Annotated in this window: 67 protein-coding genes and 1 pseudogene (2 of these 68 cut by a window edge); 60 read left to right on the forward strand and 8 right to left on the reverse strand. The window is 41.5% G+C overall.

Features of this window, described 5'->3' with window-relative positions:
• From frr to OCV72_RS00765, 6 genes are all read left to right on the forward strand, one after another.
• Positions 1-472 carry the 3' portion of a ribosome recycling factor gene (frr, locus tag OCV72_RS00740; protein WP_028086241.1) on the forward strand. The gene continues 80 nt to the left of window position 1, outside the view, so only the last 472 of its 552 coding nucleotides appear in the window; its start codon lies beyond the left edge, outside the window; it ends in the stop codon at positions 470-472.
• A gap of 150 nt (positions 473-622) precedes the next feature.
• On the forward strand, positions 623-1345 hold the full coding sequence (locus OCV72_RS00745; protein WP_055281124.1) for an isoprenyl transferase: 723 nt from the start codon (positions 623-625) through the stop codon (positions 1343-1345).
• Positions 1338-2144 carry a phosphatidate cytidylyltransferase gene (locus OCV72_RS00750; RefSeq protein WP_055281126.1) on the forward strand — a complete coding sequence of 269 codons (807 nt, stop codon included), beginning with the start codon at positions 1338-1340 and terminating at the stop codon, positions 2142-2144. Before OCV72_RS00745 ends, OCV72_RS00750 begins: the two co-directional genes overlap by 8 nt.
• Before the next feature lie 9 nt (positions 2145-2153).
• The gene (locus OCV72_RS00755; RefSeq protein WP_055281128.1) at positions 2154-3296 is read left to right on the forward strand and encodes a 1-deoxy-D-xylulose-5-phosphate reductoisomerase; all 1143 of its coding nucleotides are present in this window, start codon (positions 2154-2156) and stop codon (positions 3294-3296) included.
• 8 nt (positions 3297-3304) lie between these two features.
• Positions 3305-4342: an RIP metalloprotease RseP gene (gene rseP / locus OCV72_RS00760; RefSeq protein WP_055281130.1), complete on the forward strand. Its 1038-nt coding sequence runs from the start codon at positions 3305-3307 to the stop codon at positions 4340-4342.
• Between the two features lie 276 nt (positions 4343-4618).
• Entirely contained in the window at positions 4619-5053 is a 435-nt protein-coding gene (locus OCV72_RS00765; protein ID WP_055281278.1) for a flavodoxin family protein, read from the forward strand.
• A gap of 128 nt (positions 5054-5181) precedes the next feature.
• On the opposite strand, the pseudogene OCV72_RS00770 reads toward OCV72_RS00765, so the two are convergent.
• The 5 genes and pseudogenes from OCV72_RS00770 to OCV72_RS00790 form a co-directional block, all read right to left on the reverse strand.
• Positions 5182-5571, reverse strand: a pseudogene (locus OCV72_RS00770) (peptidoglycan-binding domain-containing protein); the annotation flags it as partial.
• 59 nt (positions 5572-5630) lie between these two features.
• Positions 5631-7112, reverse strand: a complete 1482-nt coding sequence (locus OCV72_RS00775) for a recombinase family protein (RefSeq protein WP_055281132.1) — start codon at positions 7110-7112, stop codon at positions 5631-5633.
• Between the two features lie 180 nt (positions 7113-7292).
• The gene (locus OCV72_RS00780) at positions 7293-8348 is read right to left on the reverse strand and encodes an Abi family protein (protein ID WP_055281134.1); all 1056 of its coding nucleotides are present in this window, start codon (positions 8346-8348) and stop codon (positions 7293-7295) included.
• 205 nt (positions 8349-8553) lie between these two features.
• Positions 8554-9576: an ImmA/IrrE family metallo-endopeptidase gene (locus OCV72_RS00785; protein ID WP_055281136.1), complete on the reverse strand. Its 1023-nt coding sequence runs from the start codon at positions 9574-9576 to the stop codon at positions 8554-8556.
• Complete coding sequence (locus OCV72_RS00790; protein WP_243863070.1) at positions 9573-9953, reverse strand: helix-turn-helix domain-containing protein; 381 nt, start codon at positions 9951-9953, stop codon at positions 9573-9575. Before OCV72_RS00790 ends, OCV72_RS00785 begins: the two co-directional genes overlap by 4 nt.
• Before the next feature lie 148 nt (positions 9954-10101).
• Between OCV72_RS00790 and OCV72_RS00795 the strand changes: the two genes are divergently transcribed.
• From OCV72_RS00795 to OCV72_RS00955, 33 genes are all read left to right on the forward strand, one after another.
• Positions 10102-10320, forward strand: a complete 219-nt coding sequence (locus tag OCV72_RS00795) for a helix-turn-helix domain-containing protein (RefSeq protein ID WP_055281138.1) — start codon at positions 10102-10104, stop codon at positions 10318-10320.
• A gap of 22 nt (positions 10321-10342) precedes the next feature.
• Complete coding sequence (locus tag OCV72_RS00800) at positions 10343-11080, forward strand: phage antirepressor (RefSeq protein WP_055281140.1); 738 nt, start codon at positions 10343-10345, stop codon at positions 11078-11080.
• An 11-nt stretch (positions 11081-11091) separates the two neighbouring features.
• Entirely contained in the window at positions 11092-11592 is a 501-nt protein-coding gene (locus tag OCV72_RS00805) for a hypothetical protein (protein WP_055281142.1), read from the forward strand.
• 15 nt (positions 11593-11607) lie between these two features.
• Positions 11608-11760, forward strand: coding sequence for a hypothetical protein (locus tag OCV72_RS00810; RefSeq protein WP_155515175.1), 153 nt, complete (start codon positions 11608-11610; stop codon positions 11758-11760).
• A 33-nt stretch (positions 11761-11793) separates the two neighbouring features.
• Complete coding sequence (locus OCV72_RS00815) at positions 11794-11922, forward strand: hypothetical protein (RefSeq protein ID WP_262568812.1); 129 nt, start codon at positions 11794-11796, stop codon at positions 11920-11922.
• A 117-nt stretch (positions 11923-12039) separates the two neighbouring features.
• Positions 12040-12312: a hypothetical protein gene (locus OCV72_RS00820; protein WP_055281144.1), complete on the forward strand. Its 273-nt coding sequence runs from the start codon at positions 12040-12042 to the stop codon at positions 12310-12312.
• A gap of 3 nt (positions 12313-12315) precedes the next feature.
• Entirely contained in the window at positions 12316-12480 is a 165-nt protein-coding gene (locus OCV72_RS00825) for a hypothetical protein (RefSeq protein WP_155515186.1), read from the forward strand.
• Positions 12477-13136 carry a YqaJ viral recombinase family protein gene (locus OCV72_RS00830; RefSeq protein WP_055281147.1) on the forward strand — a complete coding sequence of 220 codons (660 nt, stop codon included), beginning with the start codon at positions 12477-12479 and terminating at the stop codon, positions 13134-13136. The genes OCV72_RS00825 and OCV72_RS00830 overlap by 4 nt, the downstream gene beginning before the upstream one ends.
• A 10-nt stretch (positions 13137-13146) precedes the next feature.
• Positions 13147-14025 (forward strand): DUF1351 domain-containing protein, encoded by an 879-nt coding sequence (locus OCV72_RS00835; RefSeq protein ID WP_055281150.1) that lies wholly within the window; start codon positions 13147-13149, stop codon positions 14023-14025.
• A 3-nt stretch (positions 14026-14028) separates the two neighbouring features.
• Positions 14029-14982 carry a recombinase RecT gene (locus tag OCV72_RS00840; RefSeq protein WP_055281152.1) on the forward strand — a complete coding sequence of 318 codons (954 nt, stop codon included), beginning with the start codon at positions 14029-14031 and terminating at the stop codon, positions 14980-14982.
• A gap of 19 nt (positions 14983-15001) precedes the next feature.
• Positions 15002-15439 (forward strand): hypothetical protein, encoded by a 438-nt coding sequence (locus OCV72_RS00845; RefSeq protein ID WP_055281154.1) that lies wholly within the window; start codon positions 15002-15004, stop codon positions 15437-15439.
• Between the two features lie 14 nt (positions 15440-15453).
• Positions 15454-16197, forward strand: a complete 744-nt coding sequence (locus OCV72_RS00850; RefSeq protein ID WP_081020962.1) for a hypothetical protein — start codon at positions 15454-15456, stop codon at positions 16195-16197.
• A 110-nt stretch (positions 16198-16307) separates the two neighbouring features.
• Positions 16308-16742: a RusA family crossover junction endodeoxyribonuclease gene (locus OCV72_RS00855; protein WP_055281156.1), complete on the forward strand. Its 435-nt coding sequence runs from the start codon at positions 16308-16310 to the stop codon at positions 16740-16742.
• A gap of 15 nt (positions 16743-16757) precedes the next feature.
• Positions 16758-17594, forward strand: a complete 837-nt coding sequence (locus OCV72_RS00860; protein ID WP_055281158.1) for a DUF4373 domain-containing protein — start codon at positions 16758-16760, stop codon at positions 17592-17594.
• 15 nt (positions 17595-17609) lie between these two features.
• Positions 17610-18224, forward strand: coding sequence for a hypothetical protein (locus OCV72_RS00865; protein ID WP_055281160.1), 615 nt, complete (start codon positions 17610-17612; stop codon positions 18222-18224).
• Positions 18225-18238: 14 nt separating this feature from the next.
• A complete protein-coding gene (locus OCV72_RS00870; protein WP_055281162.1) occupies positions 18239-18577 on the forward strand; it encodes a hypothetical protein in 339 nt (112 codons plus the stop codon).
• A complete protein-coding gene (locus tag OCV72_RS00875) occupies positions 18531-19610 on the forward strand; it encodes a hypothetical protein (protein ID WP_242859176.1) in 1080 nt (359 codons plus the stop codon). The genes OCV72_RS00870 and OCV72_RS00875 overlap by 47 nt, the downstream gene beginning before the upstream one ends.
• 34 nt (positions 19611-19644) lie before the next feature.
• The gene (locus OCV72_RS00880; RefSeq protein WP_081020969.1) at positions 19645-20952 is read left to right on the forward strand and encodes a phage capsid protein; all 1308 of its coding nucleotides are present in this window, start codon (positions 19645-19647) and stop codon (positions 20950-20952) included.
• A gap of 1 nt (position 20953) precedes the next feature.
• Positions 20954-22618, forward strand: a complete 1665-nt coding sequence (locus OCV72_RS00885) for a phage minor capsid protein (protein ID WP_242859177.1) — start codon at positions 20954-20956, stop codon at positions 22616-22618.
• 5 nt (positions 22619-22623) lie between these two features.
• Complete coding sequence (locus OCV72_RS00890) at positions 22624-22884, forward strand: hypothetical protein (protein ID WP_055281167.1); 261 nt, start codon at positions 22624-22626, stop codon at positions 22882-22884.
• Positions 22885-23094: 210 nt separating this feature from the next.
• Positions 23095-23661 carry a phage scaffolding protein gene (locus tag OCV72_RS00895; RefSeq protein WP_055281169.1) on the forward strand — a complete coding sequence of 189 codons (567 nt, stop codon included), beginning with the start codon at positions 23095-23097 and terminating at the stop codon, positions 23659-23661.
• Between the two features lie 18 nt (positions 23662-23679).
• Positions 23680-24537 (forward strand): hypothetical protein, encoded by an 858-nt coding sequence (locus OCV72_RS00900; RefSeq protein WP_055281171.1) that lies wholly within the window; start codon positions 23680-23682, stop codon positions 24535-24537.
• Between the two features lie 11 nt (positions 24538-24548).
• The gene (locus tag OCV72_RS00905) at positions 24549-24917 is read left to right on the forward strand and encodes a head-tail connector protein (protein ID WP_055281173.1); all 369 of its coding nucleotides are present in this window, start codon (positions 24549-24551) and stop codon (positions 24915-24917) included.
• On the forward strand, positions 24880-25290 hold the full coding sequence (locus tag OCV72_RS00910; protein ID WP_242859178.1) for a DUF6751 family protein: 411 nt from the start codon (positions 24880-24882) through the stop codon (positions 25288-25290). Before OCV72_RS00905 ends, OCV72_RS00910 begins: the two co-directional genes overlap by 38 nt.
• Entirely contained in the window at positions 25291-25674 is a 384-nt protein-coding gene (locus OCV72_RS00915; RefSeq protein WP_055281180.1) for a minor capsid protein, read from the forward strand.
• A complete protein-coding gene (locus OCV72_RS00920; RefSeq protein ID WP_055281183.1) occupies positions 25661-26089 on the forward strand; it encodes a hypothetical protein in 429 nt (142 codons plus the stop codon). Before OCV72_RS00915 ends, OCV72_RS00920 begins: the two co-directional genes overlap by 14 nt.
• A gap of 2 nt (positions 26090-26091) precedes the next feature.
• Complete coding sequence (locus OCV72_RS00925; RefSeq protein ID WP_055281186.1) at positions 26092-26595, forward strand: hypothetical protein; 504 nt, start codon at positions 26092-26094, stop codon at positions 26593-26595.
• 22 nt (positions 26596-26617) lie between these two features.
• Positions 26618-27022 carry a DUF6673 family protein gene (locus OCV72_RS00930; protein ID WP_055281188.1) on the forward strand — a complete coding sequence of 135 codons (405 nt, stop codon included), beginning with the start codon at positions 26618-26620 and terminating at the stop codon, positions 27020-27022.
• Between the two features lie 6 nt (positions 27023-27028).
• Positions 27029-27598: a bacteriophage Gp15 family protein gene (locus OCV72_RS00935; RefSeq protein WP_055281190.1), complete on the forward strand. Its 570-nt coding sequence runs from the start codon at positions 27029-27031 to the stop codon at positions 27596-27598.
• 197 nt (positions 27599-27795) lie between these two features.
• Positions 27796-30435 carry a phage tail protein gene (locus OCV72_RS00940; RefSeq protein WP_055281192.1) on the forward strand — a complete coding sequence of 880 codons (2640 nt, stop codon included), beginning with the start codon at positions 27796-27798 and terminating at the stop codon, positions 30433-30435.
• Positions 30432-31217: a hypothetical protein gene (locus OCV72_RS00945; protein ID WP_055281194.1), complete on the forward strand. Its 786-nt coding sequence runs from the start codon at positions 30432-30434 to the stop codon at positions 31215-31217. The genes OCV72_RS00940 and OCV72_RS00945 overlap by 4 nt, the downstream gene beginning before the upstream one ends.
• Positions 31211-32212, forward strand: coding sequence for a Gp37-like protein (locus OCV72_RS00950; protein WP_055281196.1), 1002 nt, complete (start codon positions 31211-31213; stop codon positions 32210-32212). The genes OCV72_RS00945 and OCV72_RS00950 overlap by 7 nt, the downstream gene beginning before the upstream one ends.
• The gene (locus OCV72_RS00955) at positions 32199-33020 is read left to right on the forward strand and encodes a hypothetical protein (RefSeq protein ID WP_242859179.1); all 822 of its coding nucleotides are present in this window, start codon (positions 32199-32201) and stop codon (positions 33018-33020) included. Before OCV72_RS00950 ends, OCV72_RS00955 begins: the two co-directional genes overlap by 14 nt.
• A gap of 5 nt (positions 33021-33025) precedes the next feature.
• Here OCV72_RS00955 and OCV72_RS00960 read toward each other — a convergent pair whose 3' ends face one another.
• Positions 33026-33277, reverse strand: coding sequence for a hypothetical protein (locus OCV72_RS00960; protein ID WP_155515187.1), 252 nt, complete (start codon positions 33275-33277; stop codon positions 33026-33028).
• Positions 33278-33410: 133 nt separating this feature from the next.
• On the opposite strand from OCV72_RS00960, the gene OCV72_RS00965 reads away from it, so the two are divergent.
• From OCV72_RS00965 to OCV72_RS00995, 7 genes are all read left to right on the forward strand, one after another.
• A complete protein-coding gene (locus OCV72_RS00965) occupies positions 33411-33857 on the forward strand; it encodes a hypothetical protein (RefSeq protein ID WP_055281200.1) in 447 nt (148 codons plus the stop codon).
• 25 nt (positions 33858-33882) lie between these two features.
• The gene (locus OCV72_RS00970) at positions 33883-34053 is read left to right on the forward strand and encodes a hypothetical protein (RefSeq protein WP_242859180.1); all 171 of its coding nucleotides are present in this window, start codon (positions 33883-33885) and stop codon (positions 34051-34053) included.
• A gap of 12 nt (positions 34054-34065) precedes the next feature.
• Positions 34066-34245, forward strand: coding sequence for a hypothetical protein (locus OCV72_RS00975; RefSeq protein WP_055281204.1), 180 nt, complete (start codon positions 34066-34068; stop codon positions 34243-34245).
• Between the two features lie 104 nt (positions 34246-34349).
• A complete protein-coding gene (locus tag OCV72_RS00980; protein ID WP_070099609.1) occupies positions 34350-34589 on the forward strand; it encodes a hypothetical protein in 240 nt (79 codons plus the stop codon).
• Entirely contained in the window at positions 34590-34796 is a 207-nt protein-coding gene (locus OCV72_RS00985; protein ID WP_055281209.1) for a holin, read from the forward strand.
• 54 nt (positions 34797-34850) lie between these two features.
• A complete protein-coding gene (locus OCV72_RS00990; protein WP_262568813.1) occupies positions 34851-34976 on the forward strand; it encodes a hypothetical protein in 126 nt (41 codons plus the stop codon).
• 2 nt (positions 34977-34978) lie between these two features.
• Positions 34979-35863: an N-acetylmuramoyl-L-alanine amidase gene (locus OCV72_RS00995; RefSeq protein WP_055281211.1), complete on the forward strand. Its 885-nt coding sequence runs from the start codon at positions 34979-34981 to the stop codon at positions 35861-35863.
• Between the two features lie 32 nt (positions 35864-35895).
• On the opposite strand, the gene OCV72_RS01000 is transcribed toward OCV72_RS00995, so the two are convergent.
• Positions 35896-36792 carry a carboxypeptidase-like regulatory domain-containing protein gene (locus OCV72_RS01000; RefSeq protein ID WP_081020963.1) on the reverse strand — a complete coding sequence of 299 codons (897 nt, stop codon included), beginning with the start codon at positions 36790-36792 and terminating at the stop codon, positions 35896-35898.
• A 158-nt stretch (positions 36793-36950) separates the two neighbouring features.
• Between OCV72_RS01000 and OCV72_RS01005 the strand changes: the two genes are divergently transcribed.
• From OCV72_RS01005 to OCV72_RS01045, 9 genes are all read left to right on the forward strand, one after another.
• Positions 36951-38198 (forward strand): transglutaminase domain-containing protein, encoded by a 1248-nt coding sequence (locus OCV72_RS01005; RefSeq protein WP_055281282.1) that lies wholly within the window; start codon positions 36951-36953, stop codon positions 38196-38198.
• A 259-nt stretch (positions 38199-38457) separates the two neighbouring features.
• Positions 38458-39528, forward strand: coding sequence for a carbamoyl phosphate synthase small subunit (locus tag OCV72_RS01010; RefSeq protein WP_028086254.1), 1071 nt, complete (start codon positions 38458-38460; stop codon positions 39526-39528).
• Positions 39528-42725 carry a carbamoyl-phosphate synthase large subunit gene (carB, locus tag OCV72_RS01015; protein WP_055281213.1) on the forward strand — a complete coding sequence of 1066 codons (3198 nt, stop codon included), beginning with the start codon at positions 39528-39530 and terminating at the stop codon, positions 42723-42725. Before OCV72_RS01010 ends, carB begins: the two co-directional genes overlap by 1 nt.
• 260 nt (positions 42726-42985) lie before the next feature.
• Entirely contained in the window at positions 42986-43642 is a 657-nt protein-coding gene (locus OCV72_RS01020) for a cell wall hydrolase (RefSeq protein WP_055281215.1), read from the forward strand.
• A 174-nt stretch (positions 43643-43816) separates the two neighbouring features.
• On the forward strand, positions 43817-44491 hold the full coding sequence (locus OCV72_RS01025) for a response regulator transcription factor (protein WP_055281217.1): 675 nt from the start codon (positions 43817-43819) through the stop codon (positions 44489-44491).
• On the forward strand, positions 44488-45504 hold the full coding sequence (locus OCV72_RS01030) for a sensor histidine kinase (RefSeq protein ID WP_055281219.1): 1017 nt from the start codon (positions 44488-44490) through the stop codon (positions 45502-45504). Before OCV72_RS01025 ends, OCV72_RS01030 begins: the two co-directional genes overlap by 4 nt.
• A gap of 142 nt (positions 45505-45646) precedes the next feature.
• Entirely contained in the window at positions 45647-46414 is a 768-nt protein-coding gene (locus OCV72_RS01035; RefSeq protein WP_028086259.1) for an ABC transporter ATP-binding protein, read from the forward strand.
• Entirely contained in the window at positions 46407-48335 is a 1929-nt protein-coding gene (locus OCV72_RS01040; RefSeq protein WP_055281220.1) for an ABC transporter permease, read from the forward strand. Before OCV72_RS01035 ends, OCV72_RS01040 begins: the two co-directional genes overlap by 8 nt.
• Before the next feature lie 84 nt (positions 48336-48419).
• The gene (locus tag OCV72_RS01045; RefSeq protein ID WP_022416046.1) at positions 48420-48764 is read left to right on the forward strand and encodes a cupin domain-containing protein; all 345 of its coding nucleotides are present in this window, start codon (positions 48420-48422) and stop codon (positions 48762-48764) included.
• A 127-nt stretch (positions 48765-48891) separates the two neighbouring features.
• Here the strand turns inward: OCV72_RS01045 and OCV72_RS01050 are convergent, their stop codons facing one another.
• On the reverse strand, positions 48892-49980 hold the full coding sequence (locus OCV72_RS01050) for a pyridoxal phosphate-dependent aminotransferase (RefSeq protein ID WP_055281222.1): 1089 nt from the start codon (positions 49978-49980) through the stop codon (positions 48892-48894).
• Positions 49981-50107: 127 nt separating this feature from the next.
• Here OCV72_RS01050 and OCV72_RS01055 point away from each other — a divergent pair, with 127 nt between their 5' ends.
• The 5 genes from OCV72_RS01055 to OCV72_RS01075 all read left to right on the forward strand — a co-directional run.
• Positions 50108-53404: a DUF5717 family protein gene (locus OCV72_RS01055; protein ID WP_055281224.1), complete on the forward strand. Its 3297-nt coding sequence runs from the start codon at positions 50108-50110 to the stop codon at positions 53402-53404.
• Between the two features lie 20 nt (positions 53405-53424).
• Positions 53425-54708 (forward strand): DUF5716 family protein, encoded by a 1284-nt coding sequence (locus OCV72_RS01060; RefSeq protein WP_055281227.1) that lies wholly within the window; start codon positions 53425-53427, stop codon positions 54706-54708.
• The gene (locus OCV72_RS01065; RefSeq protein WP_055281229.1) at positions 54683-55462 is read left to right on the forward strand and encodes a hypothetical protein; all 780 of its coding nucleotides are present in this window, start codon (positions 54683-54685) and stop codon (positions 55460-55462) included. The genes OCV72_RS01060 and OCV72_RS01065 overlap by 26 nt, the downstream gene beginning before the upstream one ends.
• 107 nt (positions 55463-55569) lie before the next feature.
• Complete coding sequence (locus tag OCV72_RS01070) at positions 55570-56427, forward strand: amino acid ABC transporter substrate-binding protein (RefSeq protein ID WP_055281231.1); 858 nt, start codon at positions 55570-55572, stop codon at positions 56425-56427.
• 88 nt (positions 56428-56515) lie between these two features.
• Positions 56516-57020: the 5' portion of an amino acid ABC transporter permease gene (locus tag OCV72_RS01075; protein ID WP_028086266.1), read on the forward strand. Its footprint extends 146 nt past the window's final position; 505 of the gene's 651 nt are visible here — the first part of the coding sequence; the start codon lies at positions 56516-56518; the stop codon falls past the right edge of the window.

Genomic DNA, 57020 nt, shown 5'->3' on the forward strand with positions numbered 1-57020 from the left:
TGCAGGACGTGCGAATCCAAATGTGTTAAATAAAATTGTAGTAGACTATTATGGAACACCGACACCAATCCAGCAGGTGGCTAACGTATCTGTACCGGAAGCGCGTATGATCCAGATCCAGCCATGGGAGAAAAGCATGGTAAGAGAGATCGAGAAAGCAATTATGACTTCTGATCTCGGAATCAATCCTACCAATGACGGAACAACTGTACGTCTTCTCTTCCCGGAACTTACAGAGGATCGTAGAAAAGAACTGGTTAAAGATGTTAAGAAAAAAGGGGAAGCTGCAAAAGTTGCAATCCGTAACATCCGTCGTGACGGAATTGATGCAGCTAAGAAATTAAAAGGAACAGATGTCTCAGAAGATGAGATCAAGGACATGGAAGATGATCTGCAGAAACTGACAGATAAATATGTAAAAGAAGTGGATAAAGCTGTAGAATCAAAATCAAAAGAGGTTATGACAGTATAAGATCTGCAGCAGATAAAATGGGATAGAATAAGAAGGGGATAAGATCCAGAGAATCTGGAACTGTCCCCTCTGTTCTTGTATGACTGAAGAGCACTGAAAAAGTTTTGCGATTACATAAGTTCTAATGTGTTAGTAGGAGGAAATAATCATATGAATGTACCAAAGCATGTTGCAATCATATTGGATGGAAATGGTCGTTGGGCTAAGGCAAAGGGAATGCCCCGGAATTATGGTCACGCACAGGGCAGTAAGAATGTAGAGCGTATCTGTGAGGAAGCATGGAGAATGGGGATTAAGTACTTGACTGTCTATGCATTTTCTACAGAAAACTGGAACCGTCCGGATGATGAAGTCAATGCATTGATGAAGCTTTTACGTAATTATATGAAGACATGTCTGAAGACAGCAGCAAAGAATGATATGAAAGTCCGTGTGATTGGAGATATAACCAGACTGGATGAAGATATTCAGAAGAGAATTCTGGAACTGGAAGAGGCAACGAAGAATAATGGCGGTCTGAATTTCCAGATTGCGATCAATTATGGAAGCCGTGATGAGATGGTCCGTGCAATCCGGAAGCTTGCAAAGGATTGTATAGATGGAAAAGTGAATCCGGAAGAGATTGAAGAACAGACATTTGAACAATATCTGGATACAAAGGGAATTCCGGATCCTGATCTGATGATCCGCACAAGCGGGGAACTCAGACTTTCCAACTATCTGTTATGGCAGCTGGCATATACAGAGTTTTATTTTACAGATGTTCCATGGCCGGATTTCAGAAAAGAAGAACTGGAAAAGGCGATTGAACAGTATAATCATCGCGACAGACGTTACGGCGGTGTGAAGGAGGAAGAAGAACAGAATGTTTAAGACAAGATTATTAAGTGGGATTGTTCTGGTCATTATCTTAATAGCAACAGTTGGAACCGGTGGCGGATTGTTGTTCGGTTTTCTGGCACTGATCAGTCTGATCGGATTGTCAGAACTTTATAAAGTTGTGGATGTGCAGAGCAAGATATTAGGTTTTACCGGTTATCTGGCAGCCGTTGTATATTACGGAATCTTATATACCGGACAGATGCAGTATGTGACATTTCTTACAATTGTATTTCTGGTCGTACTGATGGCGGTATATGTATTCTCATTTCCGGTATTTAAAGCAGAGCAGGTGATGACGGTATTCTTTGGTGTATTTTATGTTGCAGTGATGCTGTCTTATGTATACCAGACAAGAATGCTGGATGACGGAGCTGTTGCAGTATGGCTTATCTTTTTGAGTTCCTGGGGATGCGACACTTGCGCGTACTGCGTAGGTATGCTTCTTGGAAAGCATAAGATGGCACCGAAGTTAAGCCCAAAGAAATCTGTAGAAGGTGGAATCGGTGGAATCGTAGGAGCAGCTCTTCTTGGGGCAATCTTTGCTCTTGCAGCGAATAAGATTACAGGAGCAGGTGTGAATCCGGGACAGTATGCAATTATCTGTGGAGTTGGAGGAATGATCTCACAGATTGGTGATCTTGCAGCTTCTGCGATCAAACGTAATCATGACATCAAAGATTATGGAAAACTGATTCCGGGACATGGCGGAATTCTTGACAGATTTGACAGTGTTATCTTTACGGCGCCGATCATTTATTATCTTGCAACATTTCTTGCAGGCAGATTGTAGGAGGTTCATATGAAAAAGATAGCAATTTTAGGTTCCACTGGTTCTATCGGGACACAGACGCTGGAAGTGGTCAGAGAGAACGGCGATATTGAAGTGCTTGGACTGGCAGCCGGAAGTAATATTAAGATGCTGGAAGAACAGATCCGTGAATTCCATCCGCAGATCGTGGCTGTATGGTCAGAAGAAAAAGCAGAGGAATTACGTGTGAATGTAGCAGATACGGACACGCAGATCGTGGCAGGCATGGATGGACTTCTGGAAGTCGCAACCATGAATGATACAGAGATTCTTGTGACAGCGGTTGTCGGTATGATCGGTATCCGTCCTACAATTGAAGCAATCAAGGCAGGAAAAGATATTGCGCTTGCCAATAAAGAGACGTTGGTAACGGCAGGACATATCATTATGCCGCTGGCAAAAAAGATGGGAGTATCGATTCTCCCGGTAGACAGTGAGCATAGCGCCATTTTCCAGTCATTACAGGGCAATCGTCACGGGGCAGTTCATAAGATTCTTCTGACCGCATCCGGCGGTCCGTTCCGTGGGAAAAAATCAGAAGAACTGATGGAAATCAAGGTGGAAGATGCATTGAAGCATCCAAACTGGTCAATGGGACGTAAGATCACAATTGATTCCTCTACAATGGTCAACAAAGGTCTCGAAGTCATCGAAGCCAAATGGTTATTTGATGTAGATGTGGATCGGGTGCAGGTTGTAGTACAGCCACAGAGTATTATTCATTCTATGGTAGAGTATGTAGATGGTGCGATCATTGCAGAGCTTGGAACACCGGATATGAAGCTTCCAATCCAGTATGCATTATATTATCCGGAGAGAAGATTCCTCCCGGGGGACAGAGTAGACTTCTGGACATTGGGAAAACTGGAATTTGAGAAGCCGGATACAGATACATTCTATGGACTGGAGCTTGCATACGAAGCAGGAAGAAAGGGCGGAAGCCTTCCGACTGTATTCAATGCAGCAAATGAACTTGCGGTAAGCAAGTTCCTGAACAGAGAAATCAAGTATCTGGAGATCACGGAGATCATCGAAGACTGTATGAAGGCACACAAAAATATTGAAAATCCAACATTGGAACAGATTCTGGAGACAGAAGCAGCGACCTATGAAAGAATCAACAGCAGGAGGTAATTAGAAATTTGGGAATTATATTAGCAATCTTGTTATTCAGCTTCATCGTATTTTTTCATGAGCTGGGGCATTTCTTACTGGCGAAGAAAAATGGAATTGATGTAGATGAGTTTGCTATAGGAATGGGACCGGCAATTTATTCAAAAGAATATAAAGGGACCAGATACGCCGTACGTATCCTTCCAATCGGAGGGTTCTGTGCGATGGGGGAAGATGAAGAGGCGAATGATTCGCCGAATAACTTTAATAATAAATCCGTATGGGCGCGAATCTCAGTCATAGCAGCAGGGCCTGTGTTTAACTTTATTCTGGCTTTTATCTTTGCAGTGATCATAACGGCAATGGTTGGTTACGATAAGCCGGTAATCGGGGCAGTGGAATCCGGATATCCGGCAGCAGAAGCTGGTTTGAAAAAAGGTGACGAGATCGTGCAGATGGGGAATAAAAAGATCCACATTTTCCGTGAAGTCAGTTTTTATAATCAGTTTCACTCTGATGAAGACGTGGTTGTCACTGTGCTGAGAAACGGAAAAGAAAAGACCGTTACACTGACTCCGAAGATGGACAAAGAACTGGGATATAAGAGACTCGGAATCGGCAGTTCCGGTTATACCAAAGCCAATGCACTGACGGCGGTCAAATATGGCGGCTATGAAGTGAAATTCTGGATCTGCACGACACTGGACAGTCTGAAGATGTTAGTGACCAGACAGATCGGAGTGAACGAACTTTCCGGACCGGTCGGAATTGTTAATACGGTAGATACCACCTATAAGCAGAGCCGTTCCTATGGTCTGTTTGTCGTCATTGTAGAGATGCTGAATCTGGCAATTCTGCTGTCGGCGAACCTTGGTGTGATGAACCTTCTGCCGCTTCCGGCACTGGATGGGGGACGACTGGTGTTCCTGATCATCGAAGCAATCAGAGGAAAGCGTGTGCCGCCGGAGAAAGAAGGGTATGTACATTTCGCAGGGATCGTGCTGTTGATGGCGCTTATGGTGTTTGTGCTGTTTAATGATGTGCATCGGATATTCTTTGGGGGATAGAAGAAATCATTATTGATGATCTTAAGATTTGCGTTGCAGATTTGGTGAAATAATTACTATTATTTTTATAATTTTGTTTTTAAATCGGAAAGAAATCAAAAAGGAGATCTTTCCGATTTTCTGTGCGCTTGGCTGCACATGTCGCAGTAAAATATATAGTTGGGAAAATGACAGATGAAGACTTATTGCATCAATTAAAAGCTGCAAGTGAAAATCACTGCCTTTTTTATGAACAGGTATCTGGTGAATGGATTGACGGAGCAGAAAGGAAGAAAAATGAGAAAAGCGATTGTATACACATCTGTGCATCATGGAAATACGGAAAAATTAGTAAAAAGGATAGCAGAAGAATGTCAGGTAGATTTGATAGATGCTATAAAACAAATGAACGCAGATTTAAATGATTATGATATGATTGGGTTCGCATCAGGAATCTATTATTCAAAATTCCACCAGTCAATATTAAAATTTTCTGAGGAGAATTTATCAGCCGACAAAAAGGTATTTCTGATCTGTACTTATGGTGGAAGTGCAAATTTTAAATCTATAGAACAGATTTTGAATAAAAAACATGCCAGTGTGGTTGGAAAATTTGGCTGTAAAGGGTATGACACATTCGGTCCATTTAAACTGGTTGGTGGTATTGCTAAAGGGCATCCAGATGAAGAGGATATGAAAAATGCAGTGGACTTCGTAAAAGGATTACACTAATTGAAAAATTCAGATTATATAATCAAAAGGCATGCGAAAAATGAATGGACATTTTTTTCATGCCTTTTTAAAGCATTAGGTGACGTAGAACTCAAAGTTAGCATTTTCCCATGTGGGGAAAATGGTTGTCAGTTCAATTCCGCAATCCGCGATACCCCCACATATATCTCCGATATCTTATACCAGGTCGTATAATCCACTTCTCCGGTCTGAGGCAGTCCAAAGACTTTTTGAAATACCCGGACAGCTTCGGCAGTTGCCGGTCCATAGATACCGTCAGCAGTGATCTTTGGAATAGCCGGATAAGCACCTGCAATCACATTTAACTGCTCCTGCATCTGCCGGACTTTGTTGCCGGATGAGCCAATCTTCAGAGTATAACCAGGCCAGGAGGACGGAATGCCGGAGATGGCTTCGGCGGTGTTGATGTACATGTCATCACCATAATAATAGCGTAGGATTTCGATAGGGGAGTAGCCCTGATCGCCTAATGATTTGGATCCCCATTGTGTCAACCAAATTGTCATAACCTATAAAGTACACGCAAACTCTTGATTTTACTGGGTTTGCGGGCATTTTACCTGTATAAGAAAAAGTAGATTTTGAGAGAATCGTTTTTGCGATCGTAGATAATCTTGTCGATGATCTGCTTCAGGGCTTCGTTCTTTTGCACGTATGTATAATTGTTGGAGATGAGAATATCATACACACTCCGTACCTTCTGCAGCATAGCATCCGCCGGATCCTGATCAGATTTATGCGCTGCCTTTTTCAAATCCTTTAATTGTTGTTCTAAGGATTCACGTTCTTTCTGAATGATAGCTTTATTCGCTTTATATTCTTCCAGTGTATCAATCCCTTCCCGGTAGGAGGCTTTTATTCGTTCCTCTTTGCCGGTTAAACTTTCCAATTGTTCTGTTATAGCCTTGCGCTCATCAAACTGCTCTGTCGGCTGATATTCACGCAATTCATAGACAATATCTTTGGTATCCAATACTTCTTTGATACTGGCCAGAACTTCCTTTTCAAGGACCAGTGAGCTGATGCCGTTCGGTTTTTTGCATTTTCCTTTGCTATATCCGTAGCAGGAGAAGTAAGAATATTTTTCCTCATTGACTCGTTTCATAGTGGTTGAGGTTAAGGTGCGTCCGCAATCCGGGCATTTCAGCAGTCCGGAGAGCCAGTGCTTATAAGTGGAAGAGGGGCGCTTGCCGACCGGCTTGTAGGTGGCTTTAAATCGTTCCTGTGCCGATTCAAACAATTCCTTTGATATAATAGCCGGCTGTTGCCCTTCTGTAACAATCCATTCGTCCTTATCTTTGATACGATTGGTGCTGTTCTCTGTCCGGTTCCACCGGATCATGCCACAATAGGAAGGGTTTTGAATGATGTATTCGACAGATCTTCGCTCAAATGGCTTTCCGTGCGAAGTCTTGAGTCCTAAAGAATTTAGGTATCTGGCGATATCAAAGAAGCTCATGCCTTCATTTGTGTATTTTTCGAATATAGTCCGAACAATCTTTGCTTCTTCCGGAACAATCACCGGCGGCTTGCCATGCTCCACAACTTTGTAGCCAAGCGGCGGACGTGCCTGGTATGCTCCGCGGAGTGCATTTTCTTTCATTCCACGATGCACTTCACCGGATAACCGGATAGAGTAATATTCATCCATCCACTCGATTATACGCTCGATCAGGCTGCCAAAAGGATTGTCGGAGAGTGGCTCGGACACACTCAAGACATCTACATTGTGTTGTTTCTTTAGCAGAGATTTGTATACTATACTTTCTTCCTGATTCCGGGCAAATCGTGAAAACTTCCATACCAGGATCAGATCGACTGGATGGTCATCACCTTTGGCCAGTCCGATCATCTCCTGAAAGCCGGGACGCTTGTTGGCTTTCCTTCCGGAGATACCTAGGTCCGTGAAGATCTTCAGGATTACAATATTGTTCTTGGCTGCATAGTCCCGGAGGAGATGCTCCTGGGAGTCCGGGGAGATCTCTTCCTGATCGTGTGTGGATACACGGATGTAGCCGTATGCATATTTTACGCTCATTGCATCACCTTCCTGTAATTATATGTGCGATGTCGCACAAAAATGGGTACAAAAATAACACCTATACGGTGCTGGATTTTTGTGATACAATATTCTTGTTCAGGGAATGTTATATCGTGCCTTGGCACTGTATAGTATTCAATAAGCCGTTTCTGTTGGTAGCAGGGACGGTTTTATTAATTATTCATTTAAATGTGGTGGACAACATTTTTTACAAGGAACATATCCTAAATCTATAGCATGATTAAAGGGAATTTTCTGGCAATTAATAGACCCGCTACAATGAGGATTAGTGTGGTATTTTTGCGTTTTCCGATTAATCCAAATATAATTTTTCACCTCTATATGTATGCCAAGTGCTTGCTCTAATCGACTAATATCATCTGGGTAAGAATGACAATATTCATTAAGTGAATTATTAATAGCACCTTGTAATCGGGTGTATGGTTGTTTGAACCGAAAACAATTAAGTGCAAATAATAACCGAGAAATTCCATTATACGCAGTTGCTTTATCAGCACGTAAATGTTGCTTGGCGGAGAAATTATATACTCGACCACCGTGTGCAGCTAAGTTTCGGTATTCTAAACATAGAAAAAGAGTATCGGAGAGCAGGTCCTTGTAGTATTCTTCGTTTTCATCAGATACTATGTCTCCGTATAATTCTCGAATTAAAATGTCACGTTGCTTCTTTTTTAGAAATCTTATATAATTGACCAACGTACCAAAGTATGCACCTTTGAGGAGTATCCACGGAGGTACATATCCATATTTATTCCTATAGTATTGAATAGGTTCTTTGTTGGATTTTTCAGCTAAATCAAACAGTGTTTTTAAAATTCTATCTCTTCTAAAATAAGAATCAGAAACTTTTTTGTCTCGGTAATTATTTTTCTTTAAATATTGATGATGATCTATACCGAAATCTTTACCTACAATATTAGCAACAACTGCACGAAGATGTTCTTCGATGTCTATCATAGAAAGTAGAACAGCATTGCGTAGATTGTGATCTAAAGTAAATAATGCAAAAATCTGTTCAAATGTTACGCCGGGATTATATACTTTTTCGCCGTATAAACGGGTAATGTAAGGATCTCGGTAACCATTGATAATATTATAATAACCATAAGTAGATAATTTTGCCATTGCAGCAGATTCGTCGATAATAGTGAGTTGTTGTTTTTTTAGTTTTTCAATTTGTTCTTCTACTGTAGTATATACATAATCGTTCATGTGCAACTCCTTTGTATACAAAAAGAGCCCGAGAAAAAATCTCGAGGCTCTTCTTGTGACCGGATACCAGCCATTTCACTAAACAGTGATATTATATCATATGTAAAAATGATGTCAAGTATTCCTCGAAAAAAATTATAAAATTGTTATAAGCCATTTTGTGTAGGGTCTAATTTATCTTTCCCAATTGTTAAACGGGAAATATCTAGTTAAATGGAAGTCCTTCATCTATTGAATCTGGGATATCCATAAATCCGCTAGCAGTCTCGTTATAGTCCCATTCTTTTAAAAATCCTGCATTGTAAAATGTAGAATAACTTCCACAAATAGGACAGAAGCGAGCATTGGAAGGTAAAGGTTCGTTATAATAACAGTCATTATTGGAACATTTATTCACAAGATTTTCCCCACAAATTTGACAAAAATTCCCTTCTACATCAGTTTCTTCGTTTGAACAGTTTGGACATTCTGTTAATTTTCCATTTTCGTGAGTGTCTAATTTTGGATAAATCATATTTCCATCTCCCCATTTTAGTGTATTTTTACCGCCGCATATTGGGCAATAATTATAAGTTTTAAAAAATTGAGCATTACATACAATGCATTTACGTTTATTCATAAAACGTCGGTATACAAGCATCATTTTTTGTGACAAATTTAATCCAGTTATCAATTTGGCATCCGTATCTATTAAGTCGATTCGTGTTTCAGCAGCAGCGACAGAGAGGCCAAAAGTATAGGCAACATTGCTTACGGATTTATTTTTTAATGTCAGAAACATTGAGACTGGAGACAAAACATTTCTAGCAAAAGCATTTGCTTCGTTTTCCAATACACGACATTCTTGTTTTGTCAAAGATGAGGCGATTTTATCATTGCGTAACATTTCTGTTTTCTCAAAATCTACCAAGTGATTCAAATATATGTGTCCGAGTTCGTGCATTAATGTAAAACGAATGCGCGTAATTGGTTTAGAATCATTGTATGCAATTGAATAATAATCATTTTCTAATATCGTTTTACCATCTGAACTTCTTAGGCAGGTACATACTTTGTCTATAGAACAATCGAATTCATCTGCCAATTCAGAATATTTCATAAGACCGTATTTTTCCTTTTTAATTATTTCAAATGGATCAACGGGAAAAGAATGTATTGAATATTGATCTAAAAATTCACATGCTTTTTTTAAGCAATAATCATATCTTGCATAATTTAGAATATTCAATCTTCATTTGCCTTCCTTCCCTTTTTCGCAAGAGAGTGAATCATATTTATTGCTAATTCTTGGTCGGAATCGGATAAATCCATTAGATCTCGAGCAGCCGATCTAATATTTAGTGGAAACTCGAATTCTTTTGAATGATTCATAATTTCCCCTGCTTTTTCATTTGGTGTGGACTCCCATCCCATTAAGTCGGCTGGGGTTGTTTCCAGTACTTTTGCAAGAGGTTCGAGTACGGTAATCGGAAGTTCCTTTATATCATCTTTTTCATATCTATAAATTGTAGCTCTATTTTTATTAAGTCTTTCTGCTACTTCATCAACGCTGAGATTCAGTTCTATTCTTCTATTTTTGATTCTCTGACCTATTGTCATTTTCATCACCATCCTTCTAAATGTATTATAACTCGTAAATCGCATATATGCAATAAATAGTTGCACAATGTGCGAAAAAAGTATTGACTTATGAAAGACGGTGATGTAATATACAATTAGTCGCATGATATGCGAAAAATAAGGAGGTGAAAAAATGGTAAATGTAAATAAGTTAAAAGCAAAAATGGTGGAGCTTGGCGTAAACGTTGATGAGCTTTCAGGAAGAATTGGAATGGATAGAGCAACGTTTTATCGCAGACTTTCCGCTAATGGGCAGACGTTCCTTATTAAAGAAGCCGATGCTATTAGCAAAGAACTTGGAATGACAAGAGAAGAAGTGAATGAAATTTTTTTTAGTCAATTTGTCGCATGAAATGCGAAAAAAGGAGAGCTATATGAATGAAGTGAAAATTTACAATTCAGAAGAGTTCGGTAATATCCGAACAGTAACTATTGATAATGAACCGTGGTTTGTTGGAAAAGATGTTGCGACAGCTCTTGGCTACGCAGACACATTCGGGGCATTGAAAAAGCATATTATGGACGAAGACAAGCTGGTCTGCCAAATTGACAGTGCAGGTCAAAAGAGAGATGTGACCGTAATCAACGAATCTGGCTTATATGCATTAATCTTTGGAAGTAAGTTAGAGTCAGCCAGGAGATTTAAGCACTGGGTAACAAGCGAAGTGCTTCCGGCAATTAGAAAGACAGGTTCTTATCAGATGTCAAAGCCAGAAGGGAAAGAGCTATTGGCAATGGCGGTACTGGAAGCACAGAAAACTATTGAACAGCAGAGTAATGAAATCGAGCGAATGAAACCTAAGGAAATATTTGCAGATGCGGTATCTACGAGCCATACATCCATTTTGATCGGAGACCTTGCGAAGCTACTGAAACAGAACGGTGTTGAGACAGGGCAGAAGAGACTCTTTGAATGGCTTAGAGAGAATAGCTACTTAATTAAAAGAAAAGGTGCTGATTGGAATATGCCAACTCAGAAAGCAATGGAGCTTGGATTATTTGAAGTTAAGGAAAGTACAGTGAATAATCCGGATGGTTCAGTCAGAATCAATAAGACAACCAAAGTGACAGGCAAAGGTCAGCAGTATTTTATCAACAAATTTTTAGCATAGGAGAATAGCCAATGAGATTATCAGAGTTAACGAATGAAATGCTTAGCGCTTACAAGTATCCAAATCTTATGGCAGAGGTAAAGGAGTTAACTTGTTCTATCTGTACGATTGCTGAACATATGGGGTTAGGAAGATATCGTAAAGAAGATGATTTGAAAGTGTGGAGTAAATTAACTGGGAGAGAAGAGATTCTTTGCGATGAAGCATTTGGTTTAGCTAGATTGTTTAATACAGGGATTGAATATTTATTTAGCCATGAATTAAATATCATTGATGGACAAACGGCGGCATATTGGAGATGGTTTGACTTTCATTCGGAAGCGCAAAGAGAGTCGGAGATATTTAAAGCAAGAAGTGAAATAATGAATGAATTGAAAGCAAAGCCATATTTATTAAAACTTATGAAAGAACTTGTTACATTAAACCGAGACCAATTACAAGAATTTATTGATTTAACAAAAAAAGATAAAAGAGAACCGCAACAAGTACAAACCATAATACATAACCTATAAAGAGGTGATGCAGTTTTGAAACATATATTTATTTTAAGACTTATACGAAAAGAAGATGGAAGTCTTATTTCTGAAAGAGATATGGATACTATGGCGGAAAAAGATAAGGATGAAGCTGTGAATGAGTTAAACGGGAATTCTGTTGGATATTTAGGATACCAGAAGTAGAAAACCGCTTAGGCGGTAGAAGGGAGGACAAGCATGAAAAGGAGAGGACCAAGAACAAAATGGCAGAGAATCATCAGAGAAACGGTGTTTGAGATCCTGATCGGCGCCGCAATCGGACTTGCATTTGATGCAATGTTATTTATCTGGTTGCTTGTAAGGTGAAGGAGGTGAGGACATTGCAAGGAGAAATCAAAAAAGAGCACCCGTATAAGCCGGCAAGCTTTGGGCGCTCAAGAAATTAGTCAACTATATTATATGAGAAGAAAGGGAATTAGTCAAATGGCAGAAGAAAAGAAATATGAAATTACAGAGACAGAATTGAAAATGTACATTGGTTTAGCGATGGCAGATACAATTCCTGAAGGTGCTGCAAGGGAAGAAGAGGAGAAACTCAGCGGATTTGCGGCGGGTTTATGTAAAAGAATAACGAGCCACCTGAATGGTTCGGAACCTTTTTCTGAGACAGAACTCGAGGCATATCGTGCTGTGACCCGTATCTTTGATGTTGTACAGACCTTGGCAGAAGTAGTTGCCAGAAATACGGAGGAATAGAGAATGTATTACAACGAATGTCCGTTATGCGGGGCAAATTTAGATCCTGGAGAACCATGTGACTGCCAGGAGGAAAAGAAAAGTAAAAAGAAACTGCAGTTAAAGAACCAGAGCGAACACCGGAATAGAGCATTGCAGCTTTGTGCGGAAGTAGGGTATCAGATATGAATGATATTTTTAAGGCTTATGATTTCAAAAATGAACAACAGTGGTTAAAAGGCAGAATGAACGGGATCGGTGGCAGCGATGCAAGTGCTGTAGTCGGGATGAATCCATACAAAAGTAATATTGATCTGTTTGAAGAAAAGATTGGCAGGGTAATACCGAAAGACATTTCGGACAAGCCGTGTGTGATTTATGGAAAGAAAGCAGAAGAATACATCCGGGAATTATTTAAACTGGATTATCCGGAATATCAGGTGGAACATCATGAATTCCGGATTCTGCAGAGTAAGGACCATCCGTTCATGCAGGCGTCTCTTGATGGCGAGCTGACCGATCGGGAAGGTCGCAAGGGAATCTTAGAGATTAAAACTACAAATATCCTGCAGTCCATGCAGTACGAAAAATGGAAGGACCGGATTCCAGATAATTATTACATACAGGTACTGCATTATCTTTTGGTAACCGGTTGGCAGTTCGTAGTTCTGAGAGCGCATTTGAATACCGACTGGGGTAATGAAAAGCGTACAACAGTCAAACATTACTTCATCGAAAGAAGTGATGTGGAAGATGATCTTATAATGCTGCAGCAGGAAGAAGAAAAATTTTGGAGATATGTGGAGAGCGGGAGAAAGCCTCCACTGATTCTCCCGGAAATATAGGAGGTATTTTATGTTGGAGTTAAAAATCTTCAGTCCACAGGAGAATGGATTTGTACCAGAAATCAAGTGGAACAATGAGGAACTGAAGGTAGCAATTGCCGAGAAGATGAAAGAGTACAACGGATTGGTCTTTACAGAAGAGACTATTTCCGAGGGAAAGAAAGACAGGGCAAACTTAAATAAGCTTCGCGGGGCAATTGATGATGAGCGGAAACGTGTTAAAAAGCTGTGCATGGAGCCATGCAATAGATTTGAAAAAGAAGTAAAAGAAGTTCTTGCGCTGGTTGATGAACAGATTAATGCAATTGATGTTCAGATTAAAGAAGTCGAGCAGATCAAGAGAGAGGAAAAGCGGAAGGCAGTCCAGGAACTATTTGAATCTATCGGCTTCCAGAAGTTTGTGACACTTGAAATGATCTGGGACGAGAAGTGGCTGAATGCATCAGTAGCGCTGTCGAAAGTAGAAAACCAGATGAAAGAAACGATGTATAGAATCGGTGAGGAAGTTGGGACAATCAGCAGATTGCCGGAATTCAGCTTCGAAGCAATGGAAGTCTATAAGAAAACACTGGATCTTACGCAGGCAATCAAGAAAGGACAGGAGCTGGCCGACATTCAGAAGAGAAAGGAAGAAGCGCTTGCCAGACAGAAAGCTGAGGAAGAGAGAAGAAAAGCAGAGGAAGCTGCTGCAGGAAAAGAGTCAGAGAATCCGGAAGAAGCTGCGGATACTCATGATGCGCCTAAAAAAGCCGAGGAGAATGACTATACAAGAGTTGTTTCAGAACCGGTTATGAGAATAGATTTCCGTGTATGGGGAACGAAAGAACAGATTCTGGCATTACGTGATTACATGAAACAGAACAATTTAAAATTTGGAAAGGTGGAATAAAGTATGGCAGTAAATAACAGTTTGGCGAAAAAGCCGGCAAAAATGGGATTAACGGCATATCTGTCACAGGATGCTGTTAAGAAACAGATTAATAATGTGGTAGGTGGAAAGAACGGGACAAGATTTATTTCAAGTATTGTGTCTGCAGCCCAGGCAACACCGGCATTACAGGAATGTACGAATCCGAGTATCTTGTCTGCAGCACTTTTGGGAGAGGCGTTGAATCTTTCCCCTTCTCCGCAGCTGGGACAGTTTTATATGGTTCCGTTCGACAATAGGAAGAAAGGCTGTAAAGAAGCACAGTTCCAACTTGGATATAAAGGCTATATTCAGCTGGCGGAGCGTTCTGGATATTACAAAAAACTGAATGTGCTTGCTATTAAGGAAGGGGAACTGATCCGATACGATCCACTTGATGAAGAAATTGAAGTAGAGCTGATTGATGATGATGTGATCCGTGAAGAGACTCCGGCGATGGGATATTATGCCATGTTTGAATATGAAAATGGATTTCGGAAAACAATGTACTGGTCCAAAAAGAAAATGATGGCACATGCGGAAAAATATTCACCTGCATTCGGCAGAAACGGCGGAGCAAAGACTTTGGAACTTTTAGAGCAGGGCAAAATTCCAGAAAAAGATCTCTGGAAGTATTCTTCTTTTTGGTTTAAAGATTTTGATGGTATGGCATTGAAAACCATGTTAAGACAGTTGATCAGCAAGTGGGGAATCATGAGTATTGATCTGCAGAAGGCAATTGATAAAGACATGGCAGTTATTCAGGAAGATGGATCTGCAGACTATGTAGAAAATGCTGCAGAAGAATTGGACAACGATAATGTTGTAGCAGAACAGGAGATTAAAGAGGTGCAGCCGGAAACGAAAGAGCCGGAGCTTGAGAAAGAATTAGATCAGAGAGAAGCATCCGATATCGAAGCGGAGTTTTTCAATAAATAACACAGGAGGTACATAAGCAATGAAACATGTAGATTTAGAAAAGTTTGCAAATGGAGCATTTTCTGCACAGGTGAACAGAGCCATCGAAGAGGTGACAGAGAACATCCAAAACCCTAATACGGATGCCGGTGCTACAAGAAAGATTACAGTCACAATTGCATTTAAACCGAATGCAGAGCGTAATTTTGTTGCTACCGGTGTACAGACGAAGACAACACTTGCACCGGCACTCGGAGCTGTTACTGCTTTCAGTATGGGCAAGAACCTGCAGACCGGCGAGGTAGAAGCAATTGAAATGGGTAACCAGATCCCGGGGCAGATGTCGGTAAATGATGTGCCGGGAGTTGTTCCTGAGAACGTAGTGGAAGTTGAAGGCAAGGCAGTGGATACAGATACAGGTGAAATTGTAGGCACTGCTGGAAGTAAAGTTGTAGATCTTAGAAGAAGAGAAGCGTAAGGAGAAAAAGTAAGATGATGGAAGGATTAAAAGAAGCATTACAGTATATTACAGGTTTGAAAGAAAAGAGCATGGAGCCAAAGCTGGTAGAGATTGAAGGAAGAACCTATTGCACTGACAATGGTCTTACCAGATATCACAGATTCCCAATGGCGTCAGATATTGAGGTGAATACGCTGACAGCACTGGTGGATTATATCAAAGGAAAACCGGAAGAGTTAAGGGAATCTTCTATTATCCATGTGGTAAGTCCTACAAAGGTTCTGTTATATTCCGGGCTGATTGATGAAAGAAACAGAGAGACTCTGATCGATGCCAGGGCGATTGTAAATGAGTTCTCGTTTGACAGCTATTATGATCAGGAACGTTTTCTGATCGAGCTACAGGCAAACTTTGTAGAGACAGAGGATCTCGTTACGATCATGCAGGTTGCCGGTAATATTAAATCCGGAACAACTGCCAATTATTCAGATGACGGGGTATCTCAGAAGACAACGATTAAAACGGGTGTAGAGCTGGCGGATGTGATCGTACCGAATCCGGTTAAGTTAAGACCATACCGTACATTTGCAGAAATCGAACAGCCGGAGAGTTCTTATGTATTCCGTATTAAGGACGGAGACCGGGGACCGGCATTTAAACTGGTAGAAGCTGATGGTGGTTTATGGAAGAATGCAGTCATGAAAAAGATCAAGGAATATCTGGAGTTTGAACTGAGTGAAGAATTAGAGAAACATAAGATCACAGTCATTGCTTAAGGTTTGTACTTCCTTTTGGATTGTATCACGAATGCAACTTATTGATTATGCAGTATTCCATGGGATAGATGATTATTTATTGCTATCCCATGGAAAGAAAGGAGCAATGGATGAATGCTGTGACATTTCATGTTCCGGGCAAGCCCCAGGGAAAAGCAAGGGCAAAGACGGTCAGAAATAAGCATACCGGAAATACGATGTCTTATACACCGGAAACAGATCTGTTGTATGAGAATTACATTAAAGACCGGTTCCTGAATAAATGCAATGGAATGTTCCTGGAACGGGGCAAGCCGGTAACTCTTCGGATCGTGGCAAGATTTCTTCCACCAAAGAGTACCAGTAAGAAACGTACAGCTCTTATGCTGGATGGAAAGGAACTTCCGCTTAAGAAGCCGGATGTTGATAATATCGTAAAAGTTGTAGCAGATGCCTTGAACGGCGTTGCATACCATGATGATACACAGATCGTTATGGTAGTGGCAAAGAAAGTCTATTCTTCATTGGAAGGACTGGACGTTACCGTGGAAGAATATAAGGGATAGGAAAGAAGGTGCAGCATGGCCAGACCGAAGATCAAAGGCCTTCTTTACTTTCCATTTGATATAGATTTTTTTGAGGATAATAAGATCAGAATCGTCAAGGCCAGATACAGGTCGGACGGAGTGATGATCTACCTGTTTTTATTATGTGAGATCTACAGGCAGGGATATTACATAAAAGCGGATGAAGATTTTTTGTATATCATTTCTGACGAATTAGGGATAGATCAAAATAAGGTGAAGCAGGTCTTGAACTTCCTGCTAAATAAGTCACTGTTTGATAACACACTGTTTAGTTCGGACAAGGTCTTGACCTCTGCCGGGATACAGAGACGGTATCAGCTCGGTATTAAAGAAAGAATGCGTAAGAGCAAAGAGCCGCTGGAAGTAGGTAGGTACTGGCTTCTGAAAAAGGAAGATACGGAACCTTTTATTAAGTGCACTCTTTTTGAAGATATTCCGGGGAAATGCGATAGTTTTTCCGGGAAAAACGAATCTAATTCCACGGAAAAATCCGCAAATAAAAGTAAAGTAAATAATAATAAAAATAATACAGTATTTCAGTCTCCGGAACTTGAATCGGCTTTCCAGATGTATCTTCTTGTTCGAGAACATAACTATGGATCGATTCTTCCGGAACAGGTACAGGCTCTGAGGGAAGATCTGTTGAATCTGAGTAATAAGACAGAGGAACAGATTGCCATCGTGAAGAAGGCAACGGCTGGTGGTTATAAGGAATTTCGAGGAATGAAGAAAGGAAAGAGGACATCACCGGCAAAGAAGAAGGACAACTTTAATAATTTTGATGGCAGATCTTATGATCAGGAGATGTATATGGGATTGATTGAAAAGTAGAAAGGAAGGATTATAATGGCGAAATTTAATATTGAGGTAGAATTGGACTGGGTGGATGGAGAAGACGGATATACAATTGATGAAGAAATCAAGGAGCAAGTTGTTAGTGGTATTAAGGATGCACTTCTAAAAAAAGCAACAACAGAAGCTGTGGAAGCAGTTGATGATAAAATCGCAGAAAAGATTCTTGAAGCGGAAGGAACGATACAGGCAACCGTAGACCAGTTCGTTGCGAATGTGTGTGAGGAGAAGATTGGAAAGATTATTATTCCGGAAAAGAAGAACACTTGGAGTGAAGAGGTAACGTATAAACCTCTGTCCGAGTATGTAGGAGAAAGGTTTGAATTGTTCCTTACAGAAAAGAGATACGATAGAGATGGATGCATTGCAAGCTATTCCAGTGATAGAAAATTATCAGCTGCCGATCTTCTTACGGGACAGTATCTGGAAAAGGAACTTGGAAAGAAGGTCGAAACCCTGATTGCAAGTGCTAAGAGGGAAGTAGAGGAATCTCTGATAAATTCGTTTGAGCAGAAACTGAAAGAGAACCTTGCGAAAGATACGATTGAGAGAATGAATATTCCGGAAGTGCTGAAAAGATTTAGTGAAATGGCTCTGGAAGAAAAATAGATGGAGAGAAAGCAATGTTAGTAGAGAAGAGCTCAAAAGAAGCATTGGAGTATTACATAAAAGGAAAACCTGTAACAGCACTCTGGATAGGTGAAGACGGCGGCATGAATGCAATGCCGTTGTCAGATATCCTTGATCGACCAGAGAATCACTTTCTGGTAGATGTGCCGGCAGTCGTAAATCCGGATTTTGAACAGGCTGTGCAAGAGATGACAGGAACTGATCAGGTAGATCCGGAAGAAATCATCCAGGCAGTGTATGAAACACAGGAAAGTATTACCCCCCCCAACGGAGCCGGAGGAAAGGATGGAAGAAGAAACGATAGATCTTCCGGCGGACAATATCGAAGATAAGAAAGAGAAGATCCGGAAGCTTGTAGAGGAAGGATATACCAATCGTGAGATTGCTGATCAGACCGGTATCCCGTTCGGAACAGTCGGGTATCATGCAGCGAGATTCCGGAAGAAAGAAAAGGAACCGGTAGACAATTCAGACCGGCACCTGTGTAAGACTTGTAAGTTCCGGAGCAAGGAGTTTCTGGATAATGACGAACTGGATATCTATTTGCAGAGATACACAATCTTTGATAATCCGTTTCTTCCACAGGAATTTGTTGAGCAGCTGTGCAAAGAGTATGAAGGTACAATTTATTACGATCGTCTGATTCTTGGGCTATGGAAGAGAGCAGAAGGAGCGATTTATAAACGATTTGCAGATGATCCGGAGAAATTCCGGTGTGAAGTACTGGAAGGACCTGCAGACAATCCGGAACATAAACAATTCCGGAAAAATGATATTGTATCGATAGAGATCGGACTTGACTTCGGAGGAAATCAGTCCGGTCATTCTTTTGTAGCCAGAGGATACACAGACGACTACAGAGATGTGATTGGAATCATGTCTAAACGAGTCATGGCAAAAGATCAGGGCGAAGATATAGACAGCAATATGCTGGATCAGCTGTTCTGTGATTTTGTTCAGGAGGTCATTGATAAATATGGTGTGATCGTTAAGCATGGTGATTATGTAGAGTACTGCAATGTGGAATCCGTTTATTACGATAATGCGGAGACGGTGCTTGGTAATTCCATTCGGAATGCAGTGGAAAAGAGGTTCCCGTGGATAATTGTAAGAAAAGCGAAGAAAGCATCCATTATTGACCGGATTCGATGTACGGTCCGACTGATGGGAGCTGGAAGGTTCTGGATCACAGAGGATTGTAAGTCCCTGCAGACAGCACTTTCGGATGCAGTATGGAATAAAGACGTGAAAGATAAGGATGAACGTCTGGATGATGGCAGCACCGATATTGACAGCTTGGATGCATTTGAGTATACGATCGAGCGGGATATGCGAGATCTGATAGAAGAGGTGGAAAATGTTTGATGGTTTAAAAAGACTATGGGGAAGGATAGTGAGCATGTTTAACTACACGACATTAAAAAATATAATTGGCAAAGATGTGGCACTGTCACAGACCATGATCGATGCCATCAATGAATGGAAAAGAATGCTGGTAGGGAATGCAGAATGGTGTGACGATACAGTAGAATCCTTGAAATTGGAAGAAGGCATCTGCCGTGAGTTTGCAGATTCTGTTCTTGTTGAAATGGAAGCTAAGATCCTGAATCATGATAATATGGATAAAGTTCTCCAGAAAAGTCTATCTGATATGAACAAGAAGCTGCAGACCGGTCTTGCTCTTGGAGCAATGGTTCTCCGACCGCTTGGTCCGGACAAGACAGAATATGTTGCTGCAGATAAATTCATTCCGATTAGTTTTGACGATAACGGAGTCCCAAATGATATTGCTTTTCTAGTTGTAAAGTGTATTGGTGAAAATGACTATTACACCAGAGTAGAGAGACATTATTTCACAAATGGGAATCTGACCATTGAAAATAAATGTTATCATTCGCAGAGTAGAAGTGATATCGGGCAGAGATGTAGCCTGGAAGCAGTCGCAGAATGGGCAAATATTCAACCTGGGCCAATTGTTTATACCGGTATGACAGAAATGGATTTTGGATATTATCAGAATCCAATTGAGAATAAGGTGGATAGTTCTTCATGTGGTGTATCAATATATGAGTCGGCAAAAGGATTGATAAAGAAAGCTGATGTGCAGGCAGCACGTCTTGACTGGGAATATGATTCTGGAGAACGTGCGATTCACGTGGATCAGAGAGCATTAAAGAGTAAAGGCGGTAAGACTTACCTGCCAAGGCTGAAAAAGCGTCTTTACAAAGGAATGAACCTTGAAGATGGTAAAGATAAAGAACTTTACAAAGAATATTCTCCTGCAATGAGGGATGAAGCATTTCGGAGGGGATTAGAGGAATACAAACGAGAGATTGAGTTCAATGTTGGTCTTGCTTACGGAGATCTGTCTGACGCACAGGAAGTGGATAAGACAGCCACGGAAGTGCTTGCATCAAAGACTAGAAAATACAACCGAGTTACTGCAATACAGGAGAAGCTCGAAGAATGTTTAAATGGATTCGTAAATGCGCTGGCTTTCTACAACGGTTCTTATATGTCTGGTGTGGAATTTACTTGCGAGTTCAATGATTCAATCTTGGCAGATGAAGAATCAGAAAGGCAGCAGGACAGGCAAGACGTGAGTATGGGTGTTATGAGTCTGGTTGAATATCGCATGAAATGGTACAACGAGGACGAAGCGACCGCAAAGTCAAAGATCCCAGAACAGAATCGGGTGATGGAGTAAGATGCGGGATGATTACAAAAATAAGATGGCCGGTAAGATCGCTGCCAGATATCAGGATCTGGAAGAACGAATCATGCAAGACATTGTTCGAAGGATTGTTAAAACTAGTGAGATCACCAGTACAGCAGACTGGCAGATTAACCGACTTCGGATTCTGGGATATTCTTCGGGGGATATTGAACGGGAAATAAAGAAGACGCTCAATGCTTCTTATCCGGAGATGTTTGAGCTGTACGATAAGGTAATCGAAAAGGAATATGTTCGAGATAAGGATGTATATGAGCAGATCAATGCAGAATATATACTGTATGATCAGAATGAACAACTTAAGCAGATCACAGAAGCAATTATTGATCAGGGTTGTGAAGATTTGGAGAATGTAACCAATTCTCTTGGATTCTATCTGGATTACGGAAATGGCAGGAAGGTGCTGACGCCACTTGCTCAGGTATATTCCGGATATCTGGATGCAGCATGTTATGATATCGTAACTGGTGCATTTGATTATAACAGCGTTTTGAGGCGAGTAGTTACACAGCTTACGAACAGCGGACTCAGGAAGATAGATTACTCATCCGGACGAGCTGATCGGGTGGATGTGGCTGCAAGACGAGCTGTTATGACAGCGGTCAGCCAGATGACCGGAAAGATATCCGAGTACAATGCTCAGAAACTCGGAACAGAGTATTTTGAGGTTGAGTGGCATGCAGGTGCACGACCGACTCATGCAGTATGGCAGGGGCGTGTCTGGTCCAAGGAACAGTTGTATTCGATATGTGGTCTGGGGACGGTCACGGGACTTCTTGGTGTGAACTGTTATCACACCTATTATCCTTTCTTTCCCGGACTGTCAGAACGTAACTGGACAGATGAATGGTTGGATGCCAAGAATCTGGAAGAGAGTGAACCGAAGAAATTTAGGGATAAGGAATATACCCTGTATGAGGCTAAGCAGAGACAGCGGCAGATGGAAGTAGCAATGAGAGCACAGAGAGAAAAGGTCCGCTTGCTCCAGAAAGGAAAGGCGGATCCAGATGAAATTCTGTTGCATAAAGCAAAGTACCAAGGACAGCTTAATGAGTATTCCAGATTCTGCCGGAAGATGAAGCTTACTGAAGAACGTGAGCGTATTTATTTGGACACGAAAGGTCGAGTGGCAACGAATAGCAAACGACAGAATGCATTGTTCCCGCGTGAAATGATCGAGAATGCATCCAAAGATGTGGCTCAGTATAAGCGGTATAAGGAAGTTTTGGGAGATTCTATTGGTTCGCTTGTTAATTTTGGTCAGATGAAATATAATGATAATGAGAAATGGAAAGCTATCAGTGAAGCATTTACAGATGTAAAATGGCAGAATCAAGCACTAAAGAAAAAACAAATAGGAGAAGTCCATTCTATCCCGTATAAAGGAACTCCGAATAGCGTGTTTGATAATTTCAAAGATGGTGCCTTGCAGAGACGTAGATATTACGGAAATAATGGAAGACCAAGATTGGACATAGATATGACGGATCACGGAAATTCAAAAGAACATCCGATTGTACCACACTATCATAACTGGTATCTTGGTGAAAAAGGTAACTTGAAACGTGAAGCAAAGCACGATAATCCACTTAAATTAGGGCATGAAATTGCTAATAAAGATATTCTCGAGAAGAGGTGATTGAAATGATTGAGTATAAAGATTATGCAAAATTTGAGAACTTGTCTGAGCTGTCAGAAGCTATAGAGATAGGATTAGATATCGAGTTTATTCTTTATGGAGAAAGATATAATATTTCGTGGAGAGATGATGAGCCGTTTATATGCAGGTGTCCAGAAGGTGAGACTAATTTCTATACAGATGCCAAGGCAATGCTTGATAAACATAAAATAAATGATAAACAGTTAAAGGAATTATGGAATGATATGAAAGTATTATCCATGTAGCTACCACCAGTCGAAAAGCCGGTGGTATTTTTGTACGCAATTTTAGGAGGTGATCCACTTATCTCCCTTTGAGACGCAGGGTTATGCGTCTTATTTTTATGCCCTGCCATAAGGCTATAAACTGGACAATTACCCGGCCGGAGGTTTAACCGGCTATATCCCATACCGCTGAAAGAGCGGTCAATAAAATATTTCAGGAGGAATGTAACTATGAAAAATATTTATGAGATTTTAAAAGAGTATGGACTGGAAGTTCCAGCAGACAAAAAAGCAGATTTTGATAAGGCTTGGAAAGAAAATTATCGTACTAAAAGCGAGTATGATAATGCAGTTTCGCAGAGAGACAACTATAAGGCCTCTCTGGATGATGTGAATGCCAAGCTGAAGGAGTTTGAAGGTGTCGATGTAAAAGATCTGCAGGGGCAGATCACAAAGCTTCAGGGAGATCTGAAAGCGAAAGATGATGAATACGCAGCGAAAGAGGCAGATCGTGTATTCATGGATTCTATCAAAGAAGCAGTCAAGACTGCCGGCGGAAGAAACGAAAAGGCTGTTATTGCCATGCTGGATATCGATGCTCTGAAAGAATCAAAGAATCAATCCGCAGATATCAAAAAGGCTTTGGAGGATGTAAAGAAGTCAGACGGATATCTGTTCGGAGCAAACGAACCAATTAACAATGCAGTAGGTGGTACCGGTGGAAATGGCGGAGAGGATATTGGTGGCGATGAAATGTCTGCTCTTCGTGCTGCTATGGGACTGCCTGCACAGAAATAAGAAGAGAGGTAATAAAATATGGCAAACACAATTGCATTAAGAAAAACGTATTCGACATTGCTTGATGAAGCGTATAAGCTGGCATCCATTACGGCTATGCTGGATGGACCGAATGATTTAGTCCAGGAAGGTGCAAATGCAAATGAGATTTTGATTCCGAAGATGACAATGAGCGGATTAGCCGATTACAACAAACAGACGGGTTATGTAGCTGGTGATGTAACACTTGAGTACGAAACTAAGAAATGTGACTATGACCGAGGACGTATGTTTACTGTAGATGCAATGGACAATATTGAAACTGCGGGACTTGCATTTAGTCGTCTGTCTGGGGAATTTCTGCGAACACGGGTAGTTCCAGAATTAGACACATGGAGACTTGCAAAATACGCGAATTACGCACCTACCGATAATAGAGTAACTGGGGCAATTGCTGATGGAAAGGCAGGAATTGTAGCGATTCGTGCGGGTAAGACAGCTATTAAGAATGCAGAGGCAAAAACAGAGACCTGCATTCTGTATATCTCAACAACTTTAAAAGGAATGATTGAAGATCTGGATACAACGGCTTCGAAGAAAGTAATGGAAGGTTGGGCAGGAATTCAGGAAGTTCCATCAAGCCGATTCTTTGACAAAGTTACACTGACAGCTGGTGGAGCTGGCGGTTACACAACAACCGGAGGAAAAGCGATTGACTTTTTGATTGTAGATAAAAATGCTGTTATCCAGAATCAGAAACACGTTGTTTCAAAGATTATTACTCCAGAACAGAATCAGGATGCTGATGCATGGAAGTTTGGTTACAGAACAGTTGGTATTGCAGAAGCGAAAGACAATAAGAAAGTTGCAATTTATGTTCACACTGCTGCAGCATAAGGAGTGATGCTATGAACGTAACTTATGAATATTACAAGGATTCTTTTGGTGGTTCTCTGATTCCAGAGAATCGCTGGATTTCCTTGGAATTAAAAATGAGTGCAAGACTTAACCAGTATACATTTGATCGAATGAAAGAAGACAACTGGCCGGAACAAGCCAAAACAGCACTTTGTGAAATGTGCGATTGTGCATATAAGTATGAGCGGCGTGACGGAAAGACTTCGGAAAATAATGATGGCTATTCCGTGTCATATGATACGAGTAAGCCATTGAATGTGATGTTATATGAAATCGCAGAAGTGTATTTGATCAATACAGGATTAATGAGTTTGGCGGTGGATGATGATGTTAACGAATGCAACGATAACTGTCTATAACCACAGATACGATCCACTCACCCGTTTCGATACCTGGCATAGAACTGTTATTGAAAATGTGCATATATATGTTAACCACAAAGCATCCGTCGGCGATTCCGGACTAAACAGCGCAGAAGTATATAAGATCCGTATTCCTACCGATGTAGAGAATGCGGATCAGTATCTTCCGCCGGAAGAATATGCGAAGCTGGAAGATCCGGAAGAACACTGGACCATTCAGACAGATGATCAGATTGTACTCGGCGAGTATAATCAGGAAATTGAGAAGCCGGCTGATTTGAAAGATGTACGATTGAGGCACTGCAAAGTGTTGTCCTGGTCAGATAATCGCTTTGGCGGATTGCCACATTGGAAGATTGAAGGTGAGTAAATGGCACAGAAAAAAGAATTTCGAATCACGACACCAAGAGGCAGCGTATTCACATCAAGAGATGAAAACGGTAGCGTGACCGCAAAGATTGAGTGGGCACCGGGATTTGCCGCACGGAAGGCAGAAAGCTTTTCCAAAGCGCAACAATTTGTTGATTCAGAGTGCCTGCGATATATGAATCCACTTACACCGAGACGAACCGGTATGATGATCAAATCGGCAACGCTTGGCACAGTAATCGGATCCGGTTCCATTGAGTATCTGACACCTTATGCCCGTCGGCAGTATTATGAACATAAAACAAAAGCAAGATGGTTCGAAACGATGAAGGCGAGCCATAAGGAAAAGATTAAAGAAGGAGCTGAGAAACTTGCAGGACAGTAAAAAACCGATTATTCAGAGCATTCGTGACTATGTGCTGTTGAATCCGGATATTGACGATCGGAAGATTAACATTAATTATCTTGGAAATGGGATGGAGTATTCCATTGATCCGATTGGTGCGGATCCGAATTACAAGAAGTATGTGGATGGCGGAGGTCTGAAACAGTTTCAATTCGCATTCACAAGCAAGGAAGCATATGACGGCGATGCAAGAACCGGGATTGCCAACAGTGGTTTTTATCAGGCTTTTGAGGAATGGGTTGAGAAAAATAATATGAATGATATTCTCCCAGAGCTGGACGAGCACAAAGCTGTTAAAGTTGAAGTGTTGCAGTCCGGCTTTTTGTTTAGCACAGAAGCTGATCTGGGACGGTATCAGATGATTTGCAGATTGATATATGAACAGGAGGTATAGAAATGTCAGGAGATAATAAAAAGAGATTAGTAGGCAGACATAAGCGTGTTGCGTTTATGGATGTTACAGGTGACGGTAAGACATTTACCAGAATGACGGGATTCACATCAATGTCAGATGGGAAAAATTCTACCGAATACAGCAGGCAGTATGTGGATGAAGCATCAGAACGATCAGACGTAGTTGGATATGCCCCATCTATGGATTACGAATTTGATTTACATACAAATGATGCGGTGCTGAAAAGGCTTGCGACGATTACAGATGATGAACTTCTGGGATCGGATGCACAGGTGAACATTGTAATGGTGGATCTGTTTGAGGTTAAGACAGAAGATCCGAATACCTGCACAGCAAGAAAACGTGACTGGAGCGTGATTCCGGATACGGAAGGTGATGGAACGGATGCACTGATCTACAAAGGAAGCTTTAAAGCAGCCGGAAAGATTACAAAAGGAACTGCCACAACTACAGATGACTGGCAGACATGTACATTTGCGGAATAAAGAAAGATAGGAGAGTGAGCCGATGAGCTTTTTTAAATTTGGAGATTTTGAAGCGGAAGTGGATTTTACAGATGCTGATTTTTTGACGGACTTGGAATATGCACAAGAGAAGCTGTCGGAAGATGCAGCTAAAGTTCCAAAGACAGGGAAAACAGCAGAATTGTTTAGAGCTCAGTGTCAGTGCTATTTTAACTTTTTCGATTATCTTTTCGGGGAAGGAACGCATGAAGCTATGTTCCAAGGGAGAACAAGTTATAAATTATGTATAGAAGCAGGAGAGAAACTTTCAGAATGTGAAAATACTCAGACAGAAGAGTTCTTCGAAAAATATGATCGATATAACGTGCAGGAACATGGAAACAGACAGCAGAGACGTTATTACAACAAACAGCAGGGAAAGAAAAAGAAGCAGCATTACAAAGGGTAAAATGTTATGAATATTTTATTCGAAGAATTTCCGAAAACAGTCAGAGTAAATGGAGAAAGATTCTTAGTTGAAACCGATTTTAGAGAATGGATCCGTTTTATACAATTGATTGATGATGTCAAAGTCCCTTGGCAAATTAAGTGCCGACTGTTGTTACAGTGGTACATAGATGGGATTCCGGATGATCTGGAAACGGCAGTTTATGCATTGGGTGATTTTCTGGCAATGAAAACAGAAAACGCAGAAGAGGATGAGAGTATTACCGGATCTGCACCGAAGCAATTGTATTCTTTTGAACAAGATGCAGAGTGTATTTACAGTGCATTCCGAGAGGTGTATGGAATTAATCTGCAGACGATTCCGTATATGCACTGGTGGGAGTTCCAGACATTGTTTGCTGGCCTTCCGGAAAAGACAGAGATCAAACAGAGAATTATGTACCGGAGCATAGATCTCCGGACAATTAAAGATAAGGACGAGCGTAAGAGAATTAAAAAGATACAGGAGATAGTTGCGCTGAAAAAGAAGAATCAGAGAAAAATGACAGATTATGAGATTGGAGATATGTTTGCGTGATGGAGCATATGATTAAGATCCCGACAGAAAGAAAGTGGTTCCGGTGTCCTTGTTGCGGTAAGAAGTTATTGATATACGATGATACCGCCAAATGTGATGGTGTATATATTAACTGTCGGGAGTGTAAGAGAGAAGTAAAAATAAAGATATAAAGCACATGTGAGCCGTTGAGCCGTGCTATCAGAAAGGATGATAGTATGGCAGACGGCTATTTAAATTTTGATACCAAGATAAATGAAAAGGGATTTAATGACGGTATAAGTAAACTTGGTAGTCTTGGCAAATCAGGACTATCAATAGTCAGTAAGGCAATGACTGGAGCAATTGCTGCAGTCGGAACCGGAGCTGCAGCAATTATAAAATCGTCACTCGGTGTAGTTGCCAACATGGAGCAACAGGTAGGTGGTGTAGAGACTCTATTCAAAGACAGTGCGAATACGGTCATAGCAAACGCAAATAAGGCATACAAGACTGCAGGAATGTCAGCAAACAACTACATGGAAACAGTGACAAGCTTTTCTGCATCACTGTTACAGAGTCTTGGCGGAGATACTGCGAAAGCAGCATCTTATGCGGATCGTGCCATTGTAGATATGTCTGATAATGCTAATAAGATGGGCACGAATATGCGTGACATCCAGAACGCATATCAGGGATTTGCAAAGCAGAATTACACCATGCTAGATAACTTAAAGCTTGGGTATGGCGGTACTCAGGAAGAGATGAAACGTCTCATTTCTGATGCGTCAAAGATGACTGATGTCCAGAAAGAACTTGGTGTTACAGTCGATGCAAGCAGCTTGTCCTTCGGAAATATTGTAAATGCTATTAGTGTTGTCCAAAAGCAGATGGGAATCACTGGGACTACTTCGAAAGAAGCAGTGACTACAATTGAAGGTTCTGTGAATTCTGCCAAAGCAGCTTGGGAAAACTTTGAAGCTGGAGTTATAAGTGCAAATGACCTTGTAGAGACATTCTGGACTGCAGCGCAGAATATTTTTACAAATTTAGGACAGATCATCCCAAGATTAGGAAAAACGGGAATGGATGTTGTCAGCACACTTGCCGGAAAAATCGGCGGCGCTGTTCCACAAGTAAAAGGTTTTACTGATAGTATTTCCAAATTAGCAAATGAGCTGAAGGGAATGAACAGTGATCAACTGTTGAATCTTGGAAAAATGGCAGTGGTAATTGCCGGATCGGCTCCGGCGCTGTCCATATTTGGAAAAGGGATTGAAAATGTAAAAACTGCGACCGATGGATTTAATGGCATTATAGACGGAGTTGTCACATCTATAGGTAAAGTACCTAAAGGGGCAAAGAGTGCCAGTGCCACGTTTAAAAAGATAGGTGGTGAGTTCAAATATCTCGGCGAAAGTATTGCGCTTCCGTTCCAGGATCTTGGGGAGAAAATAGCTCCTCGTCTGAAAGATCTTGGCGGATTTATGGCTGAGTCCTGGGCGAATGGACCGGGAGGAAAAATCACCGGAGCTGTAATTGATACTGTTAAAAAGATAGGTGGAGCTATTGGACAAATTGGTCCTAAGCTTGCTGAAAAGTTCCCTGGAATAACAAAGAAATTTGCAGAGCTTGGCACAAAGATGTCAGCCGTTTCAGCGAAGATTTCCAAAGTTCTGGGGAAAGTTGGAACAAAGATATCCGAATACGCCGGCTTTATCGGGGATGCGTTTACACCGATTTTATCAAGAGTAGCGTCCTTTGCGCCAACATTTTTCAAGTTGATCAATATTGGTGCAGGAGCAGCTATTATCGTAGCCGGTATGGGATTGATCTACAGCCAGTTTGGCACACAGATTGATCAGTTGCTATTGCTTGTGCAGACAAAAGGACCGGAAGTAATCACAAATTTCGCAAATGGAATTACTGCAGCATTACCTGGATTGGTTGCTCAGGGTGCAACGCTGATCATGGGAATCCTAAATGCAATTACGGTGAATCTGCCGGCATTGATTACTGCCGGAGTAAGCATTATATCCACATTGACGAGCAGTCTGGCAGCACAATTACCTCAATTGATACCATGTGCAGTACAGATGATACTGACATTGGTCACATCATTGATAAGCAATCTTCCACAATTAATTACTTCAGGACTTAACTTAATGAAAGGCCTCGCAAGTGGAATTGCAAATTCAATCCCATTGGTGGCAGCGAAGGCACCAGTGATTATTGAAAAGCTTGCATCGACTATCATAACGAATCTTCCAAAGATTCTGACCGCAGGAGTGCAGATCATAAGTAAACTCGCTGTTGGACTAGTGCAGGGAATACCGGCATTGATCGGAAAGATTCCAAGCATGGTAAGCCAGATTAAGAATGCATTTACCAGTGTGAACTGGGGCAGTGTTGGAATGAATATTATAAAGGGCATTGCCAGTGGATTAACCGGTGCAGCCGGTGCAATCGTAGAAGCGGCGAAAAGTGCAGCAAACAAAGCATTAGATGCGGCAAAGAGTGCTCTTGGAATCCATTCGCCATCCAGAGTATTCCGTGATCAGGTGGGTAAGATGATGGCTCTTGGTATGGGAATTGGATTTGAGAAGAACATTCCGATCAAGTCTATGAACGTGGGTGTGCAGAAAGTGGTATCCGGATTGCAGAAGTCCGTAGATCTTGCATTATCGGCGAGAACTGCAGACAAGACAGTTGGAAGAGTAAAGAATTATCCGGGATTCGATGGAGGAAAAGATATCGATTATGACCGGTTAGAAAAAATCCAGATGCGAGCTGCAGAAAAAATGGCGAAACGTCCAATCTATCTGGGAACAAAGAGAATTGATGAGCCATTACCGAAAGGAGCGGTGCCGGCATTATGATAAAGGCATATTATGAGAACAGCAAGGGAGAGGTGCTCTGGTTGACCAGGGCACCTTTTCGCACAATAGATGCGGACTGGTTTGACAGTACATGGGAAGAGACAGGGGATGGTTATGAAAAGGTAATTACCTTGGACGTATTTGGAAAGAGAGAAGAGTTCACGCAGAACATGGAAACGCTGTATAGAATCATCTCCGTGGATGCTGAAACAGGGAATTACGGGCGTTTATATGTGAATGATACGTTCTTGCCGTGTCAGATTTATAAGACCAAGAAAACGGGATGGAAAGGATATGTGTATACGGAGGTAGAGCTTACATTCCTTGCTCCGGAATTGTCTTGGATCACGGTCTTGGAAAAAAGATTTTTCCCGCAAAAAGAAATAACTGCAGATAGCGGCTTGGATTTTGCTTGTGATTTTCCATTTGATTTTATGAACGAGAAAAGAGGGACTGCAGAATTTGAAGTTGATCATATTATTCCGTCCGATTTTGAAATGGTCATATATGGGCCATGCGTAAATCCTAAGGTATTAATGAATGGTTATCCATATGAAGTCCTTACTACGTTAGAGAAGAATGAATATTTGATTATAAACAGCTCGGAGCAGACGATCATGAAATATCTTTCCAATGGAACAATAGCGAATCTGTTTGACGTCCGTGGATATGATTATTCCGTATTTGAGAAAATCCCATCCGGATTGATATCGGTAAATTGGAGTGGAGACTTCGGAATAGATTTATATGTGTTTCTGAAGCGGAAGGAGGCAGCATGGTAATTCTGGCGACAAGGAGCAGAGAAATAGGAACGAATCCACTGTTAGATGCGAATTGCACCTTTGATGCTAACAAAGATAGGGAATTTTCCATCAAGATTGCCAGATGTAACTGGACAGAAGAAATGATATTCGGAAATCTGGTGTACGTGCCAGATACAGAATTTGGCGGAATTATCGAAGATGTGTTGACCGATACAACTCTGGATTATGTAGAGCTGAAAGGTTATACATGGCGTGGACGCATGGCAATGAAAGTAATAGAGCCGCCGGCCGGAAGTGATTACAGGGTAGTGTCCGGGGAGTTAAATGCAATTCTTAAGAAACTGATAGAACCGGAATTTGGCGGATTGTATGTTGTGTCTGGCACAGATACGGGTGCTGCAGTGAGTAATTATCAGTTCGATCGTTATTGTACATTACTGGAAGGAATTACAAAGATGCTGAAATCTGTAGGATATAGATTGAGTATTCGGCATAAGCGCGAGAAAGGAATCCAAGGATACGTTTTGATTGAAGCAGTACCGGTTGTAGACCATTCTGATGAGATTGAGCTGTCTAAGGATTGTGGGCTTAATTACACGATGGAAGATAAAAGAAATGGAGTAAATCATTTGATTGTGACAGGAAAAGGAGAATTACAGGATCGAAATGTATTTCATCTCTATGTTTGGCCGGATGGCTCTTTTAAGAAAACACAGTATTATAAAGGCTTAGATGAAATCGCACAAGTGTATGAAAATACATCGACAGAGACAGATGAACTGGAAAGCCAGAGTACGAAGAAATTACAGGATTTATGCAGTAAAAAGACATTTGGCATGGATATAGCGAAACTTGGAATCGATGTGGGTATTGGCGATATTGTTGGTGGACGAGATTATCTTACAGGGATGTATTCGAGCAAACCAATAGAAAATATCATCTACAGTATTACTAATAGGATTGAATCCAAAGAATACGAATTGGAAGGAGAGAATGACAATGGAGATAGTTAGTGGAAGAACAGGAAAACCCCATGTTACAAGCCAGCAGTTCCGGCAGATTATAGAAGGAATTATTGGTGATGAGAGTTGTATATTGCCGTCTGGAGAAAATCTGGAGCCGGAGCTGGTATCTAACAATTTGCTTAAAATCCGAAGTGGAATGATGTGCCATCACGGAAATGTGTCTTCTGTAAAAATCGGGACCTATGATGAAGTGGAGCTTACAAATGGTTCACAGGGGATGAAGAGGATAGATCTGGTTGTTAACCGGTACACAAGAAATGAAGAGGATAATACAGAAAAGAATGAATGGATCGTGATTATGGGCACGCCGGCAGAGTCTAATCCGACAGTTCCGGAATATACAAAAGGAAATTTACAGGAAGGTGATCTTGTGGACGATTGTCCGGCATTTGAAGTTCATTTTGACGGAATTAATATTACGGAAGTAACGAAGATGCTGGAGATCGCTAAGACAAATAAGGATTTGTCCAAGTTACTGGACTATGATCCAACCGAGAAAACGTATTTCGAAAACGGGTGGACCATGAAATACCGGCATATTAGCCACAATCAGGTGTATGTAACCCTGCAAAACACAAATACTGGCGTAACAGAAGCTATCCCTAATAACCTTATTATGGCCGGTGTCCCGCTTCGGATATTATTTGCTCAGTGCGTTCCGGTAAAAATGGTAGTTGGGAACTCAATAGTCGGTTACGGAAGTATCACGTTTTCCGGAAAAGGCGCATACCTGCAGTCTGTAGCTTACGGGAATTCCGCAAGCTGGTTTGGATACGGGGTGGTAATAGTTGAGTAGAAATGTTATCCATACACATATTCTAACTTATAGTTAACACGCATACCTCCTTCGCGATTGGTTGGATAGAAATACTGAAATATTTCACCACTCCATATCTCCGGGGCGTAAAAATGCACTTCTTGTGCCACATCATCTCCATTGTATGTTTTTATGCTAAGCCGTGATGTAGCATGGTCATCTCCAAACCAGTTTTTTAATTGCTCGACAGAAAACAGTTTCGCATACCCAATGTTCATGGCAATGTTAACTATCATCGTGCCAGATACTACCTTAACCCGGCCGCCATACATCGTATAGATCTGTTGCTCATCGGTGTTAAGCAACATTTGGAACCCCAATTTCTCAGTCAAATCCTTATTTTACACAGAAAGGAGAGAGATATATATTATGAAAATTACTTTTAATGATGCGTCAGAAATGACCGTCCAGTCGGCAACCATCCGAACAGATGGAAGTCTTCTGATCAAAACCATCTCTGCTACAGAGGACGAACTCCGGAATACATTCCAGGACGAATTCCGGACGAAAAAGATTACTGTAACGGAAAGAGAAACGACCGTAGCAGAGTACGAAGATTACACAAACCTGAATGCACTGGTGAAATATACCGGTGGGATTCTTGGCGTAGTGATGTATCGGGAAAAAGAATCACCAATGGATCGTATTGATGCACTGGAAGAGCATGTGGACAATCTAACGGAAGCTAATAAAAGCCGTGAGGCTGAAAACGCAGAGCTTATCGCTACCGTGGACAGTATCCTCACAGACGTGTTACCGGCACTGCTCGGTGATGGCACAGAAGAAACTAATACAGAAAATACGGATACAAAATAAGAAAGGAAAAGAAAGGATGAATGATATGACTACATTTATTGCAAGAATGATCATGAGGGAGGCAGACAAAAGCACAGCAGCAGGACAGAAGAAATACAGAGCATATTTCGTTCGGACGAGCCTCTACAAAAACTGGAAAGAGGATGTTGATACCATCCTGAAAACAGATGGCTATGAGGACGTAATCGTAGACTAGGAGGTGTAGTGCATGGTTACATTAATAGATATCAAACGAACCTATGGTGATGGCGGTATGCGTCTGGAGCGTCTGGCAGACAGTAAGGAAGACGTTCTTCCAACACAGCTTGCGGACGTTCCTGGTATAACCGGTGCGGGGAGCATTACGGCGGGAAGTATCTGTCGGTGGAGGAGATGCGCTAAGAGCTAAGAAGATTGCACTGATACTGGGAGATTAGGAGGTACATATGGAAATACGTGCAAGACCGTAGCAGGTCTTATTTTATTACGCATTTTTGGAAGAAAGGAAAGCACATGGCAACAATTATCTCAGCCTGTATATCCGCAGGAGTAACTCTAGTAGTGTGTTTGATTCAGCAAGAGAAGACAAGATCGCTTATGGAGTATAAGCTGGACGAACTCACAAAAAGAGTTGATAAGCATAATAATACAATAGAACGTACTTACCACCTGGAAGAACAGATGGCACTACAGGAAGAAAAAATGAAGGTAGCAAATCATAGAATTTCAGATTTAGAAGAGAGGGTGAATTAAATGAAAGATTGGAAGAAGTGGGCAAAATGTGCTGGAATCAGAGCAATCAAAACTGTAGCACAGACTGCAATAGCAACCATCGGTACGGCAACAGCACTCGGACAGGTGGATGCAAAACTTGTGATTTCGGCATCCGCGCTGGCTGGAATCTTGTCACTGCTAATGAGCATTTCCGGATTACCGGAATGTAACACAGAGGGCGAATAATCGTCCTCTTACATATTATATATTGTGCGACGTCGCACAGGAAGGAGAACAATCATGGAAGATAACAAAAACATGGAAGTAGTAGCTGATCAGAACGAAGGTTATGAGTTCGACGAAGGCATCGAGCCAACACCAGAAGAAATCGCAGAAGCAAAGAAACAGGCAGAACAGGAGGTATAATCATGGGAACTTATAACGTACACGGCGGACACAATAGGATTGTACCGGGAGCAGGACACTATCTGGACGAAGTAACAGAAGACAGAAAAATCACGGCTGGTGTAATCACATTACTGCAGGCATCAGGACATACAGCTTATAACTGCACAGATGATGTTGGAAAAACAGTAGGAGCCAACCTTGCGAACATCGTAGCCAAATGTAATACCCACTCTGCAGACTTAGATATCTCCATCCACCAGAATGCGGCTAGGGTGGATCCTGGAGACGGAAAGACAAAAGGTGTGGAAGTGTTCGTATACAGTACCAGCTCTAAGGCTTATGCTGCAGCCGGAAGAGTGTGTGCAAAACTGGCAGCACTCGGATTTACGAACAGGGGCGTTAAGATTAGCACTGGTCTGTATGTCCTGAGGCATACCAAATCACCTGCCATGCTGATTGAAGTAGGATTTGTCGATGATAAGGATGATGCAGATCTGTACAATAAGGTTGGCGTGAATGCCATCTGTAAAGCAATCACAGAAGGTATTCTGGATAAATCTGTTGGGGCAGTACCGGCATCAAAACCAGCTACAACACCGACTCCTAAGCCAGCACCAAAACCTGCAGCTAAACCGGTATCATCTAATCCGTACAGAACCGGAAACACCTACACTCTTAAGGCAGATGCTCTTAGAGTACGTACCGGAGCTGGAACCGGATACAGAACAAAAGCTTATAATGAGCTTTCAGCAAATGCTAAAAAGAATGCCTATGGCAATGGTAACCTTAAGAAAGGAACAAGAGTAACCTGCATGGCAACCAAAATGATCGGCAACGATATCTGGATGCAGATTCCATCCGGCTGGATTGCTGCACGATATGGCGGAAAAGTGTATGTAGGATAGAATTATAAATAGGTAAAAATCCACTTTATAGGTTATAGCAAAAAGGTCATCCAATTCGGACACTGCACCTGCCGCCCGTCACAATACTGTGTCAGTATCGGCTGCTTCACATTCGGTCTGGAAAGATAATCGGCAAACAATTCATCAACGATCACAGAGATCGTATCATAGATATTCCGTTCGGGAATCCATTTATGGTCAAAAGCGGTAGATGATGTAATCGTGAAATCATATCCTTTGTTCCGGTACCATTCTGTATACACACGGTTCAGTGTGAAGGACATGATCGCCAGAACATTTGCCCGGATCGTATCTTCAGGCCAGGTAGCATAGATTTCGCTGGAAGCCACATTTTTGATATAGTCTTTATACTTTACGTAATAATTTCTTGCGGTAGAATCCCGCGGGCTTCCATCGTGGACAACAATATATTCAGGAACGACGACACGGCTTAAGACAATCTCACCGGATTCGATGGTTGGCTTGATCTCATCCTCTGGAATCTTGGGTGGGTATGTGGCATATAATGTATGAGCGGGTATGACGAACATAGCTTCATTTTCTTCCTGGTTATCGACGGGTTTCATGCTGACATTCTGCAGGGCTGTTACGTTGGGCAGAATCTCTGTTCCGGCAATGCTGACGGATTCATATCCGGCAGCAGATATTTGTAAGGTGTATTCTGAATATGGCTGGATCTCATTTTCCGGGTCCAGGCTGTATTCCAGCGGTGGTGCGGCAAGATCGATCATATCGGTCTGTCCGGAACTGTCGGTAGTAAGCTGCTCTAAAGGAGTTTCCGGGATACCGGTGTAGGAGATGGAAATCCGGGCTCCCTGAATCGGATATGCAGTGATGTCAGAGACAAGATTGATCTGCAGACGGCCTTTATCAGGAGTATCCTGAGTGGTTGGAGTCGCTCCATTCATAATAATAGGACCTCTTTTAAGACTCTGTTACTGACAGAGTATGCAGAAGTAAGAAAAATGTGAGAATTGCGGAAAGAGAAAGAAACCGGTATAATAAAGTATTCCTACATTATGCAGGAAATCATAAGAATGATAGAAACAGGAGCGAAAAACAGAGCATGAAAAGAAGACATTTGCGAATATATAGAAAAAGAAGAAAAAAGAAAACGCTCATCCTGATTCTGATATGCATCTTACTCATAGGGATCGCGGCAGCAGAGCGAATCGGATACATAGATATGGAACAGTTTATTTCCGATAAACAGGAAGAGATTCCTTATCAGAAAGTATCCAAAACGACAGAAGAGAACACAGAAAAATACTATTACCGGCAATTGCCGGAAGAACAGAAGCAAGTTTATCGGGAAATCCTGGAAGGTGTCAGAAATCACACAGAGGAGATCTATGTACATGATACAGATGCGGATGAGACGAATCAGATATTCCGGAAGCTGATGAAAGATCAGCCGGATATCTTCTGGTGTGATGGAACAGCGACAGCTACAACGCATAAGGGAACGGAAAGCTATACGGTTCTGAAACCAAAATATTTTTATACAGCTAAGGAAAGCCAGACGATGCAGACAGAGATTACGCAGGCGGCAGCAAAGTGGCTGGCAGGTCTGGATGCTGATGCAGATGAGTATCAAAAAATTCTCTATGTGTATGAAAAAATCGTAGATGAAGTGGACTATGACGAGAGTGCACCGGATAACCAGAACATTTACAGCATATTTGTCAACAGGCAATCCGTATGTGCCGGATATTCAAAGGCAACGCAATACTTACTGGAACAGCTTGGTGTGTTCTGTACTTATGTGACAGGAAAGACGACAGAAGGCGGAAACCATGCATGGAATCTGGTGAAGTGCAACGGCGATTATTATTACGTTGACACAACCTGGGGAGATCCGGTGTTTCAGCAGGAAGAAGGCGAGGAGATATCCTGGGATACAAATCAAGAAACAGACACTTCCGGGAATAAGACAAATATCAGTTATGATTACATGTGCTGTGATGATACACAGCTGTTCCAGACACATATCCTGGATAAAGACACGCAGATGCCGGAGTGCAGCAAGATGGATTGCAATTATTATGTGGTAAATGGAATGTATTACACGCAGTATGATGCGGAACAGGCATTGGGAGCCATGAACCAGACAATCTGGACGAAGAAAAGTGCGACCACTTTCAAGTTCTCTGACAATGCGGTTTATCAACAGGCGCATGATGACATTTTCCAGAAAGAACTTGCAAAAGCAGCGCAGAATCTGGCAGACTACTATGGGTTATTACAGGTGAAGTACCAGTACATCGATGATCCGAGATTACACAAGATTGTAATATTTTGGCAGTATTCATAAAAAAACAAAAATATCCGTTGAAAATCCTCGGATTATGTAGTATAATTTTTACAATTTGTGAAGACATAAATTGTCTGGTACCGATGGATTAAAACAGGGCAGTTTTGTGCTTGCACAAACTGCCTTTTGTTCTATATTTTTAAGAAAAAATTCCTTGTTACAACGAATTTTTTTTGCCCAAATATAGGAATATACCTGAGGGACGGCGGGATGGCTTCATAAAAAAGAAAAAGAAACACAGAAGGGAAAAGGTGAATATATGAAAGCATTTCTTATATTAGAAGACGGGACTGTCTTTACCGGAACCAGTATCGGTTCGACAAAAGACATGATTAGTGAGATAGTGTTTAATACTTCAATGACAGGTTATCTGGAGGTATTAACCGACCCTTCTTATGCGGGACAGGCCGTAGTAATGACCTATCCATTGATTGGAAATTATGGCATCACACCGGATATGGAGTCAAGGAAGGCATGGCCGGATGGATATATCGTAAGAGAACTTTCCAGAATGCCAAGCAACTTCCGTTGTGAAGGAACAATTCAGGATTTCCTGAAAGAACAGGATATTCCGGGAATTGCAGGAATTGATACACGTGCCCTTACAAAGATTCTTCGTGAAAAGGGAACCATGAATGGAATGATCACCACCAATGAGAATTATAATTTAGACGAGATCCTTCCGAAGCTAAAAGCTTATACAGTTGGTGATGTGGTATCAAAAGTAACATGTGATGAAAAATATGTCTTAGAAGGCAATGGACCAAAGGTAGCTCTTATGGACTTTGGTGCGAAAAAGAACATTGCCAAGTCTTTAAATGAACGCGGCTGTGAAGTAACAGTCTATCCGGCAGGTACAAAGGCAGAAGAAATCATTGCTTCTGAACCGGACGGTATTATGTTGTCTAATGGACCTGGAGATCCGGAGACATGCGTATCTATTATCGAAGAGATCAAGAAATTATACAATACTGATATTCCTATTTTTGCAATTTGTCTTGGACATCAGCTTATGGCACTTGCAAATGGCGCAAAGACTTATAAGTTGAAATATGGACACCGCGGCGGTAACCATCCGGTGAAGGATCTGACCAACAACAGGGTTTACATTTCTTCACAGAATCATGGTTATGCAGTTGACGGTACGTCAATTGACCCGAAAGTAGCAAAAGAAGCGTTTATCAATGTGAATGACGGAACCAACGAAGGACTTGCATATGAAGGAAAGAACATTTTTACAGTTCAGTTCCATCCGGAAGCTTGTCCGGGACCACTGGATTCCGGATACCTGTTTGACAGATTTATGGATATGATGAAAGGAGCAAAATAATGCCTAGAATTAAAGATATTAAGAAAGTATTAGTAATTGGCTCTGGTCCTATTATCATTGGACAGGCAGCGGAGTTTGACTACGCAGGTACACAGGCCTGCCGTTCGTTAAAAGAAGAAGGTCTGGAAGTAGTTCTGCTGAACTCTAATCCGGCTACAATCATGACAGATAAAGATATCGCAGACCGCGTATACATTGAACCTCTGACAGTTGAAGTAGTAGAACAGCTGATTTTAAAAGAAAAACCAGACAGTGTTCTTCCGACACTTGGCGGACAGGCAGCGCTGAACCTGGCTATGGAACTTGAAGAAAATGGATTCCTTAAGAGAAATAATGTACGTTTGATCGGTACTACTTCCGAGACGATCAAAAAAGCGGAAGACCGTTTGGAATTCAAGATGACGATGGAGAAGATCGGTGAGCCTTGTGCAGCTTCTAAAGTCGTAAAGGATGTGCAGACAGGTATTGAATTTGCAGAAAGCATCGGATATCCGGTTGTACTTCGTCCGGCTTATACACTTGGAGGAAGCGGCGGAGGAATCGCGGATAATAGAACAGAACTCGTAGAGATCCTGGAAAACGGACTTCGTCTTTCACGTGTTGGGGAAGTTTTGGTAGAACGTTGCATCGCAGGATGGAAAGAGATCGAGTACGAAGTAATGCGTGACAGCAATGGTAACTGCATTACCGTATGTAATATGGAAAACCTGGACCCTGTAGGTGTACATACCGGAGACAGTATCGTAGTAGCACCTTCTCAGACACTGAGCGATAAAGAGTACCAGATGCTCCGTACATCTGCTCTTAATATTATCAGTGAGTTAAATATCACTGGTGGATGTAACGTACAGTATGCGCTGAATCCAGATTCATTTGAGTACTGTGTAATCGAGGTTAACCCTCGTGTAAGCCGTTCTTCTGCACTTGCATCTAAGGCAACAGGATATCCGATTGCCAAGGTTGCAGCAAAGATCGCTCTTGGATATACACTGGACGAGATCAAGAACGCAGTAACAAAGAAGACATACGCAAGTTTCGAGCCTATGCTTGACTACTGTGTTGTAAAGATCCCGAGACTTCCATTTGATAAGTTCATCAGTGCAAAACGTACACTGACAACACAGATGAAAGCGACCGGAGAAGTTATGAGTATCTGTGATAACTTCGAGGGAGCACTTATGAAAGCCATCCGTTCTCTGGAACAGCATGTAGACAGCCTTATGTCTTATGACTTCTCTCATTTAAAAGGAGAAGAACTGTTAGAAGAACTGAAAGTTGTAGATGACCGTCGTATCTGGAAAATCGCAGAAGCAATCCGTCAGGGCATCAGCTACGAAGACATTCACAGAATTACAAAGATTGACAACTGGTTCATTGACAAGATCGCAATTCTTGTAGAGATGGAACAGAAATTAAAGACAGAAGAATTAACAGCAGAGACATTAAAAGAAGCAAAACGCTTAGAGTTCCCGGATAATGTGATCGCAGAACTGACAGGAAAGACAGAGCGTGAGATCCATGACCTTCGTCATGACAATGGCATCACAGCTTCTTATAAGATGGTTGATACCTGTGCGGCTGAGTTCGCAGCAGAGACACCATATTACTACTCTGTATTCGGAAGTGAGAATGAAGTAGTTGAAACTTCCGGCAAGAAGAAAGTACTGGTACTTGGTTCCGGACCGATCCGTATCGGACAGGGTATCGAGTTCGACTTCTGTTCTGTACATTGTACATGGGCATTTGCCAAAGAAGGATACGAGACGATTATTGTAAATAACAACCCTGAGACAGTAAGTACAGACTTCGATATCGCTGACAAGCTGTATTTCGAGCCTCTGACACCGGAAGATGTAGAAAGTATCGTAGATCTGGAAAAACCGGACGGAGCAGTTGTACAGTTCGGTGGACAGACAGCGATCAAGCTGACAGAATCTCTTATGAAGATGGGCGTTCCGATTCTTGGAACATCTGCTGAAAATGTAGATGCAGCCGAAGACCGTGAGCTGTTTGATGAGATTCTTGAGCAGTGCGAGATTCCAAGACCGACAGGTGGAACTGTATTTACAGCAGAAGAAGCGAAGAAAGTTGCAAACAGACTGGGTTATCCGGTACTGGTAAGACCTTCTTACGTACTTGGCGGACAGGGAATGCAGATTGCGATCAACGATCACGATATTGATGAGTTTATCGGAATCATCAACCGTATCGCACAGGATCACCCAATCCTGGTTGATAAGTATTTACAGGGTAAAGAGATCGAGGTTGATGCCGTATGTGACGGAGAAGATATCCTGATTCCTGGTATCATGGAGCATATCGAACGTGCCGGAATCCATTCGGGAGACAGTATTTCTGTATATCCTGCACAGAGCATCTCTCAGAAGACAAAAGAGACAATTGCCGAATATACAAGAAGACTTGCAAAATCATTACACGTAATCGGATTGATCAATATTCAGTTCATCGTATGTGGAGAAGATGTATATGTTATCGAGGTTAATCCTCGTTCCAGCCGTACGGTTCCATATATCAGTAAGGTAACAGGTATTCCAATCGTACCACTTGCAACAAAAGTGATCATCGGACACAAGATCAAAGAACTTGGTTATACACCTGGATTACAGCCGGAAGCAGATTATTTTGCAATCAAGATGCCGGTATTCTCATTTGAGAAGATCCGCGGTGCTGATATCAGCCTTGGACCTGAGATGAAGTCTACCGGAGAGTGTCTGGGAATTGCCAAGACATTTGATGAGGCTCTTTATAAAGCATTCATCGGTGCCGGAGTCAAACTTCCAAAACACAAGAACATGATTATGACAGTTCGTGATGAAGATAAGGAAGAAGCAGTAGAGATCGGACGCAGATTCGAGAAGATCGGTTACAAGATCTTTGCTACAGAAGGAACTGCCAAGGTTCTGACAGATGCCGGAGTAAAGGCTATGACAGTGAATAAGATCGAGCAGGAATCACCGAACCTTATGGATCTGATCCTCGGACATAAGATCGACCTGGTTATCGACACACCTCCGCAGGGAGCTGATCACTCAAGAGACGGATTCGTGATCCGTAGAAATGCGATCGAGACAGGTGTCAATGTACTGACAGCGATCGATACAGCAAAAGCACTGATCACCAGTCTGGAGAATACAGACATTCAGAAACTGACACTGATTGATATTGCTAAAGTTTAATCAGATTGAAATAATCAGCTGAGTGAATACACCCTCATATAGGACGAAAAAGTCCTGTATGAGGGATTTTTTTATACAAAAAAACGTGGATCATGGCAAGAAAGTAAATAAAAAAGTTGACAAAACACTGCACACATGATATGATACCAATCGTTGCTCGTAACAAAATTGTAATATTTGTAATAATGTTGCAAAAAATGCATATACTTTATTAAAAGAAATGTAAATCATTGCAACAAAATCAGGAGGGTATTTATATTATGTTAAAAGCGAAGAGACTGAAATCAATGTTCGTGCTGTATTCGGCATGTGCAGTAATGGCAACTGGTTTTACCAGTCAGGCAGCCTCTGAACGGCCGGAAGTAACAACAATCACAGAGACAAAAAAGGAAGATGTGAATACGCATACCGCTGTACAGACAATATCACAGAATATCGTTGCATCTGCACAGGAGATGACAGATGCAAGTCAGCAGGTGATCGCAGAAAATATAGCAAAAAAAGAAGAGGAAGAACGTATTGCAAGAGAAAAAGCAGAACAGGCGGCAAGGGAACAGGCGGAACGCGAAGCAAGAGAAGCGTATGTAAGAGCGAATCAGGAACTAATGGCATCCATCATCTATTGCGAAGCCGGTAATCAGCCATATGAGGGGCAGGTTGCCGTAGGCGCTGTTATTATGAACCGTGTCAAAAGTGGAAGCTATCCGGATTCGATCGAAGCGGTTATCTATCAGTCCGGACAGTTCGGACCGGCAGCAACCGGATGGTTGAACAGAGTCAGAAGTTCAAAAGGGTATTCACAGACAGCTCTGCAGGCGGCTGTGGATGCGCTGAACGGATCAAACCCAATCGGAAACTGTCTTTATTTTGATCAGGGCGGTTCTGGGATGAAGATAGGAGCACATTATTTCCATTAATATTTGCAGAAATCCTATAGAAAGAAATGCATATGGAATGTAGCCGGAGTTCTTCGGAAATTCGAAAGAAATCTTAAGAAAGCTGGAATTGACAATTGTATTACGAATGTATTACGATAAGAGGGCAAAAGTTTTTAACTTTTGTCCTTTATTAATTGTTGGGGAGAAGAAAGATTGTATAAGATTTTAATCGTGGAAGATGATGAGACAATAGCAGGCGGTCTGAAAAACCATTTGGGAAAATGGAATTATCAGGCAGAGTGTATGACAGATTTTAAAGACGTGATGGGAAAATTTGTGGACTTTGATCCGCAGCTTGTGTTATTGGACATTGTACTTCCATTTTTTAATGGATTTCACTGGTGTCAGGAGATCCGGAAGATCTCGAAAGTGCCGATCATTTTCCTGTCATCGGCGAATGATAATATGAATATTGTGATGGCAATGAATATGGGCGGCGATGAATTCATCGAGAAACCGTTTGACCTGAATGTGGTGACGGCAAAGGTGCAGGCCGTGTTAAGAAGAACCTATGAATTCCGTGGAACGGCAGATATCATGGAGTGGAATGGTGCGATCCTGAATCTGGCAGATGCGACAGTTTTGTATCAGGATCAGAAACAGGAACTGACGAAGAACGAATTTAAGATCTTGCAGATGCTTCTGGAAAATACGGGGAAGATCGTAAGCCGTGAAAGTATTATGACAAGACTCTGGGACAGCAATGAATTTATTGATGACAATACATTGACGGTCAATGTGGCAAGACTCCGTAAAAAAATGGAACAGATTGGCCTTGGCGGAAAAATTATCACAAAAAAGGGAATAGGATATATGGTGGAGGCATGAAACTTTTAATAGCATTTTTAAAAGATAAAACAAGAGAGATCAGCCTTTATGCCGGAACGGTCGGAATATTTATTGTTGTAGCATTTCTTTATAATATCAGGATGGATGCGTTGAAATATGCACTGCTACTGGTGATATTGTGGCTGCTCCTATATGTAATAACGGAATATCATCGCTTCCGGAAGAAGCATCTTCTGCTGGAACGGTTTAAGAAGAGCACGCAGGAATGCACAAAAGAACTTCCAGAGTGCAGGAATCTTCTGGAACTGGATTATCAGGAATTACTGGGGATCTTTGACGAAAAGATTCTGGAGTTGAAATCAGAGGCAAGAATCAAAGGCCAGGACTTAAGTGATTATTATGGTATGTGGGTGCATCAGATCAAGACACCTATCGCTGCGATGCACATATTGCTGCAATCGGTGGAAGATGAAAATCCGGCACTGCCGGAATTAAAAGAGATGAAGATGGAACTTTTTAAAATGGAACAGTATGTGGAGATGGTGCTGACGTATCTCCGCATGGAAGATATGTCCGGGGATCTGCAGTTTGAGAAGGTATCTTTGGATAAGATTCTGAAACAATCTGTCCGGAAATATTCTCAGATGTTTATTCTTCAGAAGATCCGTCTGGATTACCGGCCGGTGGAACGAATAGTTCTTACAGATGAAAAATGGCTGGAGTTTGTGACAGAACAGATTCTGTCTAATGCTTTGAAATACACAAAGAATGGCGGCGAGATCAGAATCTGTCTGGAAGAAAAAAGAGGACGGGAGTGTCTGGTGATCGAGGATAATGGAATCGGTATTCAGGCAGAAGATCTTCCTAGAGTATTTGAAAAAGGGTTTACCGGATATAATGGAAGAGCAGATAAGAAGTCTACAGGGATTGGACTGTATCTTTGCAAAAAGATCATGGATAAGATGGGACATAAGATATGGATTGATTCAGAGGTGGGAAAAGGAACCCGTGTATATCTGGAATTGACAAGGCAAGAATGGAATCCGGAATAACGATCAGACAAAAAGAGAAAACCTTACAGGAATGTAAGATTAAACAGGGGAAATGTCACATGCTTCGATGGCAGGATATTTCCTCTTTTTTTATAATAGATACCGTAAAGAAGAAATCTTAAAAAGAAAGGAAGAAAAACTTATGTCATTACTGGAAGTAAAAAATGTGAAGAAGATATATACGACTCGTTTTGGGAGCAATCAGGTAGAGGCTTTAAGAGATGTGAATTTTACGGTAGAACGCGGGGAATATGTTGCAATCATGGGAGAGTCTGGATCGGGAAAGACGACGCTTCTGAATATTCTGGCGGCACTTGATAAACCGACAGAAGGAAAGGTTTATTTAAAAGACAGGGATCTGGGAAAATTAAAAGAAAAAGAGATCGCAACGTTCAGACGTCAGAATCTCGGCTTTGTATTTCAGGATTTTAACTTGTTAGATACATTTTCATTAAAGGATAATATATTCCTGCCACTGGTATTATCCGGAAAGAAATATCCGGAGATGGAAAAGAGATTAAAACCGATTGCAGAAAAACTTGGAATTGAAAAACTACTGGAGAAATATCCATATGAGGTGTCCGGTGGGCAGAAACAAAGAGCTGCAATTGCAAGAGCGCTGATCACGAAACCACAGCTGATTCTTGCCGATGAACCTTCGGGAGCACTGGATTCGAAAGCGGCAGACAGTCTGATGAATCTTTTTACAACGATTAACCAGGAAGGTCAGACGATTGTTATGGTGACACATAGTGTGAAAGCGGCGAGTAGTGCGAAAAGGGTGCTTTTTATCAAGGACGGAAAAGTATTCCATCAGCTTTACAGGGGGAATCTTACGAACGAAGAAATGTATGAAAGAATTTCAGATACGCTGAAGATTCTTACCACAGGAGGTGAGGAGGATGAATAATTTCATCTATGAAAAACTTGCTGTGACCAATCTTAAGAATAACCGTAAGACCTATGTACCCTATATCTTTACAGGTGTTCTGACCGTCATGATGTTCTATATCATTGACGCACTGAGCAAGGGGGAAGGTATTACCCAGAATACATTGAAGATATGTCTTCAGTATGCAACGGGTGTGATCATTGTATTTGCAGTGATTTTTCTGTTCTATACGAATAGTTTCCTGATCAAACGACGAAAGAAAGAGATCGGAGTATACAATATTCTTGGAATGGGAAAGCGGCATATTGCACGAATGATGGCAGTTGAGACGATCCTGACGGCGGGAATCAGTATTCTTGGCGGTCTGGTGTTTGGAATAATATTTGGGAAACTGATGTATCTGCTGCTCCTTAAGATTCTGCACAATAGCGTAGATATGCAGTTTTCGGTCAATGGGACTGCAATTGTACAGACTGTCATATTATTTGCAGGAATTTTTCTTCTGACGTATTTATATAACATTTTACAGATACAGCTGGTGAATCCGGTGGAACTTCTGCACGGAGGCAATCAGGGGGAGAAAGAGCCGAAGAGCAGATGGCTGCTTGTGATCGTCGGTGTGGCGGCACTGGGCAATGGTTACTGGATTGCACTTACAACAGAGGCACCGTTAGAAGCACTTTTGAAATTCTTTGTTGCAGTGGTCTGTGTGATTATTGGAACTTATGCACTTTTTATTGCCGGAAGCATTGTGGTATTGAAAATACTCCGGAAAAATAAAGCTTATTATTATAATCCAAAGCATTTTACCAGTGTATCAGGCATGATCTATCGTATGAAACAAAACGGAGCGGGACTTGCGAACATCTGTGTGTTAAGTACGATGGTGCTGGTTATGGTATCCACAACGGTATCTTTGTATGCGGGAATGGAAGATATCCTGGACTCACGTTTTCCGAGAGATGTTTCAATTGTCTGCAATGAAGCCGATACAAATAAGGAAGAGACTCTTCAGAGACTGATAAAAGAACAATGTGAGAAAGCAGGGGTAAAAATAACAGACAGAGTCCGGTACAGATATGGCAGTATGAATGCGGTTTTGAAAGGAAATAATCTGGAAAAGGTAGAGCAGTACTATCCGGACAATCATTTTTACTATGTAGAGATGATCACACAGGAAGAGTATAACCGGATAGAAAAACAGAATGTTTCGTTAAAGGAACAGGAGATACTGACCTATACCACGAACGGCAAATGTGGAAAAAAACAGATAAACATTGCAGGACAGAACTATCAGGTGAAAAAAGAACTGTCCGAGATGACGAGCCAGCCGAAGAGCACGGCAGAAATGTATAAGACATTATACATTGTATTTGCTAATGCAGAGCAGATTGAACGTATCGAGTCATTTTCTTATGCAGATAAATTCAACCTGAAGGGAGATGACGGAAAACAAAAAGAGACACTGGAACAGATACAGAACGAATTTTATGAAAAGTTTCCGGATGGAACGATGGAAAGCCGTATGTTAAGCCGTTCTTCTTTTTATGAATTGTACGGCGGACTGTTCTTTATTGGAATCTATCTGGGAAGTATGTTTATTATGGCAACGGTACTGATCATTTATTATAAGCAGATATCGGAAGGCTATGATGACAGGGAGCGTTACCAGATCATGCAGAAGGTTGGCATGAGTAAAAAAGAAGTGAAGCGTTCCATCAGAAGCCAGGTCTTAAGCGTATTCTTCCTGCCGTTGGTTGTAGCAGTGATTCATGTTGCAGTAGCCTTTAAAGTAATGACAAAAATTCTGGGAGTATTAAATCTTACGAATGTATCGTTGTTTGCGGTATGCACAATCATTACGATAGCGGTGTTTGCGGTATTCTATATCATCGTTTACAGTATAACTGCGAAAGAATATTACCGGATCGTGAATTAAGATTAAGGGTTTACCATTGACTTTGTATCTTTCAGGTTGTATTGTTGTTTTAGAATGTTTTACGAATCAAGGAGGAACTTAAAAATGACAAGAGAAGGCGAAAGAGAACTGGTAAAAGTGGAACATGTAAATGGCGGAGACGGTTATATTGTAAGAGAAGCAATGGTTACTTCGGAAGAAGTTGGAGAAGCATGTAAGATGTATGCCAAGATTCATCTGGATCCGGGATGTGAAGTAGGATACCATTATCATCATGGTGAGACGGAGTCTTACTTCATTCTGACCGGACACGGAACTTATGACGATAACGGCGAAAAACAGCCGGCAAATCCTGGCGATCTGTTCCTGTGTAAAGACGGAGATGCACATGGAATTAAGAACACCGGTGATGAAGAACTTACCTTTATGGCATTGATCTTAAAAAAATAATATTGGAAAATATGAAAAACACCTGTCTGTAACTTGGATCATTTCAGGAATGATACTGGGCCGCAGACAGGTGTTTGTATTGCCATGCATTCGGAAGAAGCTGCCGGTGGCAGGTTCTCTGCATTGATTATAATGAACGGAATACATCCAGCAGCCGGTCATTATCCTCTGGATTCATAATGCAGAACCGTACATATTCTCCGTTCAGGCTTTCGAAAGAAGAACAGTCCCGGATCATGAGATTCTGGTGAATCGCCTTTTCAAAGACATCGAAAGAAGTGAGTCCTTCTTTTAAAATCCTTACAAGGACAAAGTTGGCATAAGCAGGATAAATCTTTACGGTATCCAGTCCGGAAAGCTCTGTGCACATTCGGGTGCGCTCGGAATCAATGAGAGTCCAGGTCTTCTTAATATAATCGGTATCTTTCAACATCCGTTCTCCGGCATAAGCTCCGACACTGTTCAGGCTCCACGGATTTTGGTGGGTAAGAAGCGTCTGAAGAAATGCCTGATTACTGGTGAGACCATAACCAAAGCGAAGTCCAGGTGCGGCGAAGAACTTGGATACACCGCGGATGACCATGAAGTTATCGAATTCCGGTACAAGAGAAACTGCAGAGAGGGAAGTGCCTTCCGGTGCGAATTCGATATAAGTCTCATCGATCATAACGAAGATACCAAGTGACCGGCATACGGTTAACAGCTTTTTCATATCAGCGGTACTGATGGCTGAAGAGGTCGGGTTGTTCGGATTACAGATGATCAGAAGATCAATATCACTTTTCAGTGTATCGGTCAGATCGGAAATATCCAGTCTGAAATCCTGTTCTTCTTTCAGATTATAATATTCCAGTGTGCCGCCGACCAGATTCAGCTCTCTTGCATATTCGGAATAGGTCGGTCCCAGAAGCAGCGCTCTTTTTGGTGCGCGCTGGCTGATCAGAAGTGAGATAAGCTCCGTAGAACCATTTCCGACAACAATATGTTCCGGCGAGGTATTGGTATATGCAGCAATTGCTTTTTTCAGATCTGTATAATCTCTGTCTGGATAACTGCTGATGATATCCAGATGTTCTGCGAGATCTTTTTTTACCTGTCCGGATAATCCGAGAGGGTTTACATTTGCTCCAAATAAAATGATATTTTCCTTGTTAAGGTGATAATAATCTGCGATCTTTTCCAGATCGCTTCCGTGAAATTCTGGCTTTTTTTTCATATTTTTCATCCTATCGACACATTTTTGATATTTTCTCTTTACGGCATTGCTATTCATTGACAAACAATGCTATAATTTATTATAGTATGTTTTAAGAAAAAAGCAACGAAAGAAGCAGGTGTAGGACTTGAAAAATAAAATCCAAAAATTTTCAAAAGGCGACTTTCAGTTGATACGACCTGATGTTATATTCGATGAGACCAATCTGGTACTCATTATAGGTGAAGGGGAAGTATACAGAGGAAGTTTTACAATGAGGGCGAACAATGAGGGAAGGATACGAGGACTGGTGTACTCGTCTTCTTTCCGCGTCCATTTTAAAGATCAGGGATTTGAGGGAAATCCGGCAAGAGTGGAATTTACGTATGACGGACGGGGACTTCGTCCGGGACATGTAGAGGAAGGAAAGTTCACGGTCGTATGTACCGGCGGTGAGTTTGAACTGGCTTTTACGGCAATCATTGAGAAACCATATGTGATGACAACCTATGGAAAAGTACAGAGTACCGATGATTTCCGCAAACTTGCAATTAAGGATTTTTCAGAAGCGGGAAGGCTCTTCCGTTCCAAAGAATTCTATGAGATTTTAAAATATGAGAATGAGCGTACATTCTATCTGTACGATAATATGCGCAAATGGTCTCTCGGAGAACAGGCCATGGAAGAATTCATGGTAGGGATCAAACAGAAAGAATGCATTTTCCTTACGCTTCAGGGAGAGGGGATGCTATTCGAAGATCTGACAGAGTCGACAAAGGGAACACTGACTCTGATGAAAAATACATGGGGATATATGCCGATCCATATTGAGACAGTCGGTGATTTTATCCGGGTGTCCAGACCTGAGATCAGCACAGAAGATTTTGTGGGAAATGCACATGAGATCGAATATGTGGTAAGAGCAGAGAAACTTCATGGCGGACGGAATTACGGAGCATTGAAGTTCGTGACACCATACGAGACACTCACTTATGAAGTTGAGGTATTGCAGAATCAGGAGTATGACGAAGATCACAGGATGCCGGAACTTTTACTGGCTCAGATCATCAAAGAATATGTAGGATATGTGGCAGGAAGAGTGACACTGGAACACTGGGTGGATAGTGCGGTCGAGAAGATGGTAGCACTGCGTAAGCTGGATCCTCTGAATGAAGTATATCAGTTGATGCTTGGTAATATCTATCTGCTCGGAGGCAAGACGGAAGAAGCAAAATGGATTCTTGAGAATTATAATTATAATCGGTTCGCAATCGGAAAAGATCCGCTGACAAACTGTTATTATCTGTATCTGACTGCAAAGATCCGCGGAGATGTGAACTATGAAGAACGGGTGCTGGATGAGGTTGGAAAGACATATATGCGTCATCAGGATTCCTGGTGGCTGCTCTATATGATACTGAATCTTGACAACAGATATAAGAATCCTTATAAACGTCTGGAAGTTCTGGAACAGCAGTTTGAGTATGGAATTCATGCAGTAATGTTCTATTTGGAAGCATATCTGTGCTATCAGGAAAAGCCGACACTTCTTAAGAAATTAGGCACATTTGAGATTCAGGTGTTGAATTTTGCGACCAAATACCGCATGATGACAAAAGAACTGGCACTTTATATTTCAAATTTTGCCAGTCAGCAGAAAAAATACAGTGACAATCTGTTCAGAATCCTGGAAAGAATCTATAAGATGTATGAAGAGCCGATGATACTGAATACGATCTGTACACTTTTGATCAAAGGAAATAAAACGGCAAAGAAGTATTTTTCATGGTATCAGAAGGCAGTTGATTCGGATCTTAAGATTGCCCAGCTTTATGAATATTATATGATGACAATCGACGAAGACAGTGCGCACGGACCGTTGCCGAAATCGCTGGTTTTATATTTTATGCATGGAAATGCTCTCGATTATAAGAAGGCTGCGTATCTGTATGCAAGTCTTGTGATCCATGAGGAACAGGCAGGAGATCTGTATCTGAATTACAGAGAACAGATGGTGGCATTTACATGGGAACAGTTGGAAAAGCGCCATATAACAGAATCACTGCGTACATTGTATAAAAGATTTTGCAGAGAAGACGAGATGACGGCAGAACGTATGGAGGCGATGCGTGACATCTGTTATTCTTATGAAGTAAGGACAAAGGTACGCGGGATGAAATGTGTGCTGGTAATTGAAAAAGATGGTTCGGTACGTCAGCGTATCCCGTATGATACGAAGAATGGAGCTATCATTTATCTGTATGATAAGGAATCGAGAATTGTATGGGAGTCTGTAGAGGGCAGACATTATACGGATTCCATTCCATACGAGACGAAAAGACTGTTTTATGAGCCGCGTTTTGTAGATATGTGCAGAAAATATGCAGCATCTACAGGATTCTGGAATCAGGAGCCGGAGAAAGAAAAACCGGATTATGAAAAGATCCAGGCAAAGGGGATAGATTCATTTGAGGATAAGGATGTCTTCCTGGTTTGCAGCAGAAGAATCAGGGAAGAAAATTATACGGAGGATGACTTCTTAAGTTATCTTGCCTTTGAAATGTTCCGGAGAGGACAGTATGACAAGGTGACACTTACGTATCTTGCGGAGTATTACTGTGGTGCAATCGGAGATATGAAGCGGCTCTGGAAAGTATTAAAACAATATGGGGTTCCGTCTTATAAGGTCAGTGAACGGATCATTACACAGATGGTCTTTTCGGAGACATTGTATGAGGAAGAGCATATTTTTGAAGATTATTATCTGTCGGACAATGTATATTTCCGCTTAAAACAGGCATATCTTGCTTACGTTACAAGGGAATATATCGTGTATGGACGAAGTCTGGAAAAATGTGTATTTGAAATCATTGCAAATGAATGTGATCAGAAAGAAGATCTGCCGGATGTATGTAAGATTGCACTTCTGAAATATTATTCAGATAAAGAATACACAGGTGAACTGGAAGATGTCCTTCATCAGGTACTACGAGAAATGTGCGAAAAACAACTAGTCTTTCCATATTACATGAATTATAAAGAGGAATGGCTGCGGGAAGTACAACTCTATAATAAGGTGATGGCAGCATACCGCTGTAAACCGGGAGGAAAAGTAAGACTGTACTATAAGATGAAACAAAAAGACCGGGAAGAACTGGGATACCGGGCAGAGGCAATGATGCCGGTCTATGAAAACCTGTATGTAAAACAATTTGTCCTTTATAATGATGAATCAGTGAATTATTATTTCCAGGAATCCGGAAACGGAGAAATGATCACAACAGACAAGAAGACGCTGAAAACAGATAAAGAACGTGTATTTGCCGGAAAATATCAGATGCTGAATGCAATGACAGATATGGATTCGGATGCGGAACGTTCGAAAGCCATGCTTGAGTTTGAAGAAGAAGAACAGATGGCAGATCAGATATTTAAGATATATTAAAATGAAAGGAGGAGACGATAATGCAAAAAGGAAGTGTTCTGGGCTATGATCTGAATGAAAAGAATTGTCAGATCAGTTATTATGATGAAAATAAAGAAGAACCGGAAACGATGGAAGCAGCAGTTGATAATTATCAGATTCCTCTGATCCTTGGCTATTATAAAGAACGATGGGTATATGGACAGGAAGCAAAACGACTGAGAGAAGCGGGAGAGGGAGATATTGTCACTCATCTGTTCCGTAAAGCTGTAAAAAGAAAAAAAGTACGTGTAGGCGGGAAAATCCATGATGGCGTATGGCTTCTTGCAAAGTTCATTTCCATGACATTGAAGAAATTCGAACAGATTGATTATATTACGTTTTCCGTTCCGTATACGAATGTTGATATGTCGAAGATGTTAAAGGGAATCGGAAAATATATCGGTGTACCGGGAGAATGTGTATTTGTACAGGATTATAAGGAAAGTTTCTGTCAGTATATGTTTTATCAGCCGAAAGAATTGTGGCAATATGAATCAGCATTGTTTTATTGTGATGCGCAGGAAATCCGTGCATATATGCTGCGCCGCCTGAATACAGTAAGCACCAAGAGCAGGGATATGTTTGTGACAGTAGAAGAAGTCGCCAATGCGCACATGAAAGAACTGGAAGCAATCTATCCTGTGTTGAATGTAGATAAAGCCAAAGATGCGGATGAGAGTTTTAAGTCTTTCATCCAGAATGTATTTGATAAAAAAGTGGTATCGTCTGTTTATCTGACAGGAGAGGGATTTGAGAATAACTGGTATCCGAATTCCCTGAAGGTACTGTGTAACGGACGGAGGGCTTTCCTTGGAAATAACTTATACAGTAAAGGTGCATGTTATTCATCCATGCGCTATGCAGATCCGTATGATGATGGTCCGATTTATCTGGATGGAACAAAGATGACAGAACAGATCTGCCTGCGTATGAGAATTGGCGGACAGGAAGGATGGTATCCGATTGTTGCATGGGGAACACACTGGTATGAGGCAGACGGACAGTGGGAAGTGATTTTGGAAGATACATCGGATATTGAGATCCATATAGAGACACTTGATGGAGAGGATCTTAAAGTTGAGACAGTGTCACTGGAAGAACTGCCGGAACGAACAGATTATTCTTTGCGTCTTCAGATTGAAGTCATGTTTATGGATGAGCGTACCTGCAGGCTGCGTTTTAAAGATGTTGGTTTCGGAGAATTTTATCCGGCATCAGATTTCCTTGTAGAAAAGGAATTACATTTAGGAGGTATCAATGGGCAGTTTAATTCTTTGTCATAAAAAACGGGCCAAACGACCTTTTGAAATATCCAGAGTTCATATGCGGATTTACACGATAGAAGAATTGTGTTATTACATCTGTAATAATCTGTATCTGATCGATTATACGATCGTCAATGAACGATTGTGCCGGTGGGTCGGGGATGAACTGGAACTGCCGAAGCTGGCAGAGGAATTAAGAAGGCTTCTTCGGGAGAATGGATCGATGGAAGAATTTGTACTTACGATCCTGAAGGAATCTAATATCTATGCCGCGGCAGAAATTCATAAGATGCAGAGTGTTCTGGAACAACTGCAGTCACAGAGAGACGTAGAAAAAGAAAAATATAAGGCGGATACGCTTCAAAACAGTAAAGAATACGAATCAGCGATTTTAGTATATCAGTCCATCCTTAACAAAGACTGGGATGAATCGGTAGATAAAAAGTTTTACGGTCGTGTGTATGCAAGCATGGGATCTGCATATGGTCATCAGTTCCTGTATAAAGAAGCGGCAAAGGCTTATCAGGAAGCGTATAAGATATGTGAACAGCCTGATATATTGAAGGCGTATCTTTATAGCTGTTATAAAGCTCTTCCGCATGATGAATACTTAAAAATGCTGTCGGGGAATCCAATCCTTCTGAGTCTGGACACTATTTTGCGTGATGAAATGGAAAAAACAAAGAAAAAGATAGGTGCGGATATTCCGGAAGAAAAGCTGAATGAATGGAAAAAGGAGTACCGCAGGATTGACAAACACCGTGGAATATGATAATATATCCAAAGATTTTAGTGTGGTAAAGTAATCAACTGCTAAACTAGTAAAAGAGCGTAGCGGCTGTTTGGCACACGTAAAAGGAATACAGGAGGATATATGTTATGAAAAAGAGATTAGTACTGCTCCTTGTTACGGCAATGGCAGCTACAACGGTATTGGCAGGCTGTGGAAGTAAAGATTCAGGTTCATCTGAAAGTGGAAAGAAATCGGCAAAAGAATCAAAAGTAGAAAATGATGATGACACATTGATCGTTGGGTTTGATGCTTCTTTCCCTCCGTATGGTTATAAAGATGATAGCGGAGAATATGTAGGATTCGATCTTGATCTTGCACAGGAAGTATGTGATAGAAATGATTGGAAACTGGTAAAACAGCCGATAGACTGGGATTCTAAGGATGCGGAACTAAATTCGGAAACAATTGACTGTATCTGGAATGGATTCACTATGAATGGCCGTGAAGATGATTATACATGGTCAGATCCATATATTGACAACAAGCAGGTTGTGGTAGTCAGAAGTGATTCGGGTATTGATGACTTTTCGGGGCTGAAAGGAAAACATGTAGAAGTACAGACAGACTCTTCTGCACTTGCGGCTCTGGAAGGAGATCAGAAGGACCTGGCGGCAACCTTCGCAGATCTTAATCAGGTTGCAGAATACAATACAGCATTCATGGATCTGGAATCCGGTGCATGTGATGCAATCGCTATGGACATCGGAGTTGCAAACTATCAGGTGAATTCAAGGAAAAATCTGGATGATTACAAGATCCTAGACAAAGAAATTTCATCTGAACAGTATGCAGTCGGATTCAAAAAAGGAAACACAGAGCTGAAAGATAAAGTTCAGAAGACACTGGATGAGATGGCCGAAGACGGAACGGTTGATAAAATTGCAGAAAAATATGCAGATTACGGAGTTCCGGGAGCTCTTTGCATAGGAAAGAACAGCAAGTAAAATGAAGGGGCCAACCCCGGAGGGGATTGGTCCCTTTTGGCTCGCCATTCATTCGGAAGAAGCGTGAAAAAACTGGAGGACATTATAGATGGAGATAGGAACACTGATAAGAGAACTTGGCGGAGGAATGTGGATCTCGGCAGAGATATTTATTCTGACATTACTTTTTTCACTGCCGCTTGGACTGGTGGTTGCATTCGGGAGAATGTCGAAGATTGCACCGGTCAGATGGATATCAAAATTATACATATCGATTATGAGAGGAACCCCGCTGATGCTTCAGTTGATGGTAGTGTATTTCGGACCATATTATCTGTTTGGAATGCGCATTTCCACAGGATACCGTATGACTGCGGTGCTGATCGGTTTTGCAATTAATTATGCGGCATATTTTGCTGAGATATACAGAGGCGGGATTGAGGCAATTCCGGTAGGACAGTATGAAGCGGCAAAGGTACTGGGATATTCCAAAAGCCAGACATTTTTCCGGATCGTATTTCCTCAGGTATGTAAGCATATTCTGCCGGCAGTGACCAATGAGATCATCACGCTGGTAAAGGACACTTCACTGGCATTTGTGCTGGCTGTAACGG

Source organism: Dorea amylophila (assembly GCF_025567265.1).
Lineage (GTDB): Bacteria > Bacillota > Clostridia > Lachnospirales > Lachnospiraceae > Dorea_A > Dorea_A amylophila.

Bases quoted from the DNA above. Each gene is read 5' to 3' on its own strand.
- OCV72_RS00870 (WP_055281162.1), top strand. From the start codon at position 18,239: ATGTTAGTAGAGAAGAGCTCAAAAGAAGCATTGGAGTATTACATAAAA.
- OCV72_RS00980 (WP_070099609.1), top strand. From the start codon at position 34,350: ATGGCAACAATTATCTCAGCCTGTATATCCGCAGGAGTAACTCTAGTA.
- OCV72_RS00885 (WP_242859177.1), top strand. From the start codon at position 20,954: ATGCGGGATGATTACAAAAATAAGATGGCCGGTAAGATCGCTGCCAGA.
- OCV72_RS00935 (WP_055281190.1), top strand. From the start codon at position 27,029: ATGAATATTTTATTCGAAGAATTTCCGAAAACAGTCAGAGTAAATGGA.
- OCV72_RS00830 (WP_055281147.1), top strand. From the start codon at position 12,477: ATGAATGATATTTTTAAGGCTTATGATTTCAAAAATGAACAACAGTGG.
- OCV72_RS00840 (WP_055281152.1), top strand. From the start codon at position 14,029: ATGGCAGTAAATAACAGTTTGGCGAAAAAGCCGGCAAAAATGGGATTA.
- OCV72_RS00860 (WP_055281158.1), top strand. From the start codon at position 16,758: ATGGCCAGACCGAAGATCAAAGGCCTTCTTTACTTTCCATTTGATATA.
- OCV72_RS00910 (WP_242859178.1), top strand. From the start codon at position 24,880: ATGATGATGTTAACGAATGCAACGATAACTGTCTATAACCACAGATAC.
- OCV72_RS00765 (WP_055281278.1), top strand. From the start codon at position 4,619: ATGAGAAAAGCGATTGTATACACATCTGTGCATCATGGAAATACGGAA.
- OCV72_RS00855 (WP_055281156.1), top strand. From the start codon at position 16,308: ATGAATGCTGTGACATTTCATGTTCCGGGCAAGCCCCAGGGAAAAGCA.
- OCV72_RS00950 (WP_055281196.1), top strand. From the start codon at position 31,211: ATGGTAATTCTGGCGACAAGGAGCAGAGAAATAGGAACGAATCCACTG.
- OCV72_RS00825 (WP_155515186.1), top strand. From the start codon at position 12,316: ATGTATTACAACGAATGTCCGTTATGCGGGGCAAATTTAGATCCTGGA.
- OCV72_RS00955 (WP_242859179.1), top strand. From the start codon at position 32,199: ATGGAGATAGTTAGTGGAAGAACAGGAAAACCCCATGTTACAAGCCAG.
- OCV72_RS00875 (WP_242859176.1), top strand. From the start codon at position 18,531: ATGGAAGAAGAAACGATAGATCTTCCGGCGGACAATATCGAAGATAAG.
- OCV72_RS00940 (WP_055281192.1), top strand. From the start codon at position 27,796: ATGGCAGACGGCTATTTAAATTTTGATACCAAGATAAATGAAAAGGGA.
- OCV72_RS00985 (WP_055281209.1), top strand. From the start codon at position 34,590: ATGAAAGATTGGAAGAAGTGGGCAAAATGTGCTGGAATCAGAGCAATC.
- OCV72_RS00795 (WP_055281138.1), top strand. From the start codon at position 10,102: ATGGTAAATGTAAATAAGTTAAAAGCAAAAATGGTGGAGCTTGGCGTA.
- OCV72_RS01045 (WP_022416046.1), top strand. From the start codon at position 48,420: ATGACAAGAGAAGGCGAAAGAGAACTGGTAAAAGTGGAACATGTAAAT.
- OCV72_RS00800 (WP_055281140.1), top strand. From the start codon at position 10,343: ATGAATGAAGTGAAAATTTACAATTCAGAAGAGTTCGGTAATATCCGA.
- OCV72_RS00850 (WP_081020962.1), top strand. From the start codon at position 15,454: ATGATGGAAGGATTAAAAGAAGCATTACAGTATATTACAGGTTTGAAA.
- OCV72_RS00805 (WP_055281142.1), top strand. From the start codon at position 11,092: ATGAGATTATCAGAGTTAACGAATGAAATGCTTAGCGCTTACAAGTAT.
- OCV72_RS00895 (WP_055281169.1), top strand. From the start codon at position 23,095: ATGAAAAATATTTATGAGATTTTAAAAGAGTATGGACTGGAAGTTCCA.
- OCV72_RS00845 (WP_055281154.1), top strand. From the start codon at position 15,002: ATGAAACATGTAGATTTAGAAAAGTTTGCAAATGGAGCATTTTCTGCA.
- OCV72_RS00990 (WP_262568813.1), top strand. From the start codon at position 34,851: ATGGAAGATAACAAAAACATGGAAGTAGTAGCTGATCAGAACGAAGGT.
- OCV72_RS00945 (WP_055281194.1), top strand. From the start codon at position 30,432: ATGATAAAGGCATATTATGAGAACAGCAAGGGAGAGGTGCTCTGGTTG.
- OCV72_RS01070 (WP_055281231.1), top strand. From the start codon at position 55,570: ATGAAAAAGAGATTAGTACTGCTCCTTGTTACGGCAATGGCAGCTACA.
- OCV72_RS00925 (WP_055281186.1), top strand. From the start codon at position 26,092: ATGTCAGGAGATAATAAAAAGAGATTAGTAGGCAGACATAAGCGTGTT.
- OCV72_RS00880 (WP_081020969.1), top strand. From the start codon at position 19,645: ATGTTTAACTACACGACATTAAAAAATATAATTGGCAAAGATGTGGCA.
- OCV72_RS00820 (WP_055281144.1), top strand. From the start codon at position 12,040: ATGGCAGAAGAAAAGAAATATGAAATTACAGAGACAGAATTGAAAATG.
- OCV72_RS00965 (WP_055281200.1), top strand. From the start codon at position 33,411: ATGAAAATTACTTTTAATGATGCGTCAGAAATGACCGTCCAGTCGGCA.
- OCV72_RS01030 (WP_055281219.1), top strand. From the start codon at position 44,488: ATGAAACTTTTAATAGCATTTTTAAAAGATAAAACAAGAGAGATCAGC.
- OCV72_RS00815 (WP_262568812.1), top strand. From the start codon at position 11,794: ATGAAAAGGAGAGGACCAAGAACAAAATGGCAGAGAATCATCAGAGAA.
- OCV72_RS00835 (WP_055281150.1), top strand. From the start codon at position 13,147: ATGTTGGAGTTAAAAATCTTCAGTCCACAGGAGAATGGATTTGTACCA.
- OCV72_RS00970 (WP_242859180.1), top strand. From the start codon at position 33,883: ATGACTACATTTATTGCAAGAATGATCATGAGGGAGGCAGACAAAAGC.
- OCV72_RS01000 (WP_081020963.1), bottom strand. From the start codon at position 36,792: ATGAATGGAGCGACTCCAACCACTCAGGATACTCCTGATAAAGGCCGT.
- OCV72_RS01065 (WP_055281229.1), top strand. From the start codon at position 54,683: ATGGGCAGTTTAATTCTTTGTCATAAAAAACGGGCCAAACGACCTTTT.
- OCV72_RS00750 (WP_055281126.1), top strand. From the start codon at position 1,338: ATGTTTAAGACAAGATTATTAAGTGGGATTGTTCTGGTCATTATCTTA.
- OCV72_RS01050 (WP_055281222.1), bottom strand. From the start codon at position 49,980: ATGAAAAAAAAGCCAGAATTTCACGGAAGCGATCTGGAAAAGATCGCA.
- OCV72_RS01005 (WP_055281282.1), top strand. From the start codon at position 36,951: ATGAAAAGAAGACATTTGCGAATATATAGAAAAAGAAGAAAAAAGAAA.
- OCV72_RS00930 (WP_055281188.1), top strand. From the start codon at position 26,618: ATGAGCTTTTTTAAATTTGGAGATTTTGAAGCGGAAGTGGATTTTACA.
- OCV72_RS00775 (WP_055281132.1), bottom strand. From the start codon at position 7,112: ATGAGCGTAAAATATGCATACGGCTACATCCGTGTATCCACACACGAT.
- OCV72_RS00865 (WP_055281160.1), top strand. From the start codon at position 17,610: ATGGCGAAATTTAATATTGAGGTAGAATTGGACTGGGTGGATGGAGAA.
- OCV72_RS00975 (WP_055281204.1), top strand. From the start codon at position 34,066: ATGGTTACATTAATAGATATCAAACGAACCTATGGTGATGGCGGTATG.
- OCV72_RS00890 (WP_055281167.1), top strand. From the start codon at position 22,624: ATGATTGAGTATAAAGATTATGCAAAATTTGAGAACTTGTCTGAGCTG.
- OCV72_RS00790 (WP_243863070.1), bottom strand. From the start codon at position 9,953: ATGAAAATGACAATAGGTCAGAGAATCAAAAATAGAAGAATAGAACTG.
- OCV72_RS00755 (WP_055281128.1), top strand. From the start codon at position 2,154: ATGAAAAAGATAGCAATTTTAGGTTCCACTGGTTCTATCGGGACACAG.
- OCV72_RS01035 (WP_028086259.1), top strand. From the start codon at position 45,647: ATGTCATTACTGGAAGTAAAAAATGTGAAGAAGATATATACGACTCGT.
- OCV72_RS01060 (WP_055281227.1), top strand. From the start codon at position 53,425: ATGCAAAAAGGAAGTGTTCTGGGCTATGATCTGAATGAAAAGAATTGT.
- OCV72_RS00915 (WP_055281180.1), top strand. From the start codon at position 25,291: ATGGCACAGAAAAAAGAATTTCGAATCACGACACCAAGAGGCAGCGTA.
- OCV72_RS01020 (WP_055281215.1), top strand. From the start codon at position 42,986: ATGTTAAAAGCGAAGAGACTGAAATCAATGTTCGTGCTGTATTCGGCA.
- OCV72_RS00995 (WP_055281211.1), top strand. From the start codon at position 34,979: ATGGGAACTTATAACGTACACGGCGGACACAATAGGATTGTACCGGGA.
- OCV72_RS00745 (WP_055281124.1), top strand. From the start codon at position 623: ATGAATGTACCAAAGCATGTTGCAATCATATTGGATGGAAATGGTCGT.
- OCV72_RS00960 (WP_155515187.1), bottom strand. From the start codon at position 33,277: ATGATAGTTAACATTGCCATGAACATTGGGTATGCGAAACTGTTTTCT.
- OCV72_RS00905 (WP_055281173.1), top strand. From the start codon at position 24,549: ATGAACGTAACTTATGAATATTACAAGGATTCTTTTGGTGGTTCTCTG.
- OCV72_RS01040 (WP_055281220.1), top strand. From the start codon at position 46,407: ATGAATAATTTCATCTATGAAAAACTTGCTGTGACCAATCTTAAGAAT.
- carB (WP_055281213.1), top strand. From the start codon at position 39,528: ATGCCTAGAATTAAAGATATTAAGAAAGTATTAGTAATTGGCTCTGGT.
- OCV72_RS01010 (WP_028086254.1), top strand. From the start codon at position 38,458: ATGAAAGCATTTCTTATATTAGAAGACGGGACTGTCTTTACCGGAACC.
- OCV72_RS00900 (WP_055281171.1), top strand. From the start codon at position 23,680: ATGGCAAACACAATTGCATTAAGAAAAACGTATTCGACATTGCTTGAT.
- OCV72_RS00780 (WP_055281134.1), bottom strand. From the start codon at position 8,348: ATGAACGATTATGTATATACTACAGTAGAAGAACAAATTGAAAAACTA.